Genomic DNA, 57,671 nt, shown 5'->3' with positions numbered 1-57,671 from the left:
CTAGATTTACTGTATTAATATTAAAAACTGATTTCTATCATTTAATATTGACTCTTATCTGATAGTCATCCAGTCTTCCCTCAAGATCAGAAATTAGGTACTCAATAGTTTTTGAAACCTCCTCGTGACTATTAAATTCATCAGGAACACCTTCCATATATAGGGCTTGTATTATGTCGTTTTTAAAGGGATAAACGCCTCTGAGTTAGTCGCCATAAACACTAATCATTTTTTTGAACAATTTTCACCTAACATAGCTAACTTTCGTTTTCGAACCAATCTTTTTAACTACCCGCCAGCTTTACTTTTAGTATCCTATCTAAATAGGCTATTCATATTTTTATGCTCACAGGCAAAACATCAATTTCAAATTGATAAACTCCCCACCAAATCCCCCAGCGTCATCGGCGATGGCTCACAGATAAAAATTCCCGCGCCTCATTAGATAACGCGTGAACCAACATGCCACGAATACCGATGGTCTCCGCGGCCTGAATTACTCCGAGTCCGGGCACCACTATTTAAAGAAACCAGCCCTATGGCTAACATCGTTTGTTTAAGAAATCGAGATACTCGGCATAACACGCTGCTGGGCGCTTAGGCGGCTTACGCCGTTGCAACCCCATCGGCATGCTCTGCCTAAAATCGAGCTTAAGTGAACGGTGTTAATCCATAAGGCCGGTTGTTTTTTCTGAAATAAAATCTCTGTGATTATGGAGATCTTTTCAGCTGAAAATACTAATCCATATATAACTTACAAAACCATCTCACGAATAACGTCTACACGATTAACGAATCCGTTCAATTTATTATATAAGTCTTCAGAGTGTTCATTGCATGTGGGGTTTAATATATACAATATAGCATTTGCTGATTCATCAAGGCACAATCCCCCACCCCCGCCGTATTCCTGTTCATTCATATTCGTTGAAAGAATTTTTTTATAACCGCTGTTTGAATCCGCTATATCACTAGCATAACAGACCATTGCATAAAACCGCCATACACTATCAATCAAACGAATTGAAATCGGATAAACGCCATCAATAAGTATTATGGCTTGCTGCTTATCATCCAAAAATACATCAATTCCTAACTGTTCAGATAAAAATGAAAGTTGATTTTTTATATACTGATTCATAGAAATTCCTCACGATTATTAATCCCACTCGTCATCATCATTCTCGCTCTGACTTTCTGAACTGATACTCTCGTCATCAGAATATGCTTTTCTTCTATCATTAATGGCTCTATTTAAAATATCTTCTAACCCATTATTTGTATTGGGTCTTAAGTCAATTTTTTTTTTGCCGGCTCATCAAGTTCAGTAACCCCACCCTTGCTGCTATGTTGTTTTATTCTATTTTTCAATTCATCCTCAAAGCTCATTTTTACTGGGATTTTTGTGTCAGTTTTATTTGAAGAATTTACTTTATTCTTATCTAGCTGATTATTTTCAATCGCCTCTACGGAAACCATTGGTGGAAGTGGCGGTGGTGGTGGAACATGCTGCGATAACGTCTTAGGTGGTGGCGGTGGCGGCGGTGGAACATTCTGCGATGACGGCTTTGGTGGTAGTGGCGGCGGCGGTGGAACATGCTGCGACTTTGGCGGTGTTGGTGGCGGCGCATACTGCGGTGACGACGTGGTCTGCGGTAATGGCGATAATGGCGCTGGCTGTTGTAGTACCGGCGTTTCTACATCCTTATCCACGGCGCGAAGAAGCGACTCCACAGATAGAGCTCTTCTCTCTATCGTGCCCATATTCTCCCTTGCCCCCTGGTTAAAACGAGCGGCATAGACTTGGTGGCGGCACGCATCTTGAACTCCCGAAAGCAACAATTCTTCTTTCAGAAGCCCAGCCTCCTTAAGGAGACTATTCATATCTTCCGCTGTGAGGTAACAGCTTGAGCGATCACTTAAATTAATTTCATTAAGATGATAGTCAGGAACTGCAACATCGTTTTCTATGTTAGAGAAAGCGGCCATAAACGTATCTGATGAAGCAGGCATTGACGTAATAAAATCCATCAGTGCCATTCTCAAAGAATGCACATTTTCTTGGTTACTAAAACGCTCTCGCCCCCCAATATTAGCGATTAGCCCATCAACTTTTGATGATAAAATATCAAACAAATCGAAATCGCAGTTATTTACATGAGAGATATCAAAATCCTGGAATGATAATTTCAGTTTCCCTGTAATTGTTTTATCGTTCTCATCACATTCTTTATAAGAGGGGTTTGCTTTTGTTACTTTATCAAAAATTATAGACACATCTGATGACTCTATTTTCCCCTTCCCATTTAAATGCGCATTTACGATATCTTTAGCCCCTTCGCCATAAATATTCGCTAATGCTGAACTAAAGCATTCAATGGCTTTTGCTTCCCGATGTTCTAACGCCTCATATAGTTTTTTAATAAACCCGAGAGACCCTAAGCATGTGCTATTTAAAATAACAATAAAACGCTCTGCTAGCGAGCGCCCCGCGGTCAGACAGTTTTCCTTTCCATTATGCCTTACGGTAAGTACATCATTTTTACCACTCGTTCTTTCAACTTCATTATAATGCGAAATACCTAAGGTTCCACCTGTTGTTACTGCAGTAACCATAATACCCTCCGATTTAATACGCTCATGATCAACACAACAAAAAAACAATATTATTTTTTTAAAAAGCGCACCATGAGGTAATTACCTGAGGTTACTAAAAATAATAATATGCACTGAGTCATATACAACCGCGGATATCTATTCCCTGCTGCTTACTCCTTTTACTAGACATCATAGTTAATGTTTAACACCAGCCTTAACAGCGCAGCGACGGGTTCAAACAGCGATTCTGGGATCATTTCACCGTATTGCACTTCCTGAAACAGCTGGCGCGCCAAGGCAATATTTTCGACCACCGGAATAGACTCCCGCAGAGCAAGATTAACGATATGCTCAGCTCGGGCATCAACTCCTTTGTCTAGTATTCGAGGAATTGGCATATCAACGGGATCGTAGCCCAAACAAATCGCAATATGGGTTGGATTACGCACCACAACCGCGGATTGCTTCACGTTCTGCGCAAGGCTCCCACTTTGTAATTCGCGCTGCAAATCACGGCGACGCTTTTTCATCTGTGGGTCACCCTCCATATCTTTATTTTCCTGCTTCACATCCTCCTTACTCATTCGCTGCTGCTTCATGGTGTTGTGACTTTGAAAGGCGTAGTCAAAAACACCCAGCACTACGTAAAATGTCAGTAATGCATACCACATCCAACGAACGAAGGTCGAAAAGACAGGAATAGCACAGGCAGGGTCACAGTATGGCAACGCCTGAAAAGTGGGTGCGTAATAGCTAAACAGATACACGAAAATTAGACATAGCAAGACCACTTTTAGACTCGATTTAAGCAGCTCAATCAGACTATGCAGAGAAAATATCTGCTTGAGATTATTCACGGGATTAATCTTCTCGCCTTTAAAACCAACCGCTTTCGTTGCCAGCATAAATCCCACCTGAGCCAACACACTGGCCACGGTAGCGATGGCCAGCATCCCACCGAATAGGGCAAACATTCTCCCTCCAGCGTTAAGCAACGCCCGCGTCATCATGCTCACGGCATAGTCAAAGGGTTGATTAATTAGCTGTGCAGACAGCAGTATCAACTGAGCGACGCACTCGACAACCGCATCTGAAAAGAAATGAAAAAATGCCAGCACAGCGAGCAATTGCACGCCGGAGGTGATCTCCATGCTTTTAACCACCTGCCCCTCTTGGCGGCTATCACGTTTTTTTTTCTGCGTGGGCTGTTCAGTTTTTTCACTCATGGCTGGCTAACCATTGGCTCACATGTCGATACAACACTTCACTTTCCAACTGGTAGCGATGAAATGCATAGGGCAGCGACAGCAGTAGCAGAAAGAGCGCCAGCACGCTTTTTATCGGCATGGATAAAAAGAACACGTTAAGTTGCTGAGCGGAACGATTGAGCAATCCCAACGCTAAATCAGCCAATACCATGCTGAGTACGGCTGGCAGTGAAAAGCTAAGGCATAGACGATAAAGGATCTGCCACTCGGCAAGGAGAAAATCTAAAAAAGCGTGATTAAACGCCATCGTTTTGCCAACGGGAAAATAGTCGTATGACGCATACAGCGCAGAAAGAAGCAGATTAAAACCACCAGAAATAAAAAACAGCGCGCATAAAAACTGGCTAAACAACAAACCAAAAATTGAGGTTTGCACCGACATCGCCGGATTGAATACGGTTCCCATGGTGGCGCCACGCAGCGTATCAATCAGAAATCCCGCCATATCGACGGCCCAGAAAGGGATCGCGGCGCAAAACCCTAAGAGCAGACCAATGATCATTTCGCCGGGAATAACGCTAACCCAACCCCAGCCTTGATGAACAATCGGCTGCGCATTAATGATCGGCCACATCGGTAACGCGATCGCCAGCAAGATACCGTTACGGATCAACGACGATCCCAAACTGCCTATTTGTAGCAGAGGAAACAGCAGCGTAAGCCCCAGCGGCCTCATCATGGCCAAAGCAAGGGTGACCAGGCCGTCATTGATCTGACTAATCATCCGTGGACACCTATCTGTAATAACACCTGCCGGGTATAGGCCAGAAGTAAGCCCCCCAACCAGTGATAGGTCGCCATCAGCATTAGCGCAACGGCCAGCAGTTTGATCATAAACTGCAAGGTTTGATCCTGAATCTGAGTCAGTGCCTGAAATAAACTCACCGCAATCCCAACCACCGATGCCACCAATACCACAGGCAAAGATGTCATCAGCACCAGCCACATTAGTTCAGTCACAAAACGAGCAAGATTGGCATCGCTCATAAGAAACTCTGCACAAGTTGAGAAAGAATCAGGTCCCATCCCCCTGCCAATAGAAAAATCAGTAACTTAAACGGCAGCGATATGGTCATCGGCGACACCATCATCATGCCCATAGCCAGCAAAATATTAGAGACCAACAGGTCAATCGCCAGAAAAGGCAGATAGATAAGCAACCCGATACGAAATGCCTGCGTCAGTTGGCTAACGGTAAACGCGGGGAGTAGGATCAAAAGCGAGTCCGGCTTCACCCGCCGACGCACCCCTTCAGGCCAGGTTTTAGCAACCAGATTGCGGAAATAACGCGCCTCTTTTTCATCCGAGTTTTTTTGCAAAAACTGGCGATAAGGCCCGATCGCATGGCTATCCCAGCCGCTCATCCACGGCGGCGCTCCGGCTTCTGCTACCGGATGCCACTGTGCTTTCACCGCCAGCAAGGTCGGCGCCATAATAAACATGGAGAGCACCAGCGCCAGCCCATACAGCGCCATGTTTGGCGGCACCTGCTGAATACCTAACGCGTTGCGTAAGATCGAAAACACCACCGCCAATTTAAGGAATGAGGTTCCCATGACAATGGCCAGCGGCAATATCGATAGCAGGAACAGCAGGGCGATGAGCTGCCAAGGAGAATCAGGCAAAGACATGGTATTTCCTTAATGGATCCAACGATGAACCAGTTATAGCCACCGCCCAACGCCACCACTATCAGGTATTGACCGTATCCTCTTGTATCTGCGGCTGCTCCGCAGAATTCAGGTACCAATGGCTGATTCGCACAAGAAAGCTATCGCCACAGCCGATCAGTTCACCAAGGCCAATGACTCGCCCATTCAGGCGCAGCTTAACCTCAGAAGAGAACTGCGCCTCAGCGGGCAAGAGATCGCCCTCACTCAACGAGCGTAACGCCCCCAAGGAAATATCAACCTGCCCGACCTCCACCAGCAACTTTTGCGGCAGTTCGTTAACGTCGACCGTTAGAGATTGCAGGCAGTCGGTATTATCACGCTCTTCCTGCAGCAGGCTTTCTACATCCTGCACCAGCTCATTAATTTTCATGTGCTCCTCCGACGCCATGCATACCCGCGCGACGATGCCCGCAGACAGCAACAAAACACACTCTCCGCCACGTAGATCGCCAAAGGCTTGTATCCGCAATCCGATGCCCACGCTGATATTTCTCAGCTCACTGAGCGAAACCAAACACCAGCCCACATAGCAAGCAAAAGTGATAGGTGGTAACAAACGTACAGGCCGTACTCTGGGCAAAACTTGCTTCGCAATCGTCTGAAAATATGTCGTAGGCCAATTGAATAACAGGGTATGAAATTGATAGTGCTCTACCTGCCAACTGAACGTCAGCGCAATTTGATCAGGCAAAAGACTGCATCGGATTGGGCGACTCATTGAACGTCGCATCTCTGCACCGCTTGCCGCGATTAATGGCGATAGCCCCCATTCGGCGATGCCAAATAGCAGGCCCGTATCAATAAATTCTGGCGCTGATGAACCAATCATCCCTTCGCACCACGCTTGCCAGTCACTTTCCAGTAACCAGATTTCACACCTTATCGTCCCTAACATGACTGAAAAGACGATGCCTTCCTGAGCATCTGTCCATTGCCGAGCACAAACGTGCAAGGGCCCTAACGCGATACCCTCTGAGGGGAGTAACCGAGCAATTTCGCTTTCCTCAGGTAGCATCTTGGGCATAGAACACCTCCAACGTAACGCTGTGCCCGGCAGCATGAAGTTCAGTATTAAGCCACGAGGAAAAACGGGTCAGCTGGGTAAATAACGCATACTGCGGCACCAGCACTTTTAAATGGGTTTTACCCTCAAGCACATTAATTTCACACACCAATCCAGCGGCTATTCCCCCGACTAATCGATAGCGACTCGTATGCTGACACAGCAATACCGATTGCTCGGTGGCGCTGCGCGGCGTCTTCACCATCGGTCCCATGAACCGCGTAAATTTGTGAGTATCGGACGAGCACGCCCCTTCCTCTTCGCCATGACTTTGCACGGCATGCCAAATACAGCCTTCCGCTCTAATAACATTCATTGCTCAGTAACTCCTTCAGCTTTTCCTTCTTTTTCATGACGATAATCAGCTCTTGATGCAGCACATTTAGCCGTTCCTGCAGTCGTTTTTGTGCGTCTAACAGTGAACGTTGCTGTAGTGCCAAACTGTGCTCTTCATGAAATAGCCCCCCCATTGTTTGCTTTTGTTCCATCAACGCATTGGCGAGTAAGGTCCCAGACCACGTGAGTATCTGGTTGAGCAACTGCATTAACTCATCGCGCCGAGCTTGGCATTTGCGCTGCATAACCTCAGTTTGCACACGTTGACGCGTTAGCTCCGCCATTTGCCGCCGCAGACGATCTTCACGGCGATCTTTGATCTTGAGTAAACAGTGCAGCATCAGTTGCCCGTCAGATAACGTAGCTGTCGCAGCAGTTCGTCGAGATTGCATAATTCATTACCCTGTTGTTGCAAGAAATGGCAAATAGCGGGGTAGCTTTCCACCGCGCAATCAGCCTGCGGATCCTCTCCACGTGTGAACTCTCCCACCCGCACTAAAAGCTCGACATCACGATATATCGACAATCGCCTGCGCAGCATATTGGCAAGTTCGCGGTGCTCTACGCTGGTTACCATCGGCATAATTCGACTTAGGCTGGCTAACACATCAATGGCGGGGAAATGGGCAGATTCGGCCAAACGGCGTGAAAGAACGATGTGTCCGTCGAGCAACGACCTGACTTCATCGGCAAGAGGTTCATTCATGTCATCACCCTCGACCAGCACGGTATAAAAGGCGGTGATGCTGCCACTCTCACCCTTGCCAGCCCGCTCAAGCAAACGCGGCAAAGCAGCAAAAACACACGGAGGGTAGCTACCTGGTACCGCAACCTCCCCGCTGGCGAGAGCTATCTCACGCGCGGCTCGGGCGTAGCGCGTGAGTGAGTCGGCAAACAGCAGAACACGCTTACCTCGATCACGGAATGCTTCGGCAATGGTGGTAGCAACAAACAGCGCGCGCATGCGTTCAAGCGCAGGCCGATCAGAGGTAGAGACCACTATGACACAGCGACTACGCCCCTCCTCACCCAGCTTTTGCTCAATGAATTCACGCACCTCGCGTCCACGCTCGCCAATGAGAACTAAGACGTTAATATCGCTATCTGGGCTGTTGCACAGCATCGACATTAGCGTGCTCTTTCCTACTCCCGCGGCGGCAAAAATGCCGATGCGCTGCCCCTCTCCGCAGGTAAGAACGCTATCAATGGCTCGAATACCGGTGAGCATCGGCTTATCAATCAGTTGGCGAGTTAGCGGAGACGGTGGCGGTGCATCATAGTCTCGCCACGGGCCTTGCAACGCGGGGCCTCCGTCTAAGGGTAGGCCCAACCCATCCACAACGCGTCCGAGTAAATCATCCCCCACTGCGACCAAATGCCGCCGCGCGAGCGGCTGGATGGGTTGTCCACAGAACAAGCCCGCGGTACTCACAAAGGGCGATAGCAATGCCGTTGCACCGTCAATCCCAACCACTTCAGCAAGCGCTCCATCGGGCAATAATCGGCAAACTTCACCCATAAAAACGCCGGGGAGATAGGCATTAATCAACGTTGCGCCAATATGTAAAAGTCGCCCTGTTTTCAAATAACCATGCGGAGGCGGACTCAGCGGAGTAAGACACCTTTCCAAGGCCGCCAGAGATGTAGTTTTAATCGTCATCATTGGCCAACTCTTCTGCCGAAAGGTCAATGCTTTGCACTACCTGTACCGCGCAGTTGTCCCCCAACTCCTGCCAAGAGAGCACCGACACGTCAAACAGAGTAGGCTCGATAATTTTGCGTAGAAAACGACGGGCATCGATCGATGTCACCACGCGCAAATCACCATGTTCGGCCTGCGCAGTGTGGATTAATGCGAGTATGCGAGTGCTTTGCGAAAGGCTCAAAGCCGCATAGGTCCCCATAGAGGTTTGGCGAATGGATTCACGAATGAGGTTTTCAATTCCCTCACCGACGCGCAGCACCCGCAGTACATCCCCATCGGATTTAAGCCGATGCAAAATATGCCTGCGCAGCGCGATACGTACGTATTCAGTTAGCATCAGCACGTCTTTTTCACGCGGAGCCCATTCAATCAGCGTCCCGAAGATCATACGTAGATCACGGATCGACACGCTTTCAGCCACTAAACGCTGTAGGGTTTCGGTTATTTTGCTAATCGGCAGTTGGCGCTGTAACTCTTTCACCAGTTCTGAATAACGCTTTTCCATCGCGTCCATCAGATAACGAGCTTCCTGTACGCCGATAAACTCCGCCATATGACGTAACAACACCTGCCGCAATAGCACCGTAACTCGCTGATTTCCGCCAAGCACCGACAGCCCAAGCCCCTGCGCTTTTTTGCCCATCTCTTGCGTCAGCCAAACAATATTGCCCATCCCTTCGGGCAGGGGCTGAACCGTACATTCCAACCGATCATCAGGCTTCAACAATAAATAGGGATGTGCAGGTATCTCGAGCGAAAAAACCGACTCTTGGTAAATAAGCACCGTCATACCCTTCACCCGATCTCGGCTATCAACCACGATGCTAACTTCCGGTAAAGGCACGCCGTACTCTTCAAACAGCGTCCAGCGTACGGCGTCAATATCTCTGGCTAACGTGCTGGTATTGAGCTCGGGCATCAAACGCAACGTTAGCGGACGGGCACCTGGCTGCATCACTTCTTCCGTTATTTCTTCAGCGCTCGGGGCTGCGCCTTCAGGACGACGTCTGCGATACCAGATAAATAGGAAAGGCAGCGACGTAAATACCGCCATCACAAAGAAATCGAAGAAGGGAAAACCCGGTATCAACGCGAATAAGATCAGAACCAGCGCGGCCAGCATCAGCGCCTGTGGCTGCTTGCCAAGCTGGGTAGAAAGCTCGCTGGCGAGATTCTGTTTTTTCTCGCCAGGCACACGGGTCACAATAATGCCCGCACTTAATGAAATCAGCAGTGACGGGATCTGGCCGCATAAGCCGTCGCCAATCGAGAGCACGCTATAGGTTTGTACGGCACTCCCCAGCGACATACCGTATTGCACAACCGCAATAATAATGCCGCCGATAATGTTCACTAGGACTACGATAATCCCTGCAATAGCATCCCCTTTTACAAACTTCATGGCTCCGTCCATCGCCCCCAAAAAGCGGCTTTCCTGCTGAACATGCTCACGTAATGTCCGCGCCTGATGAGCATCGATTACGCCCGCTCGCAGATCGCCATCAATGCTCATTTGTTTACCGGGCATGCCATCGAGGGAAAAACGGGCGCTCACCTCAGCCACGCGCTCGGTTCCTTTGGTAATCACGATAAACTGCACGATGGTAATAATAGTGAAGATCACCAGCCCCACCGTAAGATTGCCCCCAACCACAAAATGGCCAAAAGCATCCACGATATTGCCTGCGTTATGCTGTAGCAGCACTAAACGCGATGTGCTGATGGTTAATGACAGGCGATACAGCGTAGTAATGAGCAACAGCGAAGGGAAAACCGAGAGATCTAACGGATCGTTGATATAGATGGCGATCAACAACAGGATCACCGAAAAAGTGATGTTGATCGTAATGAGAATGTCCACCATAAACGTCGGCAACGGCAGGATCATCATCACAATGGCGATAAGCAACACTACGGCCAATATGATGTCTTGACGCCCAGCGCAGGCTGCAATCGCCTGCTGAAGCCTTTTCAGGCTTACTGTTTTCAAACTGACTACAGGGGGTTGCATAGCGACTCCAGAAACGCCTGTTGGCGGCGATGCAAACGAAGCCATAGCTCGGCGGTACTGTCGGCGGCAGGAGCACAGCTAATCACCAAGCCTCGACGCAGCTGGAAAAATCGCTGAGGGATGCCAACAAAACCGCATGGCTGCCAGCGATATAGCGCCAGCAGCAGCAAACCGTTATCAAACGATCCCTGAAGTAGGCATTGGCTGAGGTGTATTCGCCCATCGCGGAAGTTGAGATAGGTTTCATACTTCTCACGAGACCAACACATATCGGTTGTTACTCGGCAGGTGGGCATATCCGCTAGCTGAATGAATAGCTGGATATTGCGCTCTGTGACTAGATCTAACGTCATTAACACCTCCGCTTTAACATGGACACAGAGTTCCAGATGCGGCGCAGGCGCGGAATCAGGCGATAACCTGATCCCCCTTCATTCCACGTAAAACAGTGATAATTTGATCGCGTTGATCGTCATCGCTAAAACAGCGGTCGGGCATTAACGAAAAAAGAGCATCCAGATGCTGTAATAGTCGATTGTAGAGCTGGCGTGAAGTCACAAGCGACGTTAGACGCGGTGCAAGCCACTCTTCAAACAACCAGCTTTCATTGGCCATATCTATCAGTAAAGGAAGTAGCGATTCTGCGGGGAGCTGGCAGAGCTTTTCTTCGCGCTGACACTCTTTTTCTAGCCCTAAAAACAGCAGTAGCCGACGTAGGCGAACCAGCACCGCCGCCAAGCGATGTTGTTGATCGCCTGCGACGCAGGCCGAAAGTTCAAAAGCCATAACGCGCAATAAAACCCTAACCCGCTGCCGCCGTTCTGGCCATGCCATAATGCGTTGAAACCATTCGGCCAACGTGACTTCCTCTTCGTCCATCGCCCGCTGAAAAAGCCGGTTAATCTGCGTTAATACCCCTTTATCCACCTGCCCCAGCTCTAACATGCCAAACAGGGCAATCTCCCAGCCGCCTTCTTCCATCAGCATAGAAAGCTGGTCGCTGAGCGCCTTCTTCTTTTTGCGCCCAATATCATCGGCGACCAGTTGGGCTGCAACGCTGAGGATCTGCTGGCCTATGTTTTGGATAGCATTCTGCTGCTGCATTTGCGGTGGCATATCGCCCTGCTGCTGCATACGCTGCACCATCTTCAACAAAGCCTGCTGACGCAGTTCCTGACGCTCTTTCATATCCGCTCGCTGATAGTCACGCAGTCGCCCACTGAGAACCATGCCTATCTCCTCCAGCGTTTCGGTCAGCGCACTGCCCGAAGCCTCCTGTAATTCCAGAAGTGCCATATCCATTGGCGATACCCTATTTTCAGTGTGAAGCTGCTGTGTGCTACCAGCGATTTCATGGTTCATCGCCGGTGTGATGTCCGATACTCTCATTTTGCTCTCCGGCTTCTCGCTGAGGGGAACGTAACCACGTCAGCAACTGTTGAAAATGATTGCTCAGGGAAAATGCCACTGAGAGTTGGGGAGACGCTAAAATCACGTGATCGTGGGAGAATTCTGGCTCAAGAACCAAGGTGAAACGCGAACCCAGCGCTGCGCGTACATTTTCCTGTTGGCTAGGATGAAAATGCAGCGTTAAAGCCCCTTCAGACGCCATCAGCTCAGCCTGCTTAGCTAATCGAGCGCAAAGAGTTTTGTCATCGGGCTGTTGGTCAAACCATGCGGTAAGCACCTGTTCAATGCTGTAATGAATGCGGTCCGAAACTGCATGCATCAATGCCCGCTCCAGCGCTTCATCCTGCAATAAATAAGTAATGTGCGTTTGCAACCACTGGGATTCACAGCGGCTAAGCGTGTCCTGCCGCAGTTGCTCTAATTCGTGGCGCGTCTTCTCATTCATTTGGCTACAGGTTTTGCGCGCGCTGCGGATCATGCTTTCCGCCTTCCGCCGCGCCGCATTAACAATAGCCACGGCGTCTTGGTGGGCGCGGCGCTTACTGTCAGCCTGCCGATACACAACGGCTAATAACTCAGCGGGGATAATTCGCCCCGATGGCGGTTGCCAATCAAGTTCGGTCAGCGGAATTTGGCGCATAGCGTTCGCTCCAATAAATTCATTGCAAGCCTAGGCACCGATGGCCATAACGCACGCTCGCACGGCGGCAACGTAATCAGTATTGCATAGAGAACAGCGTCGTCTTGAGCTGCATGATGAAGCACGGAGATACCAAGATTGAATGCGTTGTCGATCATCTCTGAAGGGGAAAACACCGCTCTATTTTTGCCTTGGCACAGGCCAAATAGCTGCCAAATCAACGACTCATCTAACCAGCGTAAAATTGCCAGCCGATAGTCAGGCAATAGGAAGTAGTCGTTGCATCCTAGTTTGAGCAAGCCTATCGCCAGCGCAAACGCGTTGATATTGGATACCATTTTTACCATGCGCCGCTGGCGCTCGTTAATCTGCGCCGGCAGCCGTGGTGTCCCTCTGCGTCTCTGTAAAGCGAGGTTTAAGCAGCGATCTAGCGGCGGGCACTCCCCATAGCGCCAGCTCTCTTTCGGCGAGAAACCCAGCGACTCGAGCCATCGCGGATGAGCATAACGTGCAGGAGTCCACAGATAGCGGTGTAGGCACAAAACAGCATCATCAACCGTGCCGGCGGTTATCGCCTTTTGCGCCACGTCATCCACATCAGAACGGTGAGAGCAAAAATCGCCAGAATCAATGCAGGTATCAAGGACCGCCGATGCAAGGTTAACCATTGTATCGCCCTCCACTGGGGTTCTTCGGTTGCGTTTACCGCACTTTGCATCCTAAATTCAGCCGGTTGCATGAGAATACTGATTTGATCTTGCTGTACGCTGGGGATCGATTTTTCCACCAGATTTTTTATCTGTACGCGGAAAGACTCGAGGTTGACCTGAGGCGAAAATTTAATAAATACCGCCACCGATGAAGGCCCTGTCGCCCCTTCTTCGTCAGGCCCGTGGGACGCAATGGTCACATCGGCGTGAACCACACCGTCCATCTGGCTTAGCATGCCTTCGATACGTTGCTCTTTGAGAAACAGGATTTTTTGCTGCTCTTCAGCCGGTGAGACCACGAGTTGATTTGGCGGAAACATGGTGTCTGCAGAGATATAGCTGCGGCGTGGAAAGCCATTTAAGCGCAGTAGTTCAACCGCATTGATGAACTGTGATTTTTCCACCCGCAGCGTGATACCGTCTTCTGCTGTCAGTTTTTCAGCATCAATATGATGCTGCATCAGAATAGCCAACATCTGATTGGCATCGTCTTCAGGCAGTGCGCTGTAAAGCTCAACTCGGCACCCTGTCAGCAGTAAAACCAGCGCGAGGAGCAACGCATGGCGTAACCGTTTCATGTCATATTGGCCAGTTTATTAACCGACTGAGACACCGATCCGGCGATCTTTGCTCTCAAATCAACGCCTACGGTGGTTCCGAGCGTCGCCGCCTGTCGCATTAACATCTGTGGTGCTGATAATGCTCCCACATCGCCCGGCGGGGTACCGGCATACAACAACTGGTTAAATGCCGAGATCTTTTCGCTGCTTGCTTCGCTTAATTTGGGGGCATTGATAGCGCTAGATGTTGCAGCGTAGTCGACCGCCGCCGCATTATTAATCATGCTCATAAGCAAACTCCTGTATCGATCAGAATAAATGGTTTCTCAATAGTTCAGCTTCAGGAAGAGTGATATCTACTAAGGTTTGCCGTGCTAGTTCAGGCTCATCAAGGCCCGCAAGCAACACGGCTAAACAAACCGCCCGCATTTCTTTATCCGGTACTAAATACGGCACTGCAGGCAGCATGGCGCGAACCTGCCTGTGCAGCCCGTGGTTTATCCCAGCAAATGCGGTTTCAACCAACAATCGCCGCTCGTTGTCAGTTAATGTCATATTTTGGAAATAATCCCACTGAGCATATCTTTGATGGTTTTAATCATCGCGCTCTCGTAGTTGATAAAGGTGGAATATTGCTGCACGGCAAATTGGGCTTTGAGCATGGCCTCAGGATTCGTTAAATCCTGGCCATTCATTTTATCTTCAACCGCCTGCCCAGCCTGATGTGCCAGACGCGATAGCGTATTGATAATTTGCTGAATATCCATAATGACCTCCCGATATAAGCGGGCAAATTTGGTCATCGTCGACCACCCGCTATAGGCATTATGGCCGCTGGTGTGGTGTTACCTATCGGGTGTTTGCCTGAATCATTATGTTCCAGTGCGCTGAGATTCATCGCGAGGGAAGAGGTGTGCCAGTAGACGGAAGAAAGGCACACTAACCTGCTGTCCAGTGACAGGACACCCCGCTGCGCCGTAGCGCATAAACGCCAGCGCACCGTAGGCCGCATTGTTCAGTAGGCGAAATATCGGCAGGCTTAGTCCCAAAGAAGAACACACCAGCGGCTGACCAATCACGGCAACCGTTAGCAACGCGCGTGATCCTAGAGATACCATTGAGCCTACATTTTGGCATTTCTGCTCATCATAGAAATGCCTTGCTATGTAATAGACCGCATTGGCAATGCTGTCATGCCCCATCGGCAAACTGTGTTTTTGGTGGTAAATCAGGCAAGCAATATCGGCAATCGCAATGGCTAATCCAACCCCTGCCAACACCAGCAACGGGGCCGCCCCTCCGCTGAGCACCGCGAGCACGATACCTGCGCTACAGCATAAAATCTGCCCCCCAAGGACGACTGCTTGCCAGATGAATAGCGCCGGAGGAAAAACGCTGATCGCGCGTTTCGCAAGGCTTGCAAGCATACTTTTTTGCCCAGTCTCACAAGAAATCGCGCTCTGAACAGGCTCAACGCGTTGTGGTTTAGGTAAAACGGGGATGGGCAATTGATCGACCAGCCTTTGCAGCATTTGTCGCGTTTCTTCATCCACTGCTGAAACTTGGCTAGCGCGTATACCGTCTATCATGCAGGGCTAGCCTGAAATTCATTATGTTGCGCGCGATAACGCTGATAGCAGTCAACCAGCTGATTCACCATGGTTTGAATCATTTCGTCACTCAATGCACTATCGTCTGTTTGGGTCTGCGTTTCTTCACTCGTTGGCGCTGCCACGGCATCTTTCTGTCTACGTTCGATGTGAGCCGTGTGGATATCTAACAAACCACCAATCACGGTGAGCGAACCGGTGATCCCAACCGAGATATTCCCCAAGGTTTCGGCCGTGCTGCCGGATAAATGTGCGGCAGGTAAAAATTGAGGGAAAAGCACAGAAGAGAGAGCAACACCGGCTCTTATCACAAAGGAAGCCACGTCGCCGATAACCTCGGCCGAGCGTTCAGACCTAGAGCAGCCGCTCTGCATCAGCTTTTTGACTAATAGCACAATACAATCATTGCTGGTTTGCAGCGGCTCGCGATCGTTGCGAACTTGAATGAGGTTATACAGCGCACAGCAGGCATCGCCTGCGGCAATAATCATCGCCGTACCGGCCACCACGGCAATGGGAATACCCGCCCCGCCAGAAAGTACCGAGGCTGCAATGGCAAGTCCAAAAGAGGTCGCGGACATGGCAAACCGGACCAAATGTTGGATAAAGTACCCCGTGTAGGCTTTACGTTTTAGCTGGGTCGCATCGCTAAGGATGTTTTCAGGCGCGGTTCTCTCGCTGCCCGGCGGCATGAGCGTAGGGATCATACTCGCCCTAACGCTCACATCAGAAGCGTGGCTATTGCCGTCTGTATTCGCGAACGGCGGAACTGCGCTAATCAGATGACTCATAATCAACCTCCAAACTCATCTCGTTATTGGTAAAAATCGACCAGGCATAACGTTAGGTCAGCAGATGACTCAGCATCAGCTCCGCATTTGCGCGAACATCGCTGTATGAAGGATCGTCATAGCTCATGGTCAGCGCCGTTTGCAGCGCCTCTCTTGCCGCAGAAGTTTCCCCCATCGCTTCTAGGCAAACCCCCATCTGATAAACCGGTTCAGGATGACAGGCATCAAGCATTAGCGCATAGCCGTAGTAGTTCATTGCCATTACGTACTCTTTTTGCATCATTAATGCCCCCGCTAAGGCCACGTGAGCGCGCCAACTCCATGGCTGAGACATCACTAACCAGCTGAAATCAATCAGTGCTTGATCGTACAATCCCTCTTGCCAAGCCGCATATCCCTGGGCGTATACCTCTTCAGGATCGAGCGCCATCGCCTGTTTGATAATGGGGGTTTGCCAAATATCTTGGCCGTGTTTATGCGATGTTGAATCCATACAAGAGCTCCATACAATGATCGATTGTTTTGCTATTAACTTGGCAAAACTTACTTTACCGCTGCTTTCGCTGATGAAGCAGTTTGTCAGCCGAAATATCTAACCAACTGTCACCGTCCTTAAGCACCACCGTCGCCCCCATTTTATATAACAGGCGTTCTAACTGATGGCGCTGAGCCGATAGCTGCGGATCAAATACCTCCGTAATAACCAGCATCCTGATGCTTTTGAGCCATAGCATACGGTGGAAAACACGCTGCAAGATCCCCCATAACCTTAACAACGACGATAGGTGCGGTGCGCTATCAAGGACTCGGCTAAAACTGCATAGGATAAGATGGCTATCCTCAACTCGATAAATAAGCTGATAGGGATAAAGCACCACCTGCTGCCCTATCAGCAAGCCACTGCCCGCTAAAAACGTCGGCTGTGGATGTAGCCCTTCATGACGCAGTAGACGCGTAATTTCATCCATTCTGACTCCTGAACCCTAGCGTGAGATTGAGCGCAATACTTGGCTGAATACTTCAACCAAACTGCGCCCCATATCCATCATTTGCTGCATAATCTCACGGGCTTTTATCAGCGTATCATCCAAGGTTTTCGCATAAGACTGCGCCCCTTTATTCTGCAGATCGGCAATGGCTTTCTCTCCATCTGCGTCACGGGTTTTACTACCTGCAACCCAGTTACCAATTCCTCCCGCTATTTGCCCCGTCGCATTTCCTACCGCCATACCGACCTCGCCGAAAGGCGCGCCCGCAACCATTAATAAGCCAGAAAAAATGCCGCCAACAGCACCTGATTTAGCCGCCTCATAGCTGTCATCAATCGCAGTCATACTTTGCTTTAACGTGTTAATTTCCAGCCCCCAACCCAATTCCTGCTTCTTCTGATTATAAAATTGCATGGTGTCGCGCAATTGTTTGGCCAGCATCAGCAACTTGCTCCAGATTTCATCAAACAGCGCAAAAAAAGCGTTTAAATCCATCGGTGCCTTACTTCCGCCTGCGCGAACCGCGTCACTGCCATCAATGTGAGTCGGTTTATTCACCCCGGCAGCCGAGCTACGTTGTGCATCGTTAATGGGTGAATCGCTGACGGGCCATTGGTTTTGGATCTGTATCCGATCGGCTATCCGTAATTGATCGTTCGAATTTCCTATGTTCTGTTGCGCGCTGTTAAGCGGGTTTTGCCCCAATACGGGGGTTATTCCGATATTCGCCATACCACCTCCTCAGGCCCGCGCTCCGGCAATATTTGCCAGCACGGTGCCACAGTTATCAATCGAGTCTGAGGCGCTTCTCATCGCATTCGCGCCATCTTGATAGGCTTCGTTTAATCGTTTTTGCTGTGTTTTCTTACGCTCTTCGGTCCAGCTCTGCATGAAATCAATAAAGCCTTGTTGGACAATCAGCTTTTCAATGGTTCTTTGCAGCTCCGCCGTTCTATTCGCCACGACTGACATAGAGATTTTATTCGCCCCACCCACGCAGGCGCGCGTTGCCAGCAACGCTTTACTGCTACTGTCGCGGATTATGGTGGAAACAATGCTTCGACGGAGCTTCTGTAAAATCGCGTCGCGGAGCTTTTCAGCCACGATCTCTTCGCCTTTGTGGAGTAGCTCTTTACCCGCTGTTTCAACGGCAGTTTTCACCAGCGTTTCGACTCCAGCGCGCGTAAAGCTTTTGCCCATACGCGCAACCATATTCAATTCGGACTCTGCGCTATGCGCCACGGCCTCAATGGCCATATCGCCGATCTCAACCATCTCGCGCTCAACTGCCATGCCAAAGTCTTGACTCAGCATTCGTCCCACTTCCTGCCCGACCTTCTCTGCGAGCACCTTCAGTTCATCTTCAGCACCTTTGGCAACCGCCTCTATCAGCTGCGTACCCATTTCCTTTTCAAGCACCTCTCCAACGGACTTGGTTACCGCTCGAGCCGCCCCAATGCCGCGGCCAATCTGCATAACGTCCAACGCTAATGCCACCCCCTCACAGGTATTTTGTACGATACCTGCCACTTTGATGATTTCACCGCAGGTCTCTTTATCTGCCCCGAGCGCCATCGCCGTTTCTGCACCCGCTTTTACCATTCCAGCAATACCGGCGGAAAAATAAGCCGCACCATCTGCCATCGCCAGAGGATCGGCGGTGACAAAGCCCTCCACTATTTTCAGCACGCCGATAACTGCCTCAACGCCACCGATGATCCAATCAAACACCGCGCTCATGATCCCCGCTTTGCGTGCCTGATCGGCCTGCTCAACCGCCTTGTTGATCTGTTCCTGATATTCCGCCACCTGCTTGTTTCGGAGCTCGGCCTGAAGCTCGGTTGCACGCTCTAGCTGCTTGCAAATAGAACTGGCCGTATTACCGGAGTTGCTTAGCACGAGCTGCGTCATCATCATCGACAACACCATCGGGTCCATCTCCAGCACATCGCGGATCGTGGGGTTACGAGCACCCGCAGTCCCGGCACCGATTAGCCGCTGTAGGGCATTTTCAGCCTGCTGCTGGCTAACGTATTGCTCCCCTTTCAAGCCATCATGTTCCTCATCAAAACCGTATTTGGCGCTAAGACGGTGGCCTAATGCACCGCTGGAAGTGCTCGCGGTTTGCACTGCGATTTTAGGCAGAGTGCCACTAAGCTCTGTTTTGACATCGGGAACACCGTCAATCTGTGTCGAACCACTCATGCTCATCTCCTGCTTTCGCTAAGCCCGCCCGCGCACGTTGGCGAATGTCCGCCTGCTCCATGCCATCACGCTGTTCTCCCTCACGCTCTGTTCCGCACACCAACAACGCTGCTCGAAAGGCTTTGGCCGCCAGCGGGCGGTTACCGCAGGCGAGATAACATTCACCGGCAGCGCAAGGAACTGCCGCCGCCGAAACCCGTATTTGAGCCGCTCGTTCGTAGGCATAAATTGCATCAACCCAAGCCTGCTCGGCCTGACAGCACATACCTAGTTCAAACCAGTAATCAAACGACCATCCGTCGTAAATCGTCAGTACTTTGAATAGCCGCGCTGCCGCGCCATATTCACCGACGTCAGCAAGTTGCTTGGCATAGCGAAACAACACGTCCAGTTCGGGGCTGGCATCTGTGCCCAGCAACATGCGCAATGCGCCGCCACGCTGAAAAAATTGCAGCATTGCCTGCGTTTCTTGGCTTTCCATAGGCAACGTCATCCGAACATCTTCTGCGCAATCATGCTAAGTAAATCCCCCCACTTGCTGAGCAACCCTGTCATTTGAGTGATCACGGCATTGATCTCTTGCGTCATTTTCTGAATGCTTAACTGCCCCTGCGTCATCAGATCGGTGTCACGGTTTGCGCTGTTATCCAGTGCCGCTTTGACGGCCTGTAGAGAGCCCTTATCCAGCCCCTCCGCACCACCATGTGTTTTGATGTAATCATCAATCGTCACACCATCAACGAGGATGCCGTTGTCACGCATATACTTGACGACTTCGTCCGGTACTGGCTTGCGGGTTTTGTCATCCCCCTTCGCCGCCTCGGCAATAACCTCATCCATTCGGTTAGACATATCCTGTGTATTACGCGCACGTTCAGTACTCTTCTTTATATTTCCATAGAGCGAATTAGCGATTTGTTGTAATACCAATGAAAGGTCATTGAGAACAGAATAACCAAACGCGAAAGGGTTATCTTGATCGCTATTATTTCCCGAGATGCCATAGTCATCGACACCCTGTTTTTTCTGCATGGTGTTATTGTTACTGACATAAGGAGATTCAAATATATCTCTAGGCCTAGTTGTAATTTCACCCATAATGTTTTCCTCAGCTACTTATCCGAGTTTGAAATGGCGTAACTTAGCTGTGATTGCACTTTTTTAAGCGCGACACTCAACGTTTTCATATCCCGTCTAGCATTCTGTTCCATACCCTGAATGCCCTCGGGGAACAGGGCTTCCAACTGTCTTAGTTTTTCCCTTGCCTGCGGATCGGTCTCGGCATTGGCAACTAATTCAGCCATTGCACTTTTTATAAAAGTAAAATCCGAAAAAAACTTATCCAGTCGTAAACACTCCCTTTCGATCCGTTTTTTTTCCGCTTCAATATTTATTTTCATAGCGATTCCTTATTGCATTAAAAATTAAATTCTAATACGCATGACCTTTATGATTTTCTTTTAATATTTATTCATGAGTAATGACACTTAATTATTCAGTGAATTTTATTCGGTCATTGTGATAACGAAAGTAAATCACGTTGATAATATCTTCGGCCTGAATGACCGCTTCCAACAATAAGGTGAACTGCTGATATTGCTCTTGCGGCATTGGGTTTTGCATTGCTTCCAGCAGGCGTGATTTCACCGCCGCCAGCGCGGTTAAACGTTCTCGGGTCTGCTCATCAGAATCACGTAGGCGATCTTCTAACTCTGTCAGCGTAGCTATGGCATTTACCCCTCAAAAATTGAATGGGGTGTTAATCAGCGCCCCTTGGTATTTGAGCGTGACCGCCCGATCGTTTAGGGCAACCACTTCGCTGCCGTCAGGAAGCTGGCTTCCCAATCTCAACCGTTCATTATTTTCCAGTATCAGGTAGATCCCCTGTCGACCATGGATAATTGCAGCAATCGGTGAAGGGAAGCGCTGGTTTCCTTCGTTGGACGCCGAGACATTTTGATAGCTCAATGCAATATCGGGAAACTGCTGACGCACTTGGGTTAAGAGCTGATTTAAAATTTGCTGTTGCTCAGTGTCCAGCACCCCGCTGATAACAAACGCTTGCCCCACCGGGGTAACGCTAACGCTGCCCGCTAATCCATCTTGCAGCACCCTGTCGATGATAGCCTTGTCCTGCGCCTCGTAAGGATTGTCAATTTTCCAATGCGTTAGCCCCGGTAACTCAGCGAGCTGTGGTTGAACAATAGCCCAGCGTTTGCCCATCGTAATATCGGCGGTGATGTGCACTTCACCCGGAACAACGCTAGTCACATGCGCATTGACATATCCCGCCTGCGTCAAAATATCACTAACATCCCGGATAAGCTGATCGGTGCAAACCACGCTGTCTCGGTAAAGCACTCCCCACGATTCCAGTTTCAAGCGCGCGGTTTGCAACACGGCGCTGTTTTGGCAGTAGCCTGACAGTTGCAGCGTTCCGTCCTGATCCCAACGAGCCACGGTTTGTGTTAGCCCTTTTTGCCGTAGCAGCGCATCGACTTGTGTGGAGAGGCTTGGAGGTGGCTTAGCGCTATGGTCGCTCCAAGTGACGAATACGCCGACCAGCACGAAAAGCGTTAGCATCAGCATCATTCCCCAGTAAACCGCAGGTAAACCGGTTGGTAGCCGATAGTGCGACAAATTGGCTTCATGGCGACCAAATGCCATCGCCAACCCCATCGTTTGTAATAGTCCCTCATCGGGCAACGGTAAGTTGGTTTTATGCCTTCGGCCATTGACCCTAACGGTCGCGCGTCCCGCATCTACGAACATCTGTCCATCGTTGATAGACAACACCACCTGGCCTTCCCCGTTGAGAGGGATGCAAAGATCGCAGCCATGTTCACCGATGGAGAGTTTCCCATCCTCCAGCCATATTTCTCGACCATGGAGGATGCCGCCAATCAAACGGACTTTTCGCTCGTTACCCATGACTATTATTATCGTCGTTAGCCACCGTCGCCTTAATCAGGAACAGTCGGATAACGCTGTTAGTTTGGTTGCTATCACTGCGAAACAGACGCCCAATAACCGGAATATCTCCCAGCAATGGGATCTTATTTTGCACCTGCATTTGTTTGTCCTGTTTAAAGCCGCCAAGCAGTAAACTTTGCCCCGCTTGCAATGTGGCCTGCGACGCAATCTCCGAGTTTTGAACCTGCGGTAATGGCTCACTTTGGCTCAGTGGTGCATTTTGTTGCCCATCTTGAATATTGAGATTAAGCATAATGTTTTGCTTGCCATGCTCGCTCAGCAGGCGCGGCGTCACCCGGAGTAACGAGCCCGTGGTAATCGACTCCAATTTAGCCACTTTCTCCCCCTCCAACTTGGTATAAAACGTGACGTTTTTATCCAGAACCGCCTGAATGTTATTGAGCGTCACCACCGATGGCTGCGACAAAATATAGGCATGAGAGCTTTTCTCCAACGCGACCAAACGCGCCATAAAGCTTGGCGTGTTGCTAATCACCGTTGAAAAACCGCCGCCGGTATTGCTATCAGGGCCATTAAAAGAGAGCGCGCCACCACCCAGTGATATCGCCGCGCTCCAATCAATACCGAGCTCGCTGATATCACCCGCGTCAACATCAATAATGGTTACCGATATTTCAATCATCTGTGGGCGCTGATCGAGCTCGCTAATAAGCTTGCGGTAACCGGCTATATTGACTGAACGATCGCGCACGATTACCGCATTCTGACGCGGATCGGCAGAAAACATCGGCAGCCCCTGAGTTGCTGGCGAAGAGGATGTCGTAGACGGCGCACTGCTTTGGCTCATATCACGCAGCACGCTGACAATACCCGGCACGACAACCGTTTGATCGCGATACTGGTAACGATCATCCATCGCAGTGGCATATTTCAGTGGATAAACAATTAAGCTCACGGCGTCATCCTGACGCTTTGTCATTTCACCATCCAGCATCGAAGCCAACTGTGTAATGCGGGATAAACAGGCAGGCACGCCGCTGATATCAAGCGCATTCATTCTGGGAACGCGATGGACTTCACAACTGTTTTGCGCGGGCACATCACGATCGCGCAAATAACGAACAAACGTACTGGCAGGTAACGTATTTAACGTGACGATGCGGTGCGTAATTAGCGAGGAGGGATAAATAAATAGCGTATTGCCATCAAGATACGTGGCTAAGTTATATTGCGCGGATATTTTATTTAAAATATCGATTGGTGGAGAGCAAAGAATCACACCATTGAATATATCGGTAATTGAAGGGTCTATAACAACCTGAGTATCATAGTTTTCAGCTAGATTTTGCAATACTGTCGATAGCGGTATTTTTCTTGCCCGCAATGAAAAACTCTCACCTTTCCATGCCAGTGTTTGCCCCTGAGCTAGGGCACAGAAAATCAGCATAGAAAAAAAAGTCGCACAGTTTATTTTCATGCTATTTACCCCGTTCAGTCTTTACTTGGCAAGCGATGACACTGGCTAAGTACCGGGTTAAAGCCAGATGTTTTTCAAGTTCTACCGCCATTATTTCAGCAGCCATATTTTTGCCGTAATAACAACAAAGCCACCCGCCATCTTGGGTTAACTGCAACGCATAATCATGAGTTCCCTGACATCCAGCCAGCACGTTAGTGATATATCTCACAGTTTCTAGAGGAAAATTTTCAAGAGTGTCAAGAAAAATAGCCAGAACCAGAGAGAGCGTACACAAATATCCACGCGCAGCTCGTTCTTCTATTTCCATTAATAGGCACCCATCGCCAGTAGAAATACGGACATTATCGAGTAAAGGGATTTTTTTTAATTTACTCAGCATTGATATGACCTCCTAAATAGCAAAGCCATACTCAGTGTAAAACCCTTAGGTGTACATCAGTAAAAGACCTGATTCCCATTTATATCAACATTGCTATCATATTCACTTACAAATTAACACGGCGACTTCCTCAGTATTTATTACCCTTTTTATATTGAGATAGTTTTGTGCGCTAAATAAAAAGAGTTACGTTGCGAAATTCATTCGTACGTAGAAAAACCTAAGGCATTTCTTTTAAGGCTATTGCCTAAGGATAACAATAATGAAAAGAAAACATTCTTTGGTGGGTAAAATAACGCTACTTATATCCATTAGCCTGCTTATCATATGGCTAATTAGTATGCTCTCTGCCACCTATTTTTCATTAAACCAAAGCCGTCAGCGGTTAATTGAAAATTTATCTCATATTTCCAATCTAAGGGTTGGATTGAGTAATCACCGATTCGAGGGCGCAGAACACGATGCTCAGACATTGGCGTACAGCTATGGCCGATACCATTACGTTTCTGTCGACACACCTGCAGCGATCAAAAATGAAAGTCGCTTTTTCCCTATTGATGCCAGCACCTGTACGCCGCAAAACAGACTGGAGAACGATCTGAGCTTCATTCAAGTCTATGGTACCGCCGGTCAAACTTACTATCTTGATAGTTTTGTTCTCGATCGACGCTATGGCATCTCTTTGTTGCCACCGCGTGAGCATTCGCCTAATTATTTAGCCCGCCGACAAACTGAATTGACACAATTACCTCGTCGCGCAACTCACGACAATCTGTTTTGGGGTAAGCCAGAATATATTGCAGGAGCGGGCTGGAGCGTTCCGATTGCCGCGGCAAACCCGCAGGGTATCCTCGTCGGTTTAACGGTAAAACTTAACGACCTTTTGTCGTATGGGCATCCGGTATCTAGCAACGACATCAGCCTATGGCTGGATCAACACAATCTGATCCTGCCCTTTTCTCACCTGCCAGAAAGTGAATCTAAGCAAATTCAGGCTTTATTGCTTAATACGCCGTTGCACGATGGCTGGCAGCATCTACCGGGGTATCTGGTACTTCGTAGCCAACTAAAAGGCCCCGGTTGGCAACAGGTTATTTTGTATCCGACTAGCGGCGTAATGCAGCGTGCATTGGCCATTGTGGCAAGCCAGTTACCATTCGCCCTCACCACCCTGTTGCTGTTAGCAGGAATGCTGTTCTGGCTACTTCATCGTTATTTGGCAAGGCCACTGTGGGATTTTGTCGATATCATCGGGAAAACGGGGCCAAATTCACTTGCTGCGCGATTACCTGAAAACCGACATGACGAGTTAGGTAGCATTGCACATGCCTATAATTTGCTGCTCGATACCCTGCATGCTCAATACGACAATCTCGAAAATACCGTCGCCGAACGCACGCGGGAGCTGACCGTAGCCAAACAACAGGCCGAACAGGCGAATAAACGTAAAAGTAGCCATCTCACCACGATCAGTCATGAATTGCGCACACCGCTCAGCGGCGCACTAGGGGCCTTAGAGCTGTTACAAATGACGCCCATGAGCGATAAGCAGTCCCAACTCGTCAATACGGCCAGCCAATGTACTCATTCTTTACTCGGAATTATCAATAACCTATTGGACTTTTCACGTATTGAATCTGGGCAACTTTCCCTGCACGTTGAGGAAACTGCGCTGCTTCCTTTGCTAGATCAGGCGATGCATACCATTGAAGGACCGAGCCATACCAAGGGGTTAACCCTAAAAACATTCGTTGGTCACAAAGTGCCGCTGCATGTTGAGGTCGACGGCACGCGTCTGCGACAAATTTTGGTGAACCTGCTGGGAAATGCGCTGAAATTTACCGAAAACGGCGGCATTTGTCTCACCGTTAAGCGCTGCGACGATCGTCTCATTTTTGCCGTCAGCGATAGCGGGCAAGGCATTTCTCCTGCCGATCAAAAAACCGTCTTTGAGCCATTTTTTCAGAGTCAGGGACATATTCAAGGCACCGGCCTTGGGCTGACGATTGCCTCTAATCTGGCCAAAATGATGGGCGGATGGCTTGAGCTACGCAGCTCCTCTGGCTTGGGGACATGCATCTCGTTTCTGCTGCCGCTGGGCTCTTATCGTATGCCTGTGCCTTTGGTTGGTGAAATTGCTGCTCCGCTGGCTTTACACCGGCAGCTTTCGGCCTGGGGTTTACGCTGCGAGATGACAAAGCAAGAGAACATGTTTAGCGCCGATGAACTGAATTTCTTGCCGGGAAAGCTGCGGGATACCGTTATTCAGGTTTTGTCAGGAGAATTAGACGGTGAGGCCGAGCCTTTACCGGTTCAACCTTGGCGACTGCGCATTCTGTTAGTGGATGATGCGGCAATCAACCGAGACATTATTGGCATGATGCTGACCTCGCTAGGCCAAGATGTCAGCATTGCGGCAAACGCAAATGAGGCGTTAATTCAGGGGCAACAGCAGAGCTTTGATCTGGTGCTCATGGATATCCGTATGCCGATGATAGACGGGATGGAATGTGCTCAGCGGTGGCGACAAGATGTCAATAACCTCGATCCCAACTGCATGATCATGGCGCTATCAGCGAATACGGCCCCGGAAGAAATTGCACGCTGCAAACAGGCAGGCATGCAGCATTACCTCACCAAACCCGTCACGCGGGCACAGCTAGCAGATAAGATCGGTATTGCGGCGGAATACCAGCTGCGGCGTGATATTCCGTTGCAAGAACAAGACGCAACCAACGACCCACTGCTGTCGCTCAATGACGCAGGCATACGGCAAAAAATACAGCGATCTCTTCAGGCATTGCTGTGTGAACTTGAACGTCATTTGAATTGCCCAGAGAAAATGTCCACGTTGCTGCATACCTTGAAAGGATGCTTAGGTCAGGCGGGATTAAATCCTTTGGTTTGTATCGTTATTGATATGGAAAACCGTGTACAGCATGGATTGCCGTTATCCGTAGAAGAAATTGCAGAGCTACGCCATGCCTTGGATTTGGCTCTGAACGCTTAAATCAGCTTCAGTCAACGCTACTTTTTATCAAGAGGTAACAAAAATGCACGATCATAAAATCCTGCTTGTCGACGACCATGAACTGATTATTAACGGCATTATTAGCCTGCTTTCACCTTATCCACGCTTCTCGATTACCGCGCATATTGATGACGGCCTAGAGGTATACAACGCCTGTCGGATCCATCAGCCTGATATCGTGGTGCTCGACTTAGGGCTGCCTGGCATCAATGGCATTGATTTAATCCCACAGCTCCACTGTCGCTGGCCACAGATGGCTATTTTGGCATATACCGCCCATATGGAGGAGTTTATAGCCATACGCACCCTTGCCGCGGGTGCAATGGGGTATGTGCTGAAAAACAGCAGTCGTCAGGTGCTGTTAGCTGCACTACAAACCGTCGCCGCAAATAAGCGCTATATCGATCCGGCACTCAATCGTGAAGCGATTAACATTGCGCTGAGCGTTAACCATGATAACGGTGAAATTCTCACACCACGTGAACGGCAAATTCTACGACTTATCGCCGATGGCTACACTAACCGGCTAATCAGCGAGCGCCTGTGCATTAGTGTAAAAACCGTTGAAACACACCGGTTAAATATTATGCGGAAATTAAATGTGCATAAAGTGACAGAACTGCTTAATTGCTCACGCCGCCTTGGCCTGACTGATTAAATATCGTTGTCTTCAGCTTAACGTTAAAGGGAAATATATCCTTTTTTTACCCGATAGTTGCCTGCAACACATTTTTATAACATGCAATTTTCATTAACGCGAAGCTGGAGAACACCATGAGTATGAGCATTATTGGCAACGGGCCAAGCATTAACGAAACACAATTACATGCCATGCTAACCGGAAATGTAAACAATGCGACCAAGCTGGATGGCTGGGATGCTTTCATAAATTTCTTTATTAAATTACTCAATCATCTACCGGGCGTTAGCTTAGAAGATAAAGAAGCCTCTCTGCGCAACATTTACAACAAGATCTATAGTACAGAAAACGCCACAGTCTCCGGCGAGAATACAAAACTATTTGAGCCCATCTGGTTTGCATTAGATAAACTTATTCATCTAATGCAAAAAGATAAAGCTCAAACGATGACCTTTGATATTCAGTGTCCCAATGATGCAGACGGCATGCAATACAATCATCAATCGGGTGAAATACGCTTAAACATCACCATCGATGGATGCCAGCTAGCCGATATATCGTGTACTCATACGAATCTCAATAATGACATGCTATACAGCATTTTAACGAATTACATGCTTCCAAAAATGGATGATAGAAAGGGAGCCTTATCTGGAGTATACCAATTTAATCCCAATATTCTTGGCATCGAAGAAAATGACGTCTATTTTGATCCCATCGCCAAAGCGGCCAACAGTCACGGCTTTAACATTGTCAAAGAAATTGATAAATGCCGTTCATTTTTAGACAAAAACCTTCATAAATGCGTCGTTACCGAAACGAATTTTACTGATGAAGCAGAACAAATAGAGCGTAACCAACGATTGATATCAACGCTACAAACGCTAAAAATGGATGAAAATACGGCAACCACATCGTATAACGTCTTGATTGATGACACCATTAACGAGTTAAACAATCGTCTGATGACACAGCAAGCGTTATATAAAGAAATCAATGCCGAATTTGTTGATTCGTTGGTGCAGAAATGGACTCTCAAGTTAGATCAAAATCAGCCACTGTTAAAGGCAGAAATCAATGAGGATATAACCACGATAACAATGATTGATCCGCGAGCGTTGGACCTGTTTACAGAAGCAGACCGTGATCGTCTTAGCCAACTGCCAGAGCAATTGAAAGTAGTTAGCCAAATCGCTGATTTAAAATCCCAAACGAGCAGTCCAACAGAATTCACCCAGGAATATTTTCCGGCCTTAACAAGCATACTTATTGGCACAGGGTCTGGCCCACTCACAAAAACATTAATGACCCACGGCCAGAAAATCATTGAGCATAAAACTGACACAGAAGACCAAGAAAATATAAATAAACGGCAGCTCCAAGCGTTGACCAAAAAGATGGATAACTTGATAACCCAAGTAAAAACGCTGCCAATGACCAGCCCAGATTCTGATACACAACAAAAACCAGCCATCTCCAACAATACGTCCGGTCAAGCTATACCAGCCATAACATCACAGTTAGCATTATTTAAAAATGAAATTAACCAACAAAACCTACCTCAGGAAAACAAAGTTTCGTTAAGCAATAAAATTGACAATTTAATTGTCCAACATGAAAAAATGAAGATAATTGAAAACAAACTAAATAATTATGAAATCCAAAACACACGGGCAACGAATAAAGACTTAAGGGATATTAACTTTGAAAAAGATAGCGTAATGCCATGCAAACGGCGAAGTGATATTGAACAACGGATCACGGCATTGATAATAAAAAACATTCAATTCGATGAAATCAGTGCAGACTTAATCGGTGTTAAATACAGCATTGCCAGTGTTAATAAAAATCTAGCCGTTTATTCACCTACATTCGAAAGTCGTCTCGCTAGAATTGAGGTTCGAGCGAACGCACTACAACTAGCCGAAGCAGAAAAAAAACCTCTGCTGACCAATATTGCCTCTACTAAAGAGGAACTACTCAAGCTGCAGCAGCGGGATGCGGTATATACCCGAGTTCGGACACTGCTAGAACAGAAAACCTCGTCAGCAGCGCTGTCTGGCGAAAATTGGCGCACGGTATTATCCCAATTACGCCTCGTAATCATCGACCTAAAAAAATTACCTGCCAGCCCCCGTAAATTAGAGCTGGCGAAACAATTTAGCGAAGATGTTAATGCAGCCCTGACTTTACTAGAGCAATTTATCAAAGGGAGTCCGACAGGCCAAGAAAAGGCCCGTTATATGGCTGATAGGGAAAAAGACTATATCTTATTGAGAGATCTGGTGCGTTCAAACAAGCTCCCTAACAATGCTCAACTAGAGGAAAAAATAACCAAAATTAAGCATGAGAATAAGTTTAAATCGACGTCTTTTATGCAAAAACTCCTGAAATAACCCTATCTACTCTTATAAACACGTTATGTTGTAAAAAAACCCGCCAAAGGCGGGTTTTTTATCTATGAGAATGAATAGCCGTATTTAATTCACAATAACTGCTGGCTAAACACCACTTCATCTTCATTCGCGGTTATAGATTCATTCCCCACAGCATAACGCTGTAAGTTGCGGGAAACAGCGCCGGTAACCTCTTCACGCAGCGCTTCGCGCTTACGGAACGCAGAACGATGCTGGCTTTTTACCGTTTCAATATCGCGCTCTGGCTCGCTTTTAGGCAAGCAGTACCATCCTTGCCTATTCAACTCGCCGCCACACTCAAGCCAAAAATTATCGTAGCTCGATTTCAAATGTTGGCTTTTGATATGTGCTTTATTCGCCACACCAGCGATGGTTGAAATATGAAAATGCTGCGCCAGCGCATACAGCGCCGAAATAAGCAGGTTTTTCGGACGCATGCCATGCATCAGCTTGGTCATACTCTTAACGATCTCTGCCCCGTTTTCAGCATTCGGCCCCTGCAATCCGGAGAGGTAAAGCTCACCTTTCGGCCCAAAAGAAAACGTCAGACCATAAACATCTTCTTGGTTTTCATTAAATAGATATAAGCCAAGATCCCCCTCACGAGTGAATCTGGAGCGCATAAGCTTCAACTGAGCAATATCGCCGCTCTTAAGCTCAATATTAGCCAGCACAATGCCGTCGTTGTCTGCTGAATAGAGCGTTTCTAGCGCTTGACGTGAAAAAGCATGTTCAATGATATCCAGCGTTTTCATCGCAGTACGTAGTTTCTGTTTACCAGACCAATTGCGATTGAGGTACTTGTTGACGGGTCTTTTGATGAAAGGATGCGAAATAGTATTCGTCACTGGAGTCAACAATTGAGCACTGTAATATTCATTACACATCTTTTTATATTTGATGTACTCAAACGTTGGCAGTGCCGCGATACGACAACCAAGTTTAACGGAATCATAGCCCGTATTCAGTGAACGCCACAGCCCACTTTGGCGCCGCCATTTTTTGAGAAAGCTCATATTGGCCCCAACAAATTAGTGATAATTAGAGATCCCAGCTGCAGATGGCTCCCTGAGGTAAAAACCCAAAAAACGGGAGAGACTGGAAGTGGTTTAGCTATAAGTTTGAGCTATGAAAATTCAACGAAACATAAACAGAAAGAGATTTGACGGGGTGTAGTACCGATACAGAGGGAAGATGATGAAACAATCCCTTACCACAGATGAAAATATCGAAACATTCTGCGGTGATTAATATTTCGTCCAGCAGGAAAAAAACTTAGGGTTCATCCATGAACCCGTTCAGGTTATGCCGCAAGCGCCTCTACGATTTTCCTCAGCTGCATTTCTTGCTGCTGACTAAGCTCACGCGCGGCAGAATGCCCTTGGTTCTGAATAATCATCTCGCTTAACCCCACCAGCCAATCATAAATATAAAAACCCGTATTGTTCGATGGAGTCGCGGAAAGCTTAGTTAAACGTTGGGATTTGTCCCACCCCGCAGCGTTCATGGCTGGCGGTTTGGCAAAGATCTTTTGCCCACGATTCACGCGACTATCCGGCTTTTCCGCTTCAGCAACGCTATGAAATCCTAACCACGCCACAAAATTACCTAATACGCCGAGTACGTGCGACACGTGTCGATCGGCCAGCATCTGATAATCAGCGCCGGTCAGCTCAGTGTTAAATACCGTCTGCGACAGCGAACGCGGGATCTCCATGCGCACGCTGGCCGTGATTAGCTCTTGCAAAAGAAGCTCCAGCTCCGGCTTTGCAACGCCAAGTAGCGTTAATAACGCGCCGTTCTCAGATAGATTACGTAGATGGTTCACCCAATATTGATAGGTCTGGGTGGCAAAATTACCCACAGGTAACGCTTGTTGCTCTGCCGCGTTTGGCTCGCTCACCGTATCCGCCACCAGATCAATATTCATTTCAATACCAAACGGATCGTTATTCATCATGGGTAACGCGTTTTCGCCGCCGTTCGCCGCTGACTCAGTGACAAATCGTTGCTGTAGCCGTTGCTGCAAATAAAGGCGTCGAAGCTCATCACGCGTTGGCAGCAGCCGTTCCAGCAGTTCCCCATGCACGCCGGTACGCGTTTGCAGGGTTTTCAGCAGAGTCTGTGCAATGCGCTGTTTTTCTTGCCCTTCTTGTTGCTCATTCAATAACAACCAATTTCCTAACAGATTCTCGGTCAGATCTCGGCGCAGCGCCTCTAGCTTTATCGTTAACTGCCTTAGCGTTGCGTCACTGTTTGCCTCGGAGGCTAAGTAGTCCACCATGCGGCGCACGCCGCTTTTATCCGTGACCAACATTGACCCCCAGTTATCACCGGGTAAACCAACATGGCGCTGCACGGCCTCATCGTAGTTTTTACCCTGCGTAACCCGCTGGTCGAAAGCGGTCAACGCCCAAATCAGCGTTGGCTTACGCTGTTCTGCATCACCGCGCATACCTTTCGCCCAATGAGCCAAAACTTTGCCCACTCGGTGGGTTTGAGATCGTGCCGTTGCCGCCGTGCACACCATTAATGCGGCCATCTGCTGATTATCGGTATAGCGCTCAAGGAATCCATAAACCTTGGCTTGCTGCAAAACGTGAAGCAGCGAACGTGCGGGTTCAAATTCACTTTCAAGAGACTGCCCTAAACCGGGGATATCCAGCACGTCTATTGGCTGAAACTGAGCTTCACGCGACATACTTGCCAGCGGCAGCGTTATCTCACGCGCCAGTATCGCTAGCTCAGAAATGGACAACTCAACGGGCTTCATCGCTCTTCCCTTCACCAGCGGACAAACTTGTACGCTAAAATCGAGCGGCGAATTTGCGTTGTCTAACACGTCAACGCTGAGCACGCCTTCCGTCGGCAACTGCATACTATCAACCAGAACACTGAGCGGAGCAGCAACGCGCTCAACGCTGGATAAGCGCTGCAAGATATGGCCCAAGCCAACGTACGCTGCGGTCAGTTCTTCCTGCTCAGACCATAGTAACGAGAATAGGCGAGCGCGGTTATCCACGCTCAAATACGGCACCAGCCGCACAGCCGAAGGCCAAAAATAGCGATCCAGCGTTTTCCCGCGTGAGCCAATGCGGTGATTCACCGCATCCCATAGCGCAACCGCATCCTCTTCGCTAAATCCGGCAACAGGCTCTGGCAAGCATAGTGCAGACAAGGCGGAAAGGTGCTCGGCAATAAGCCCCTCGTCATACTCTTGGGCAGCATCATCCGTTGCAAAGTCATGAATAAAAGCATCAACCATAACTTTCGCCAGCTCATGCTCAGCCAGCATGGCGATCTCTATCGGGTAATCATGGTTATTGAGGCCGGGCCGATGAGTGAATCTTGTTACCACCCCACAGGCCTGATTCCCCGGATTGATATGAGTATCAAAATCCAGCGTGCGCCCTGCCAGATTCAAGGCTAACCGGCCAGACTCATCCGCCGCGAGCGCGCCTATCAGATGGGATTTTCCCGCCTGCGAGAGGCCAAAAAAACCGATACTTGGCAAATGCTGCGGCAGTTCTTGCATCGACGCAGCCTGATACCGGCAGCGATGTAGTTTTACACGCAGGCTGTCAGCCTCAATATTTAATCTTGGCGAGTGCTGACGGGCGTTTTCTAACCAATCAAGCGCCTGATCGACATGGTGCGTGATAACCTGAAGTTGGTTGTTAATTTGTTTTGAATTCAATGGTTTCATTGGCTAAATACGCTCCCACTATCGATCCAATAATGGGTGCTATCCGATAAGGTATTCAGTTTTAGTTTTAAGTGATGTAGAGGCACGGGAGTGCCGTCATCCAGCGTCACTTCAGCCAGTTTAAAGCGCTCAGGGCCTTGTTCTGGGGTTTCCGCTTCGATAGCTAATCTCACGTGTAGCACGCTCTCGCCCGCCACTTTGCGCGCCAGTTGTTGGTCAGCAATAGATAAGCGATACAACGGCGATGCGGGCCAACGATCGTTGTCGAGCTGGCGGAACCCCAAGCACACAGGGCCACGCATTTGGAAAGAACCGTCACTCGGTAGCTCAAAATCCGGGTTATCGAGATCGATATCGCTATAACAAACATCGCTGGTCATTAATGTCTGATTACCATCCAACATGCCGAGATAACACACCGTCGAGTAGGGCTGGAAATCTCCGGCTTTGCAGTTAAAGCTCGCCAAGCGCAGATTCACCGCCAGTAAGCAGAGCATTGCCCCCACCGCAGCGGTAGATTTCGGGTTATCAATGCGTCCGCGCTTATTAAACGGATACCATTCACTGGTGTGATAGCCCTCAAGCGGCAAAATGCGGTTAATCGGCAACGGCTGCAAATGGCGGAATAGCGCCTGGATGCCGGGAAAGCGCGAAGGGCGCCCCGTCAGGAGCAATACATCGCAGGAGTACAGCGCAACCACTTCGCACAGTGAACGCAGATGCTGCGTGATACGCATGCGCGGAGATAAGAACTCCGCGTGGAGTTTGCTTAACTTGATGATCAGCGGAACCTGCAAAATATCAAAAGGTACCGCATCAGCGGGCTGAGCACGCTGTACGCTGTTATTAATATATTCCTGCACTTTATCCGTTGGCAGTTGAGACAGAAGCTCGCCAAAGGTTGCATCGATTTCAGCGGCGGTATCTAAGGGATCGTAACGTTCGTAAGACTCAAGAATAGCGCGCCCAATCGGGCTAAATACCTGCAACGTTGCCTGCTGGCGTAGCGCAGAAATACTGCCGTCGCCAAACAGCTTGTTCATCAGCTCATCACTGTCGGCAACCTCTGCCTTCCGGCACGCATTCTGCAAGGCAGGCAGCACATATAAGCGAATGACATCTAACAAAATATCGTCGCCTGCTAGCTTGAAGCCTTCTCGGAAGAGCAGACGCGGAATAATTTTCACGTTGCTGCCAGCGCCATCGTCCAAACGGTACTGGGTGATCGCTAAATCGGTGGTGCCGCCGCCAATATCAATCGACGCAATACGCAGCGTTTTTCCGGCAACTTCACCTTCAGCCAGCTCGCGGTCGGTTCGCGCTTGGCTAGCAAAAAACTCTTCGCTACAGCCGCCAAAATTAACCTGAGTTTCGTTATACAGATACACCATTTGCCCACAGGTGGCTTCGTCCCACTCCATCTGCACGTCAGGCACCGGCACCGTGCTTTCTGCCCGATCTGCCTCGCTGGAGAAATCGTGGTCAGCCGGATGCCAGCCCATGCTTTTCCACACCAAGCCAATGGCCTGATACATCCGCCGACGGAAGATTTCACGCTCAGGTTTTGGCATGGCAGAAGGCAGAGTCAAAATAATGCTGCGCAGCTGGCGAGGCGCTGAGGAATGCGTCATTTTCAGGCGTTGGGCGACGCTGTTTATCTGCATCAGCGCCTGTGACAATAGCTCAGATAGCATAAACGTCATCAGCGAGCTGCGGCTGTAGTGAGCTGAAAATACCGGTAAACGCTCATCTAATGGCTGGTCGTAGAGTGGCTGCCCTTGGTCGTTTAACAAAAACGTCAACGGCAGTGCGGTCGCAGACGGCTCTTGTTGGGCTTGGTTCAGCGCATTAAAGCGCCAGCCGTGCAGGTACTCTTCTTCATCCCATAGATAGCGACGTGGGCTTGAAAGCCCGGTTGAGCCTTCGGTGCCCATTCTCTGCGATGCCATGCGGCTGGCTTCTCGGCCAACACGTACAATCGATGGCCACACGAATGCCTGTTCGCGACCGCTTTCTACAGAAAAATTACGCTTACCAAACTCAGCCTGAGAAAACTCAACGCGGCTATCAAACAGCTCGTTATACACATAGTGCGGCTGGCTTAGGTCACGCAGATTCAATTCGTAGGTTTGCTTCAGACCATTGAGTTCATCAAGATGATCTTCAACCAAAATTCCGCAGGTGTGAGAGTTCCCAACATCCATAATCAAATCGACATGCACAGTGGGCTCTTGCAGCGTGCTGGTATTGAGCTTGATAGTGGGAACATTAAGCTGCTTGCCTAACAGATACAGGATATTGAGGTAGTGCGCCTGATACTCAAACTCACGTAGCGCGGTTTGGACACCGACAGAGTGTCGGTCTTCCTGTTGTATCACTTGCTGGGTGAAGACCTCGCGTAGCCAGCCATCCACCCAAGTCAGGTCAAGAAATTCAGCCAACTCTTCACTGCGATAGGCCAGCGCAAAACCCGCACCGCTTTTAACATCATTTTCGCTGGGTTGTAGAGATTCATGACTGTGGCCATCGGCGGAAATAGCCGTATCAAATGCCATGCATACGCGATAGGTATTCCCGTCTCGATCGGGCTTATCTAACGCTAAAACCTGCATTCTTGCCCAGTTATCTGGCCCACCTAAAAACGTGCGCGGAGGGTTGAAGCGGAAAAAAGGCAAAGGCAGCCATATCCCATCCAGCAATTGCAGCGACTGCTCCAACGAAATGCTCGATTCCGGCTTGACCCGTTCCGGCGGTGTGCCTGCTGGCGCGGGCAGCCAGTAAGTATCGCTTTCAGCATTGTGCAATAAGCGCAGCAGGGGGCCATTCGCCGTTTGGCGTACAAATTTGCCTGGGAGCTCCGCCGAGAAAGTGGGCTTGAGGGCAAAATCCAAAAACTGAATGCCGCTGTTCTGAATGAGCGCAACCTGATGCTTGTAATCGGTGATGGTGGCTAACATGGTTTTATTCATCCATTTTTACTGAGATGACTTGCTGATGCGCGTCATATTGATTGGCAAGATAGTGTCGGCGTCATAGCGCCCATTGCAGTCAGCCACGTCGTTTTCACCCGATTTACAAATCAGCTGTGGAATTTTGTAACGCGAGCCGTCGCTGCATTTGGCTTTAGTGCGGCTATCTATCACTAAGCTTCCCGAACTCATGAGACCCACGGTGACATTGGCATTACAGCTGATGCCATCGCCATGGATGATTTTCACGCTGCCTTTGCTGTTTTTAATTTGATAAACCAAGCTGGGTGGTTTGCCAAGGCGCGGGGTTTTAATGTCCAGACTGGCACGCCATTTGCCATTCATAAAACGCGTCGAACCTAATTTCACCGCCTCAGCGGGCATCACTAGTGCGTCGGCGGATACCGTTGTTTTTTGCACGTCAACAGGCTTCACCTCGGGCGTTTTTACCACTTCAACCACCGGCGTTGGTGTTGGTGCGGCTATCTGGGCAACGGGTAAATGTGTTTTTGGTGCAGCGACACGGGATGGCAGAGCGCGCTTTTCACTCTCAGGGGCTGTTTGCTTTACCGTCTCCGAGGCTTTCACCACCGGTTTAGGCGCATCGCCTTTTGCACGGATTTGGAAGAAAAGTATGCCCAACACCACCAGCGCCAGCGGTAACCACCACAGCTGACGCCAGTCTCGGCGGCGCACCACTTTGCTGGGTTCAACCGCTGCCGTATTGTTATTCTGCGGTGCGGGTTCGGTTGGCGTCGGTGTGGGTATAGCGATAGGTTGCGGTGTTTCAGGGATTCTATTTTTGCTGGTCGCAGCGTCACTCTGCGTGGCTCTCAGACAATCAAAAGCATCGGCTCTGGATTTTTTATCCAGATTCACAAAGCCCCAAAAAGTCAGTACGGGTTTGCCATCCACCAAGAAGACATGATTAGCGCCGGGGAACTGCATGGCTTTCGCCAATAAAATACCAAACAGACGCAACGCCGATTTCTCTGACAGTTGAGCCTTCTGGCTGAGTTCATTAACCGTTTGCTGGCAATCCTCTAGCTGGCGCAGCGCAGAGGCGCGCTCTTCATCGCTCGCAGCGATCCACGAGGTTATTTTCCCTGAGGTAGGCGCGTACCAATCAATGCGATCGCCGCTTTCATTAGGCTGTGGGACTGCCAACATATCGGCAATACGTTGCTGATGACGCAGGCGTAGCGTTTCTCTTAGCTGTAGCGCTGAAGCGTAAACAGGCTGGCCGTTTTCGCCTAACGCGAGAAAATCATCCAAGCTGCCGCTGCGTAATAATTGTTTTGCCACGAATTAACCCTTTGATAGACGTCTGACTACAACAGCTACTTTAAGATCTTCTCTCGGCAATCAAACGGTCAAAAAAGTGGCTAAAATGGCGGGTGCTAAGCCAATCAATTCACAGACTTGTGCTTTACTTTAGTCATTCTAGGCAAGCTCTACCCTCTTTCACTCCAAACATCTGGCTGAATGGGCGAATCATTTCCTTCACTTTAAATTAATCTTAGATCTATTCATTTCTGAAATCTGCGCCACATAGGCTATGCTCCACTCAGAGCAAGACAAATGCATTATTTCGTACGTAATAAGCATTCACAGATGAAATTATTGGCCATTGAAGGCCGCTTCAATATCCATCAGGAGAAAGGTTTGTCCGATACCCCCGCAGTGCCCCAGTGCAGCCGACGATTTACTCCGCAAAGGATTATTAATATCTGCTTCTTTGCTGTCTTCATTTTTACATCGTTGCTTTTCTGGCGTCAGGGGCAAGTGCTGAACAATGGCTATCAGGCAAGCCAACTAAACCGACTGGAGAACGTGAGCGCACAGCTTGGAAGTCGCATGCAGTTTCGTTTGGATAACCTGCTTTTCTTACGTAATTACATGCGCTATATGCTTTCTCAGCCCATCATGCCGGAGCAAAAACGGCTGCTTGAAGCTGAAATGGCTACGTTGCGCGTGCAAGATATCTGGCAAACTGGCCATGCTCATTCGGCGTCACCGCCGATCAATGGGATTGGTGATAGTCAAATTGGTTTACTCCCCTCAAGCGACCGTCCGAATAACGATCTGTGGCTAACAGAACTCAATGCCGCGATGCGTCTAAAAGCGTTGCTGCCGCTCACCAATCTTAATCAGGCATTACAGCCGCGGATTTACTATATCTCGCGCTCGGGCTTCTACTTGTCTTCTACGCCGCCACGGGATAAGTCGCTGATTTCAGGTCTGTATACGCATATGTTGGCGCGCCCTTACTTCCCAATGACGGCACCAGAAGCCAATCCACACCGAAAAGCATTTTGGAGCCGCATGTTTGACAACCAGCAAGATGGGATGCTGATCAGTGCAACTGCGCCTGTCGATTATGGCGATCGTTGGTGGGGGATTTTGGGGATGGATTTCTCGATTAAGCGATTGAACTACTATCTGCAAGCGGCGTTGCCTTCCCATCCGCACAGCGTTTTTATGTTGTACGACAGTCACTTTGAACCGATTACATCTTCCGATAAAAGCTGGTATCGAGGTAAATACTTTTCGGAGGCGCAGCGCCTTTCGCTGCAACAAGCCGTATTAAAGCAAAGCGAAGGTACAACCCGTATCGGAACCAGCTTTGTGACATTTACCCGCATGGAAAACCCGAATATCACCTTGATTAGCCTGCAATCCTTGCGTCAGGGCCTGCAGGATCAATATGGCCGCATCAGCCTGACGCTGGTCGCGCTGTGGTGCCTCTTTGTTATCACCCTGATCGGCACCCATTACGTCATATCGCGGCTAGTACGCAATATGGAAACCTTACAAAATCAGCTGAGCTGGCGCGCGGAACACGATCCGCTTACCGAACTACTCAACCGTAGAGGTTTCTTTGATAAAGCCGAAGAGATAACGCGCAGAGGCCAGTGCTACGGACGTTCCATGGCTATTATTCAGGTCGACTTGGATAAGTTTAAGAATATCAATGATGTTTATGGCCACCACGTTGGCGATCTGGCGCTTAAACATGCCGCAGACACGATGACATCAATGCTACGCAAGCAGGACATCATTGGCCGTATTGGCGGCGAAGAGTTCTGCATCATGCTGCCAAACACCGTGCTTTCTGAGGCGGTGGCGATTGCTGAACGTATTCACGCACAGTTTAATCGCCAAAATTTGGCACTTTCTGACGGAAGAACCGTAGAAGTGACCGCATCAATGGGGGTTTCTGCTTGTTCTGGCACGACAGGTTGCAGTATAGAAAGCCTGCAGTCGCAGGCTGATAAACGCCTGTATAAAGCGAAAACGGCAGGACGTAACCAAGTTTGTGCCAGCGATATGGATGCATAACCGGTCAGCGACGTGTCGATAAAAGTGACCCCGATCACGTTTTGTATCTGCATGAATTATATAAATATTCATGCAGATTTATTTTCCTTTCAAGAAACTTCTTAGCCGTAGATATATTTAAACTAAATCCTATTTAACGAATATTTATTCGATAAAAGAGAAATGATGTTATTTATCGTTATATTCAAAAAAAATAAAAATAAGTAAATCCCCGACCATGCTTTCTATACATAAATTTACTCATTACATGAAAGAATAAGAGATGTTTATTTTAAGTCCGTAACGAAATTATGATGATTAAATATCAATCGCTTGTAAACGTTATAATTAAGACTATTCCTACCTGAAGTGGATTTTCTCTAAACAAAAACTAAACAAACTCGCACAAAAAACACTACTATTTGATTTTATTGATAAAAAAATAATTCAATTTTCGTACAGGGATCGCTATTATTATCTAGCGTCTTCATTTTTGTGACAACTGTCACATGATGATATAGTTTCACAAGTAAAATACTTATTAAGTTGGAATCTATCATGAAAAAATTAACTAGCCTGGCCGTAATTATCGGCTTAGCAACTTCTGTTTCTGCTTTTGCTGCTAACTCTGAAAACACTGGCTATTATGCTGGTGCTAAAATGGGTACCAGCCTGGAGCAAATCCACGGTCAGAAATCTGCAACTGGCAGCAGCGTACCGCGTGATACCAAACAAGCTGGCACCGCTGGCCTGGTATTCGGTTATAACTTCCAGAATGAATTCAATCTGCCAGTTCGTGCAGAATTAGATTATTCATTCCGTGATACTACTGATACCGATCACTTCATCAAAGCTGACAACACTCGTACTCACAACCGTGTACGTCTGCAGACCGCTATGCTGAACGGTTACTACGACATCAATACCGACACTGCTTTCACTCCATACATCAGTGCTGGTATCGGTTACGCTAACGTAAACCTGAAAAACACTCAGGGCGGCACTAGCCACTCTGGTAACGGTGATAACTTCGCGTGGAGCGTTGGTACTGGTGTTGCTTACGCTATCAACAACCACATGGATCTGGATCTGGGCTACAAATATTTGGACGCTGGCGATGCAACTGCACAAGCTTCCAAAGTTAAAGTGGCTACCCACGATTTCACCGCTGGTGTTAACTACTACTTCTAAGACCTTTTCTTCTAGGCTTTACGCTTAGAGAATGTCTGGTAAGTATGAGTAATAAAAAACCCGCCACTGGCGGGTTTTTTTACATTTGAAAACGACAGAATTGTTAGTTCACGCCGCGCAGCTCCATCATCTGGCGCAGGTGAGCAAACACGTTCCCCACCCGCAGACCATTGTGTTCAAATTCACTGGTGATCCACGTTTCCACGTTGCCAATATGCTTGGCCGTTTCCAGCGATAACCCGACATCCACATACATGTCATGGTAATAAACCGCCGCAACGACCGGCACGGTATTCGCTGCCAAGCGATCCGCGTCGTACAACGGTCGCCACTCCAAGCGTTGTGCCAGCTGATGAACCGCATCGCGGAACGGTCGCAAACACTGCATTTCGTCAAACATCCACGGATAGATCATCTCACCCGTTAACAATAGCGGACGGCAATCTGCTTGAAACTCAGGCAGCGTGTTATGCACGCGCTGAGCTGCCCAGTTGGTCGCCCCACTGCAGCTATCAGCATAAATGCTTTCATGCAGTACAGCGTACAGAGGGTGCTCGGTGAAGCCGGTGAGATGCATCACCTGCGATAAAAATGTATCGCTCAGCTCACCTTCATGATTAAAGGCTTCATCAAACAGCCACAGCAGATTTTCATAGCCTTCACTCATACCCAATTGAATGCCCAGCGTTTGCAAACGCTGTACGGTGAGAATATCGCCATCGGGCAGATATACATCCTGCTCTTTCAGCACGTCCGCAATGCGGTTGATTTGCTGTTGCATGTGAGGATAGCGGGAGAAGAAAATCTGATTCTTTTCCTTCAATTTCTGATAGGTGCGCTGATACAGCAGCTCGGCATCGGGTTTAATTGATGGTAGACCGCCGGTGATATAGCAGGCCTCAAGCCCTTCTGGGGCCTGAGATAAATAGGTCAGGGTGATAAAGCCACCAAAGCTCTGCCCTAAGGTGCTCCATTTACGGCCACCAAACTGCGTTTTTCTGAGGTGTTCGGCATCCGCCACAATAGAATCAGCGCGGAAATAGCTGAGATAGTCAGCGGTTTGATCCGCGTCCATATTGCGGATCACGCTCGATTCGATCCTGCTGCTCTGCCCCGTACCGCGTTGATCAAGCAAGATCACGCGGAAGCTTTTCAGCGCCTCGCCTAACCATCCGCCTTTGCTGGTCGGTCGCGGCGATTTTCCACCGGGGCCGCCTTGTAAGAACAACAAACATGGCAAATCTTCTGCCGCTTTGCCGCCCTCTGATAACTCACGCGCAAAAACCGTAATACGGCGCGGATCATTTTCATCAAACCAGTTCAGCGGTACCGATACACGATGCTCTCGCACCCACATACCGGCTAACAGATATTCCTTTTCAATCATGGCAGACCACTCCTGCGGTAAAATTCGTTTTTATCGCTCAACAATGCTCAAGCCGCCTTCGCGGTAGCGCATCATTTGCTCACTCGGCGTATTACCAAAGAAACGTTTATATTCGCGGCTAAACTGCGAGGCGCTCTCATAGCCAACACGAATGGCCGCAGTGCTGGCTTTTAGCCCATCGTGCAACATCATCATCCGCGCCTTATGCAAGCGGAAGGATTTGATGTATTGCAGTGGAGAGGTTGCCGTAACGGCTTTGAAGTTATGGTGGAACGCAGAAACGCTCATATTCACTTCCTGCGCCAGCAAATCAACGTTGAGGCTATCAGAGTACTGCTGTTCGATCAGGCGCAGCGCCTTAGCGATCTGGCTGAAGTGGCTGTGACGGTTGGCTAGCGCCTGCAGCGCTTCGCCACCGTCTCCACACAGCGCGTGGAACAGCATTTCGCGCACAATTTGCGGCCCTAATACACGAGCTTGTAATGGATTGGCCATCGCGTCGACCAAGCGCTCGGTGGCACAAAACATCGACTCATCCAATGACACCGATTTCACACCGCTCGATTGGCAGCGCTGCTTGGCGGCCAAACCGTCACCGATATCCATTAAGAGATCCTGCAACATGCTGGTGTTTACCCGCACTGATAAACCGATCAGCGGCTCATCCGGAGTGGCAAACGTCTCACATTCACAGGGTAATGGCAGCGTCATGAGCAGATAATTAGTGGGATCGTAGCGAAATACCTGCTCGCCGAGATAGCCCACTTTATGCCCTTGCAGCACAATGATAATACAAGGCTCATACATCACCGGCGTACGCGGCTGATGCTGATTTGCATAGATTATTTTTACATTCTCAATCGGTGACGCACTCACTCCAGGCTGAACCACCTGACGGCTTAGCTGCTGTGCAAGCTGAGTCCACCGCTCATCGATTAACATTGACCAATCCCCGCCGAACCAAATAAAGTGCAATGAATGATGCCAAATACATCTCTATTTCTACAGTTGATTGTAGAAATAGGCAAGTCATCAACAGAAATGAGCATTGAGCCACACGCTCATTGCGCCCAGAATAGCATTCAGAAAATGCAATGGCGTCGACGGCCAAAGCATAACGAATCAAAATAAATACTGAGGCTAATTTCAATGCAAAATTTTACACTCCACACCCCAACTAAAGTTCTGTTCGGCGAAGGCCAAATCGCTAATCTGCGCAACGAAGTACCCGAAAATGCCCGCATCCTGATCACCTACGGCGGCGGCAGCGTAAAACGCACCGGCGTTTTGGATCAGGTTCATGCGGCGCTGAAAGGTTTACACGTATTTGAATTCGGTGGCATTGAACCAAACCCGTCTTACGAAACGCTGATGAAATGCGTTGAAGTGGTTCACAACGAAAAAATCGATTTCCTGCTGGCAGTGGGCGGCGGTTCCGTTATTGATGGCACCAAGTTCATTGCCGCAGCGGCAAACTACGTCGGCGAGCCTTGGGACATTCTTGAAACCTACGGCAGCAAAATCACCAGCGCAATCCCATTGGCAGCGGTATTAACCCTGCCAGCGACCGGTTCTGAAATGAACAAGGGCGCAGTTATCACTCGCCGTGCAACAGGCGACAAACGTGCATTCCAGTCTCCATTCGTAATGCCTCAGTTCGCTATCCTAGATCCGGTTGTAACCTACACGCTGCCAGCTCATCAGGTGGCTAACGGCGTAGTGGATGCGTTTGTTCATACCGTTGAGCAATATCTGACTTACCCTGTTGACGCTAAAGTTCAGGATCGCTTTGCAGAAGGTCTGCTGTTGACCCTGATCGAAGAAGGCCCACGTGCGCTGGCTGAGCCTGAAAACTATGATGTTCGTGCCAACATTATGTGGAGTGCCACTATGGCGCTGAACGGCCTGATCGGTGCAGGTGTGCCACAGGACTGGGCAACGCATATGCTGGGTCATGAGTTAACTGCGATGCACGGTATGGACCACGCACAGACCTTAGCCGTAGTTCTGCCTTCTCTGCTGCAAGCAAAACGCCAGCAGAAACACGCTAAGCTGCTGCAATATGCAGAGCGCGTATGGAATATTCGTGAAGGTAATGAAGAACAGCGCATTGATGCAGCGATTGCCGCTACGCGTAAATTCTTCGAAGAAATGGGCATTAAAACGTATCTGAAAGATTACGGCGTTGATGCCAGCTCCATCCCAGGCCTGCTGGCAAAACTGGAAGAGCACGGCATGACCGCGCTGGGCGAAAACAGTGATATCACGCTGGAAGATAGCCGTAAGATTTACGAAGCGTCGCTGTAAAAATAACTGAAAGACTGACCCCCTCCCAACCTCCCCTTCGCAGGGGAGGTTGGGAGGGGGTTAAGCCTAACGGTTACTCGCCGACATACTCCATCGTCACACGCGGAGTCAGCTTGGTAATCAATTCGTAAGCACTGATCCCCGTGTAGCTTGCAATCTTCTCAACCGGTAGTTCAGCACTCCACAGCACCACTTCATCGCCCACTTTATCTTTGGCTTCAGGACCTAAATCGACTGAAATCATATCCATAGATACGCGGCCAACAATCGGCACTTCACGACCGTTCAGCAACACCGGGGTTCCCGAAGGCGCACTGCGCGGATAACCATCGCCATAGCCAATCGCGACCACGCCTAAACGCGTATCACGCTGGCTAACCCAAGTTCCGTTATAGCCAACGGGCTCACCGGCTTTGTGCTCACGCACGGCAATTAGGCTAGATTTTAGCGTCATCACCGGCTGTAAGCCGTAATGATCGGCATAAGGTTCCGCTAAAGGCGATACGCCATACAGGATAATCCCTGGGCGCACCATATCGCGGTGCGACTGGGGCCACAGCAGAATACCGCCGGAAGCCGCTATCGACTGCAAGCCCGGCTTACCCGTAGCAAATGCATCGAAACAGGCCAATTGAGCTTCAGTCATTCCCGTTTCGGGCTCATCCGCACGGCTAAAGTGGCTCATGATATTCACGGGCTGCTCAACGTTGCGACAGTTGGAAAGACGCTGATAGAAAGCTTCCGCGTGCTCTGGACGTACTCCCAAACGATGCATGCCCGTATCGAGTTTCATCCAAACCTTAATCGGGCGCTCTAAATCAGCCTCTTCTAAAGCCTGCAGCTGTTCATCGCTGTGAATAGCCGTCTCGATATTGTTAGCAACTAAAACCGGCAGATCATCGGCAGAGAAAAAACCTTCCAACATCAGGATAGGTTTCACGATACCGCCTGAACGCAGTTTCAGCGCTTCTCCGATACGCGCCACGCCATAGCAGTCTGCATCTTTTAACGTTTTGGCAGTTTCTAAAAGCCCGTGCCCATAGGCATTGGCTTTTACAACGGCTATCAGTCGGCTGTGCGGCGCAAATTGACGAATTTGCTGAAAGTTGTGTCGCAGAGCGCGGCGATCAATGACTGCGGTTGCCGCTTTCATTTCTATTCCTTCCCGATTTCTCAAATGAGTTAATAAATACACCTACTACTAAACGAGCTCAATGTTGCTGCTCGTTCGATTATTCGTCGTCGTACTGCGGGCCCGCGTAGTTATCAAAACGTGAGAACTGGCCGTTAAAGGTTAAGCGAACCGTGCCGATTGGGCCGTTACGCTGTTTACCCAGAATAATTTCAGCAATACCTTTTAAATCGCTGTTCTCGTGATAAACCTCGTCACGATAGATAAACATGATCAAGTCGGCATCCTGCTCGATTGAGCCCGATTCACGCAGGTCGGAGTTAACCGGGCGTTTATCGGCACGCTGCTCCAAGGAGCGGTTAAGCTGAGACAGCGCCACTACCGGAACCTGCAACTCTTTCGCTAACGCTTTGAGTGAGCGAGAAATTTCCGCGATTTCCAAGGTACGGTTATCTGATAAAGACGGAACCCGCATCAACTGCAGGTAGTCGATCATGATTAGGCTAAGGCCGTCATGTTCGCGGAAAATACGGCGCGCGCGCGAACGCACTTCCGTTGGCGTCAGGCCGGAGGAATCATCGATATACATGTTCCGTTTTTCCAGCAGAATCCCCATAGTGCTGGAAATTCGCGCCCAATCTTCATCATCTAATTGGCCGGTACGAATTTTGGTTTGATCGACGCGCGCCAAGGAAGCCAGCATACGCATCATGATCTGCTCACCGGGCATTTCCAGACTGAAAATCAGCACCGGTTTATCCTGCGTCATCGCGGCGTTTTCACACAGGTTCATCGCGAAGGTGGTTTTCCCCATCGATGGACGCGCAGCCACAATAATTAAATCAGAGCGCTGCAAACCTGCGGTTTTCTTGTTGAGATCCTGATAGCCGGTATCAACGCCAGTTACACCATCGTGTGGCGTCTGGTAGAGCTGTTCAATTCGCGCGACCGTTTGTTCGAGAATACGATCGACGCTTTTCGGCCCTTCATCTTTGTTCGCACGATTCTCAGCAATCTGGAATACGCGAGACTCCGCTAGATCCAGCAGATCTTCACTGCTACGCCCCTGAGGATCGTAGCCCGCATCGGCGATCTCGTTGGCTACGGAGATCATATCGCGAACTACCGCACGTTCACGCACGATATCAGCATAGGCACCGATGTTTGCCGCACTTGGGGTGTTTTTTGACAGCTCAGCCAGATAAGCGAATCCGCCCACCGATTCTAATTCACCACGCTGTTCTAATGATTCAGACAGCGTGATCAAGTCGATAGGCTTGCTCATTTCTAGCAAGCGCTGCATTTCAGTAAAGATGAGGCGGTGTGGACGGCTGTAGAAATCGTTAGCGACGACGCGTTCTGCCACGTTATCCCAGCGCTCGTTGTCCAGCATCAACCCGCCCAACACGGACTGTTCCGCTTCCAGCGAATGTGGTGGTAGCTTGAGCCCCTCCATCTGCCTGTCGCGCGGGGTCTCGTTTGATTTGTTGGTGGGTTTATTTCCTGCCATAGTGGGAATGCTTTACCTGTTAATGAAAGACGCGTCAGTATACCTGAATGTGCCCGATTTTCGATTATAACAATGACACTATGCATCTGAGGAAAGACGATGGCAAAACGTATCCAGTTTAACGCCCACGGCGGGCCAGAAGTTCTTGAATATGTAGAGTTTACGCCAAAAGACCCCGCGGCTGGTGAAGTGCAAATCAGCAATAAAGCGATCGGAATCAACTACATTGACACCTATATTCGTGGCGGACTGTACCCAGCTCCCCAGTTTCCATCAGGGCTAGGAACCGAAGCGGCTGGCGTCGTGACAAAAGTGGGCGCAGGCGTAACCAGCATAGAAGTGGGTGACCGCGTAGTTTATGCGCAAAGCTCGCTCGGCGCCTACAGCACCGTTCATAACGTGCCAGCCGAGAAAGTTGCGTTGCTGCCCGAAGCCATTAGCTTTGAACAAGGTGCCGCCGCATTCTTAAAAGGCCTGACCGTGCACTATTTGCTGCGTCAAACCTATGAAATTAAAGCAGGTGAAATCTTCTTATTCCATGCCGCAGCCGGTGGCGTCGGCCAAATCGCCTGCCAGTGGGCAAAAGCGCTCGGCGCCAAACTGATTGGCACCGTGGGCTCCGATGCCAAAGCAGAGCGCGCCAAACAGGCGGGGGCATGGGCAACCATTAATTATCAAACCGAAGACATTGCCCAACGCGTGTCCGAGCTGACTCATGGCGAAAAAGTGAGCGTGGTTTACGACTCGGTAGGAAAAAGCACTTGGTTGGCCTCACTCGATAGCCTGAAAAAACGCGGCCTGATGGTGAGCTTCGGCAATGCTTCAGGCCCTGTTACCGGCGTCGATTTGGGAATTTTAAACCAGAAAGGATCGCTGTATGTCACGCGCCCCTCTCTCAACGGCTACATCAATAACCATCAGGATTTACTCAGCGCCAGTCACGAACTATTTTCGCTGATCGCCAGCGGCGCGATTAACGTCGATGTGCCCGATGCACAAAAATTTGCTTTAGCGGATGCGAAAAAAGCGCATGAAACCCTGCAAAGTCGCGGAACACAGGGATCGAGTTTGTTGATACCGGAGTAGTTACCGATGTAATCACAGTGAAAAATTATGTTTAATGACACCGTCTCAGAGCCGCCAGCAGGGAAGCTGGCGGCAGGTTGAGGGCGCACAGGATGTGCGCTCCGAGACCGGGCTGGCAAGCGACTCAGTGAAAAGCGCGAGAGTCGAGAGGTTGCGCGCCAGCAACCTTTCGTCGGACGCCTACATCTGTTATTCATGGGAAAGCTTATGCATTCAGGCGGACGAAACTCTTCGCCGAACGAGCATAGAATAGATACCTAATAATAACGCCTCGTCTGTGGTTTCTGCATGGAGCGATAAATCCACACCACCACAATAGCCAAAGCAATCCACGGCAGCAGTTTAAAGACCATCACAAACAGGCCACCAAACAACATAAACAGTGTGGCAACGGCCACGGCGGCGATAATGCCGAGAATTGAAATTCCGGTCACCATCAGCATGACAAAAAAGCCAAGAATAAAGAGGACTTCCAACATGGTGATCTCCTGAGTGAAATACAACGGTGATACCGTCGACTACTCAGTGATTTACAAGAATCATGCCAAGAATAGAAATTACGTAACCATATGATTTTACAAGATAGCGCTGCCGCTTATGCAACAGCGCCTGATGAGTTTTACTAAAATTTAGTTTTATTCGCCACGTGGCTGGCTAACAAATTGCAACGCAGCTTCAACCACTTCAACACCAGCTCCCGCCTTGTGCGCATTTTCACTCAGATGACGACGCCATTGGCGAGCGCCCGGAATGCTCTGGAATATGCCGAGTATATGGCGCGTGATATGGCCCAGATAGGTTCCATTAGCCAATTCACGTTCAATATACGGATACAAAGAACGTACCACGTCAATGCTGTTCGGTACTTCTACAGTAGGATCAAATAACTCGCGATCGACATGCGCCAAAATGCTTGGGCTCTGATAGGCTTCGCGCCCCATCATCACGCCGTCCAGATGCTGCAGATGAATTTTGGCGTCTTCCAGCGTTTTAACCCCGCCGTTGATGGCGATGTTTAGATGGGGGAAGTCACGTTTTAACTGATAAACACGCTCATAATCGAGCGGCGGGATCTCACGGTTTTCTTTCGGACTTAAGCCTGAGAGCCACGCTTTGCGCGCATGAACCGTAAAGCTATTACATTCGCCTTTACCTGAAACTATGCCGATAAAATCACACAAAAATTGGTAGCTATCCTGATCGTCAATACCAATACGCGTTTTCACGGTAACGGGAATAGAAACCACGTCGCGCATAGCCTTAATACCGTCGGCAACCAGTTGGGCTTCGCCCATCAGGCACGCGCCGAAACGACCATTTTGAACGCGATCCGAAGGACAGCCTACGTTGAGGTTAATCTCATCATAGCCGCGCTGCTCGGCCAAACGCGCACAATGCGCTAGGGCTTCAGGATCGCTTCCTCCCAGCTGCAACGCCAGCGGATGTTCTTCTTCGCTGTAAGCTAAGTAGTCGCCTTTACCGTGAATAATGGCACCGGTGGTCACCATCTCGGTATATAGAAGCGTCTGTTTAGTCAGCTTACGATGAAAATAGCGGCAATGGCGATCGGTCCAATCCAGCATCGGCGCAACGGAAAAGCGACTCTGGCTGAATGGCATAGCAGAAGAAGGATTATTGGCGTTTTGGGTCATTATTCTCAGGATTTCAGTCAGTTTGAATCAGATACGGCGCTTAGAAAAAACAGTATCACCGTGGATATTGGGCAAGTATACCGTGAATTTGGGCTTAACCCACAGACTTCCGCGCTCATACCTAGTAGCCAGAGGCTCAAGCACACTGTTCGAGAAAACGTGAGATACCTGATTTTTCGGCAGAACTGAGATACTCTTACTGCCATTAGCGACTGTGGCTAGCGTTACCCTGTGTGTAAACATATCCATACATGCGTGATCTGGTTCACAGATTTACTTGATTATTGACTTAGACCAACCGGTCTACTATAGTAACTCACATGAACAAAACGACAAGCACGACCAATAACACCTGCGAGCACATTTTAGATGTGGGTGAAGAATTGATTTTAAACCTTGGCTTTACAGCGATGGGTTTAAATGAGCTTCTGGCTACCGCAGGGGTACCAAAAGGTTCGTTCTACCATTACTTCAAATCTAAAGAGAAGTTTGGTGAAGCTATGCTTACCCGTTATTTCAGCGATTACGTGATCATGCTGAAAGAGAAATTTTCGGATGGGCAAAAGACACAGCGTCAGCATTTGTTAGATTATTTCTCACATTGGATGACGCAAAGCTGTGAAACGGTATGTCACAGCAAGTGCTTGGTCGTAAAACTGGCGGGTGAAGTCAGTGATTTATCAGAGGTTATGCGTGAAGCATTAGATTCTGGTATCACACGCGTCATCGCCCAGTTGCAGTCGAGTATCGAGTCTGGCGTTGAAGAAGGGTCGCTGGTGATTGAAGAATCCCCCGAACTACTCGCAGATTCACTATACTCTTTATGGTTAGGCGCAGCGTTACGGGCAAAGGTCAATAGATCTGATGCACCGTTTGTTTCAGCCATGCAGCGTACGGAACGCTTGCTGAAGCCCGGCACCATTTAAAGAGACAATCGCAGCACAATGAATGCCTGCGTGAAAACGTTTGGCATTATTTTTTACCCTTTAACTAGACGACTGGTCTATTAAATCAGTATCTAGATCACACATTTAGCGAGATGACACCATGAAAACTATCACTTTGACCGTACTAATGACTCTGGCCCTTGCGGGTTCCGCTTTTGCACAAAGCTTTTCAGATATGACTGCTAGCGAACAACGCGCAACCGTCGTTAATCATCTGAACAACGGTAGTGCTCAAGCTCATCAGATCACTATCAATAAATAATCGGCATTGCCCAGTGCCATACAGAATTGAATTCGTTATTAAAACCTGCAAAGTAGGTCAGTGAGTCGCCACTGTGTGCCCTGACCTACTTCAAAAAATTTAAAGAAGAGAAAATCATGAAAACTTCAATCTTACTGTCTGCTATCGTTGCTCTTACCCTAACTGGTTCGGCCTTCGCTCAATCATTTTCTGACCTCAGCCCAGCAGAACAAAGCACCTTGGCATATTCAAACCGTAACGGCTCTGCTTACGCTCATCAGATGATGGCTAAACAAAAACTGCATGAAGCCGGTATTGCAACACCGACGGTTCACGGTAGCGCAACATTTTCACAGCTGAGTGCACAGGATCAACGCGCAACTGTTATCAATAATCTGAATAACGGCGACGCCTATGCTCATCAGTCTGAAATCAAATAACAGATTGTATATTTGCCACTGCCGCCTTAAGTAAAAGCGGGCTGACGGGAATCCCCTGTCAGCCCGTTTTATTTTGGGTATCAGGCAAACGCAGCCAACAAGAATGTAGCTTGAGCCATTGATGGGTATATACCCAAAATAATTCGAGTTACATTGAGGCGGCAAGCGAGTGAATCCCGATGAGCTGACTCAAGTCAGTGATTCGGGTGAAGGAACGCAGCCAACAAAAATGTAGCTTGAAGTATGACGGGTATAACTATGTTAAAATAACGGCACCCTATTGGCTTGGCCGGAAGCAAAACATCATGACCACAACCTCGTTAGAGCGACTGCTCGCACAGGCAGAAGAGATTTGTCTGCAACGCAATGTTCGACTGACTCCGCAAAGAATGGAGGTATTGCGTCTGATGGCTTGCCAGAAAGGCACGATTAGTGCCTATGATTTACTGGATCTGCTGCGTGTTTCTGAGCCGCAGGCTAAGCCGCCGACTATCTATCGCGCCCTCGATTTTTTGCTAGAACAAGGCTTCATTCACAAAGTGGAGTCCACTAATAGCTACGTGATGTGCCATCACATCGAAGAGCCAAGTCATACGTCAGCATTATTTATTTGCCATCGCTGTGGTCAAGTGACTGAACAAACCACACAGGATGTGCAGGAACATTTAGAAAAGCTTGCAGCACTGACTGGATTCTCGCTGCAGCATAGCGTGGTAGAAGCACATGGTTTATGTCGAGACTGTGGGAAAATAGAATCCTGCGATAACCGCGATACGTGCCATCACGATCATTCAGAACCAAAAAAGAAAAAATAGTTTTTATATAATAGAATGAAAAAGAGCCGCACCTGCGGCTCTTTTTTTAATCATCTGCAATTAATATCAGCAGTGGCACATTATTAATAAAGGAATATCAATAAAGGAATATTTTCCGTTTTAATATTCGTATCCGTTCTTTATTTATAATGCGTGTTTGCAGAGCGATTATTTAGCAAGTAGGATTAAATATCACCAACGATATTTATTATGATCTTCCCATGCTTTAACTTCTTTCTCAGCGGCTTCTTTCTGATAGCCGTAGCGTTCCTGGATTTTACCTACCAGCTGGTCACGTTTCCCTTCGATTACGGTAAGATCATCGTCGGTTAACTTACCCCATTTTTCTTTCACTGTTCCCTTGAACTGCTTCCAGTTACCGCTCGCTTGATCTTTATTCATAATAACTCCGTATCACTTATGTAATGGAATATATTCCCCACACATCTGTACTCGATTAAATTAATAACTGCGATGTGAGGCATCAGTTAACGTTCACCATTAAGACTAGCGGATACTGAGCATAAAAATATTTTCAGCTAGATAATCGGCAATATTAAACAAAAAACTTTCGCAACAAGGCGTAAAAGCAGAGAGAAAACAGGGAATAAGCGGAGAATAATTTTTATCAGTTAGAATGTAAGCAAATATTAATAACGCGTCATTTTAGGGCAATGCAAAAACTATCGGAATTATCACATTGCCCTGATTATTTGACGCTATAACGACCTAATTTAATTCAACATTATTGGCTGGAAACCATGTTTTTTCCCGCCAATGACGCCGCCAGACGATCCATAAGGAAAGACCACGTAGTGATAAAAATACCGCTAAAGCTAGCCATAAACCGTGATTACCTAACCAAGGAAGCGTGAACAATGTTAAACCATAACCCGCAGCGGCAACGGCCATGCTATTACGCATTTCAGCACCGCGCGTCGCACCGATAAACATGCCATCCAGCAGGTAACACCATACGCCCAGCAGCGGTAAAACAATTTGCCATGGCAGATAGTGCAACGCCAACGATTGTACTTCTGGCAACGAAGTTAATATCTGAATGATTTGCTGGCCAAATACGGCATACAGCATGGCAAAAAATACCGCTACGATACCGGCCTGCCGACAGGCGGAATGCCAAATTTTCTGCAGTTTACGACCGTCGCGTGCACCATAGGCCTGCCCTGAATGAGCTTCCACCGCATAGGCAAAGCCATCCAGAGCATAGGCGGTAAATGTCAGTAAATTCATCAGAACCGCATTCACCGCCACCACTTCGCTTCCCATTCTGGCCCCAAGGATAGTCAGCGATGAAAAGCATAATTGCAGCAATAAAGAACGCAGCATGATGTCACGGTTTAACGCCAATAGGCGGCGAAGATTTCCCCGCCACGCATTGCGGAAATATTCCAGATGCAGGCCGCGCAGCTTCATCACGTGCCAAACAAGGCCGATCCCGAGTAAAAAGGTCGCGTAATCAGCAATCACCGTGGCACTTGCCGCTCCGGGCACTTTCCAGCCCAGACCAACAACAAACCACAGGTCGAGCGTGATGTTAATAACATTGCCCACAACCAGCAATATGACCGGCGCACGGGCATATTGAACGCCTAGCAACCAACCAAGAATAACGAGGTTTGCCAACGTAGCAGGCGCACCAAGCCAGCGGATCTGCATAAACAAACGAGCCTGCTCCAGCACATCTTCATGGCCGCCGACAATCCGCAGCACGCCGTTAATCAAAGGTTGTCGCAGCGCGATAATAGCAACCCCTGCCAGCAACGCTATGAGCAGCAGCTGCACAAGCGCGCGAGCCAGCGCAGTTTTATCCCCCGCGCCGAATGCTTGCGCAGTCAGCCCCGTGGTGCTCATGCGTAAAAACAACAGCAGCATAAATAAGAATGACGTAGCCATCGCGCCAACGGCTACGCCACCAAGATAAACAGGGCTATCCAAGTGCCCAATCACAGCGGTATCGACTAACCCTAATAAAGGAACAGAGATATTCGACAGGATCATCGGCAGTGCAAGGATCCACAGCGCCTTATCGGTTGGTGTAAGCATTTTCATTTTTTGAATTCATTCCAGATAACCTACTCGTTATCCCAACAAAAAAAGGTTTCAGACATGAACAAATATGCCGCATAAAAAAGCCCCAATTAAGGGGCTTAGTCTATCGGTGTGATGTTAAACACAACAGCCGAAGTTTTAGATCCAGTCACCGTTACGAATAACGCCCACCGCTAAACCTTCGATCGTGAAGTTTTGCTCGCGCAGGTCAACAACGATAGGCTCGAAGTCGCTGTTTTCTGGCAACAGCTGGACAATATTACCTTGCTTTTTCAGACGCTTAACCGTTACTTCATCTTCGATACGCGCAACCACAACCTGTCCATTACGCACATCCTGGGTTTTATGTACGGCCAGCAAATCGCCGTCTAAAATACCGATATCACGCATCGACATGCCGTTAACACGCAGTAAGAAATCCGCGTTTGGCTTAAATAAAGCAGGATCCACCTGATAGTGGCCCTCAATATGTTCTTGCGCTAACAGCGGCTCACCCGCTGCCACACGGCCAATTAAAGGCAGGCCCGTTTCATCTTCCATTAGCAAGCGAATACCACGGGAAGCACCGGAAACGATCTCAATAACACCCTTGCGCTGCAACGCTTTTAAATGTTCTTCGGCCGCATTAGGAGAGCGGAATCCCAAGCGCTGAGCAATTTCAGCTCGGGTTGGCGGCATGCCAGTTTGTTCAATATGGTCACGAATCAGATCGTAGACTTCCTGCTGTCTGGCTGTAAGTGCTTTCATTCCACCACCTGTTTGTTTATACAGTTTTGCTGTGAGTATATACAGGTAGCGACCATTTTGAAACCGTGAAATACATAAAGATTGAGCCGTAGCGCAACTGAACTACATTGAGCGTGCATTTTTTGTATTTTCAGCCAGCTACCCGTCAATAATCTGCCAATTCATCAGCCTTTTTTGGCCGTTTCTGGCGCTCTATAGGTTCGCTGTGGGCGGCCAACCTTTCCATACACGATTTCAGCCATAATCAGATGGCGACCCGCGCAAAACTCTAAGTAGCGCCGTGCCGTTGTTCGGCTAAGTTTAAGCTCCTGCGCAACGGTTTCAGCGGTATGACGCGCCTCGGGATCGGCAAATAGCTTTTGCACCTTATCTAAGGTCAGCGCATCAATGCCAACCGGCAGCTCTTCTTTCTGTTCACCACGCGCATAGGCATTGAACATATCATCGATCTGACGTTGGCTGGCGCTATCGTTATTGGCTAGCATTCGCTTGCGCACATGGTAGCGCTCAAGCGTTTGCCCCAAGCGCTCGTAGGCAATCGGCTTCACCAAATAGTCAAATACGCCGCAGCGCACCGCATCTGACACCGTATCCATATCACTCGCAGCAGTGGTAAAGACCACACCACCGGGGAAACGAGCCTGAGTTAACTCGTGCAGTAGCGTGATGCCTTTGCCATCGGGTAAATAGTTATCCAGCAAGATCAGATCGGGTTTGAATCGCTCAATCATCATTCTGGCCTGAGCAAGATTTCCCGCCAACCATACCTGACCACAGCCTTGGAAATGGCGAATAAACTCCGCATGCATCTCTGCAAGCGGAGTCTCGTCTTCAACAATTAGAATCGTTATTGGTTGTGTCATAAGTCTTTTTCACTTTCGGAATAAATACGGAAAATAAAGTTCCGCAAGGTTCGTTGTCTTCCAACGTAATCACACCACCACAGCGGCCAACATAGCTGGCAATCAGATATAGTCCTATACCATGCTCACCGGCGTCTTCTGTTTTGGTGCTTACCCCTTGCTCAAAAATAGCCTCACGTAAAGACTCAGGAACGCCACATCCTTGATCGGCTACTTCCACGATCACATCCTCGCCTTCGTCGCTAAGATACAGCTCGATGGTTTTATTACCCTGCAAATTCTTCAGGCTAGCATCAAAGGCATTGTCGAGTAGATTACCCACGATGGCCGCAAACTCCGTGCTATCTAGCCCTTCAGGCAACTGACGTAGCTGGCTGCCTTCAACCAAATTAAACGTTAGTCCTAGTTCACGAGCGCGCTGTGCTTTGCCAAAAAGCAGCCCCGCAACCTGACGATCGTCGAAAGAACCTCTCAGGTTATCAATAAGCTGCTGCTGCGCCTGTGACTCACCTTTCACCATTGCGAGCGCACGATCATATTCTTTCATTTGTAATAGCCCGTTAAGCGTCGACATCCAGTTAAGATGCTCATGGCGTAACGTGCGCAGGCTTTCAACATATTGTTTGATCTGCGTGAGCTGGGCGTTAAGCGTGCTAATTTCATCTTTGCTACGAAAACTGATAATTGCGCCCAATAGCTCATCGCCGAAATGTATGGCGGCACGGTTAGCAATCACGCTTAAGCCGTTAAAAGTGCAAATGACATCTTGCCGCTTTTCTTCAATCTGTTCCGTGAAAAAGCCCGCAGGATCAACAACCTCTTCGATAGGTTTCCCCA

At 48.8% G+C, this 57,671-nt stretch carries 58 protein-coding genes and 1 pseudogene (1 of these 59 only partly in view); 11 read left to right on the top strand and 48 right to left on the bottom strand.

What is annotated here, in order from left to right; genetic code table 11:
- Positions 1–366: 366 nt before the first annotated feature.
- The 33 genes and pseudogenes from BN1044_RS24270 to BN1044_RS00535 form a co-directional block, all read right to left on the bottom strand.
- Positions 367–509: pseudogene (locus tag BN1044_RS24270) on the bottom strand (GNAT family N-acetyltransferase); the annotation flags it as partial.
- A 245-nt stretch (positions 510–754) separates the two neighbouring features.
- On the bottom strand, positions 755–1,141 hold the full coding sequence (locus BN1044_RS00690) for a type III secretion system chaperone family protein (protein ID WP_072307125.1): 387 nt from the start codon (positions 1,139–1,141) through the stop codon (positions 755–757).
- Between the two features lie 149 nt (positions 1,142–1,290).
- On the bottom strand, positions 1,291–2,616 hold the full coding sequence (locus BN1044_RS00685; protein ID WP_072307124.1) for a hypothetical protein: 1,326 nt from the start codon (positions 2,614–2,616) through the stop codon (positions 1,291–1,293).
- 164 nt (positions 2,617–2,780) lie between these two features.
- Positions 2,781–3,824: an EscU/YscU/HrcU family type III secretion system export apparatus switch protein gene (locus BN1044_RS00680; protein ID WP_072307123.1), complete on the bottom strand. Its 1,044-nt coding sequence runs from the start codon at positions 3,822–3,824 to the stop codon at positions 2,781–2,783.
- Positions 3,817–4,590: an EscT/YscT/HrcT family type III secretion system export apparatus protein gene (locus tag BN1044_RS00675; protein ID WP_072307122.1), complete on the bottom strand. Its 774-nt coding sequence runs from the start codon at positions 4,588–4,590 to the stop codon at positions 3,817–3,819. Before BN1044_RS00675 ends, BN1044_RS00680 begins: the two co-directional genes overlap by 8 nt.
- Entirely contained in the window at positions 4,587–4,853 is a 267-nt protein-coding gene (locus BN1044_RS00670; RefSeq protein ID WP_072307121.1) for an EscS/YscS/HrcS family type III secretion system export apparatus protein, read from the bottom strand. The genes BN1044_RS00675 and BN1044_RS00670 overlap by 4 nt, the downstream gene beginning before the upstream one ends.
- Positions 4,850–5,497: a type III secretion system export apparatus subunit SctR gene (gene sctR, locus BN1044_RS00665; RefSeq protein ID WP_072307120.1), complete on the bottom strand. Its 648-nt coding sequence runs from the start codon at positions 5,495–5,497 to the stop codon at positions 4,850–4,852. The genes BN1044_RS00670 and sctR overlap by 4 nt, the downstream gene beginning before the upstream one ends.
- A 61-nt stretch (positions 5,498–5,558) precedes the next feature.
- Entirely contained in the window at positions 5,559–6,563 is a 1,005-nt protein-coding gene (locus BN1044_RS00660) for a YscQ/HrcQ family type III secretion apparatus protein (RefSeq protein WP_072307119.1), read from the bottom strand.
- Entirely contained in the window at positions 6,544–6,918 is a 375-nt protein-coding gene (locus BN1044_RS00655; protein ID WP_072307118.1) for a hypothetical protein, read from the bottom strand. Before BN1044_RS00655 ends, BN1044_RS00660 begins: the two co-directional genes overlap by 20 nt.
- Positions 6,905–7,330 carry a hypothetical protein gene (locus BN1044_RS00650; protein ID WP_247650354.1) on the bottom strand — a complete coding sequence of 142 codons (426 nt, stop codon included), beginning with the start codon at positions 7,328–7,330 and terminating at the stop codon, positions 6,905–6,907. Before BN1044_RS00650 ends, BN1044_RS00655 begins: the two co-directional genes overlap by 14 nt.
- Positions 7,279–8,598: an EscN/YscN/HrcN family type III secretion system ATPase gene (locus BN1044_RS00645; RefSeq protein ID WP_139130863.1), complete on the bottom strand. Its 1,320-nt coding sequence runs from the start codon at positions 8,596–8,598 to the stop codon at positions 7,279–7,281. Before BN1044_RS00645 ends, BN1044_RS00650 begins: the two co-directional genes overlap by 52 nt.
- Positions 8,588–10,654, bottom strand: a complete 2,067-nt coding sequence (locus tag BN1044_RS00640) for an EscV/YscV/HrcV family type III secretion system export apparatus protein (protein WP_072307115.1) — start codon at positions 10,652–10,654, stop codon at positions 8,588–8,590. Before BN1044_RS00640 ends, BN1044_RS00645 begins: the two co-directional genes overlap by 11 nt.
- On the bottom strand, positions 10,639–11,007 hold the full coding sequence (locus BN1044_RS00635) for a type III secretion system protein SsaM (protein WP_072307114.1): 369 nt from the start codon (positions 11,005–11,007) through the stop codon (positions 10,639–10,641). The genes BN1044_RS00640 and BN1044_RS00635 overlap by 16 nt, the downstream gene beginning before the upstream one ends.
- A 55-nt stretch (positions 11,008–11,062) precedes the next feature.
- Positions 11,063–12,043 carry an HrpJ domain-containing protein gene (locus BN1044_RS00630; protein ID WP_072307113.1) on the bottom strand — a complete coding sequence of 327 codons (981 nt, stop codon included), beginning with the start codon at positions 12,041–12,043 and terminating at the stop codon, positions 11,063–11,065.
- Complete coding sequence (gene sctL, locus BN1044_RS00625) at positions 12,006–12,704, bottom strand: type III secretion system stator protein SctL (RefSeq protein ID WP_072307112.1); 699 nt, start codon at positions 12,702–12,704, stop codon at positions 12,006–12,008. The genes BN1044_RS00630 and sctL overlap by 38 nt, the downstream gene beginning before the upstream one ends.
- Positions 12,686–13,291, bottom strand: a complete 606-nt coding sequence (locus BN1044_RS00620) for a type III secretion system domain-containing protein (RefSeq protein ID WP_254663905.1) — start codon at positions 13,289–13,291, stop codon at positions 12,686–12,688. Before BN1044_RS00620 ends, sctL begins: the two co-directional genes overlap by 19 nt.
- A complete protein-coding gene (ssaJ, locus tag BN1044_RS00615) occupies positions 13,273–13,992 on the bottom strand; it encodes an EscJ/YscJ/HrcJ family type III secretion inner membrane ring protein SsaJ (protein ID WP_072307111.1) in 720 nt (239 codons plus the stop codon). The genes BN1044_RS00620 and ssaJ overlap by 19 nt, the downstream gene beginning before the upstream one ends.
- Positions 13,989–14,264 carry a type III secretion system inner rod subunit SctI gene (sctI, locus tag BN1044_RS00610; RefSeq protein ID WP_072307110.1) on the bottom strand — a complete coding sequence of 92 codons (276 nt, stop codon included), beginning with the start codon at positions 14,262–14,264 and terminating at the stop codon, positions 13,989–13,991. Before sctI ends, ssaJ begins: the two co-directional genes overlap by 4 nt.
- A gap of 19 nt (positions 14,265–14,283) precedes the next feature.
- Positions 14,284–14,529, bottom strand: a complete 246-nt coding sequence (locus tag BN1044_RS00605; RefSeq protein WP_072307109.1) for an EscG/YscG/SsaH family type III secretion system needle protein co-chaperone — start codon at positions 14,527–14,529, stop codon at positions 14,284–14,286.
- On the bottom strand, positions 14,526–14,741 hold the full coding sequence (gene sctF, locus BN1044_RS00600; protein ID WP_072307108.1) for a type III secretion system needle filament subunit SctF: 216 nt from the start codon (positions 14,739–14,741) through the stop codon (positions 14,526–14,528). Before sctF ends, BN1044_RS00605 begins: the two co-directional genes overlap by 4 nt.
- 105 nt (positions 14,742–14,846) lie before the next feature.
- Complete coding sequence (locus tag BN1044_RS00595) at positions 14,847–15,563, bottom strand: pathogenicity island 2 effector protein SseG (RefSeq protein WP_072307107.1); 717 nt, start codon at positions 15,561–15,563, stop codon at positions 14,847–14,849.
- Positions 15,560–16,375 (bottom strand): hypothetical protein, encoded by an 816-nt coding sequence (locus BN1044_RS00590; RefSeq protein WP_072307106.1) that lies wholly within the window; start codon positions 16,373–16,375, stop codon positions 15,560–15,562. Before BN1044_RS00590 ends, BN1044_RS00595 begins: the two co-directional genes overlap by 4 nt.
- A gap of 52 nt (positions 16,376–16,427) precedes the next feature.
- Entirely contained in the window at positions 16,428–16,868 is a 441-nt protein-coding gene (locus tag BN1044_RS00585) for a SycD/LcrH family type III secretion system chaperone (RefSeq protein ID WP_072307105.1), read from the bottom strand.
- A 55-nt stretch (positions 16,869–16,923) separates the two neighbouring features.
- Complete coding sequence (locus BN1044_RS00580) at positions 16,924–17,343, bottom strand: type III secretion system effector protein SseE (protein ID WP_072307104.1); 420 nt, start codon at positions 17,341–17,343, stop codon at positions 16,924–16,926.
- A gap of 15 nt (positions 17,344–17,358) precedes the next feature.
- The gene (locus BN1044_RS00575; RefSeq protein WP_168780305.1) at positions 17,359–18,096 is read right to left on the bottom strand and encodes a type III secretion system translocon protein SseD; all 738 of its coding nucleotides are present in this window, start codon (positions 18,094–18,096) and stop codon (positions 17,359–17,361) included.
- A 9-nt stretch (positions 18,097–18,105) separates the two neighbouring features.
- A complete protein-coding gene (gene sctE, locus BN1044_RS00570; RefSeq protein ID WP_081329502.1) occupies positions 18,106–19,569 on the bottom strand; it encodes a type III secretion system translocon subunit SseC family protein in 1,464 nt (487 codons plus the stop codon).
- The gene (gene sscA, locus BN1044_RS00565) at positions 19,547–20,062 is read right to left on the bottom strand and encodes a CesD/SycD/LcrH family type III secretion system chaperone SscA (RefSeq protein ID WP_247650353.1); all 516 of its coding nucleotides are present in this window, start codon (positions 20,060–20,062) and stop codon (positions 19,547–19,549) included. Before sscA ends, sctE begins: the two co-directional genes overlap by 23 nt.
- A complete protein-coding gene (locus BN1044_RS00560; protein WP_139130861.1) occupies positions 20,059–20,601 on the bottom strand; it encodes a type III secretion system translocon protein SseB in 543 nt (180 codons plus the stop codon). The genes sscA and BN1044_RS00560 overlap by 4 nt, the downstream gene beginning before the upstream one ends.
- 80 nt (positions 20,602–20,681) lie before the next feature.
- Entirely contained in the window at positions 20,682–20,969 is a 288-nt protein-coding gene (locus tag BN1044_RS00555) for a hypothetical protein (RefSeq protein ID WP_072307102.1), read from the bottom strand.
- 91 nt (positions 20,970–21,060) lie between these two features.
- Positions 21,061–21,288 (bottom strand): EscE/YscE/SsaE family type III secretion system needle protein co-chaperone, encoded by a 228-nt coding sequence (locus BN1044_RS00550; protein WP_211095740.1) that lies wholly within the window; start codon positions 21,286–21,288, stop codon positions 21,061–21,063.
- A 21-nt stretch (positions 21,289–21,309) separates the two neighbouring features.
- Positions 21,310–22,500, bottom strand: a complete 1,191-nt coding sequence (gene sctD / locus BN1044_RS00545; protein ID WP_072307100.1) for a type III secretion system inner membrane ring subunit SctD — start codon at positions 22,498–22,500, stop codon at positions 21,310–21,312.
- A complete protein-coding gene (locus tag BN1044_RS00540; RefSeq protein ID WP_072307099.1) occupies positions 22,493–23,980 on the bottom strand; it encodes an EscC/YscC/HrcC family type III secretion system outer membrane ring protein in 1,488 nt (495 codons plus the stop codon). Before BN1044_RS00540 ends, sctD begins: the two co-directional genes overlap by 8 nt.
- Position 23,981: 1 nt before the next feature.
- Complete coding sequence (locus BN1044_RS00535; protein WP_072307098.1) at positions 23,982–24,362, bottom strand: pathogenicity island protein; 381 nt, start codon at positions 24,360–24,362, stop codon at positions 23,982–23,984.
- A gap of 262 nt (positions 24,363–24,624) precedes the next feature.
- Here BN1044_RS00535 and BN1044_RS00530 point away from each other — a divergent pair, with 262 nt between their 5' ends.
- The 3 genes from BN1044_RS00530 (at position 24,625) to BN1044_RS00520 (ending at position 30,429) form a co-directional block, all read left to right on the top strand.
- On the top strand, positions 24,625–27,372 hold the full coding sequence (locus BN1044_RS00530; RefSeq protein WP_081329501.1) for a two component system sensor kinase: 2,748 nt from the start codon (positions 24,625–24,627) through the stop codon (positions 27,370–27,372).
- A gap of 43 nt (positions 27,373–27,415) precedes the next feature.
- Positions 27,416–28,051, top strand: a complete 636-nt coding sequence (locus BN1044_RS00525) for a two component system response regulator (protein ID WP_072307096.1) — start codon at positions 27,416–27,418, stop codon at positions 28,049–28,051.
- Positions 28,052–28,167: 116 nt separating this feature from the next.
- Entirely contained in the window at positions 28,168–30,429 is a 2,262-nt protein-coding gene (locus BN1044_RS00520) for a hypothetical protein (RefSeq protein WP_072307095.1), read from the top strand.
- A gap of 89 nt (positions 30,430–30,518) precedes the next feature.
- On the opposite strand, the gene BN1044_RS00515 is transcribed toward BN1044_RS00520, so the two are convergent.
- The 4 genes from BN1044_RS00515 to BN1044_RS00500 all read right to left on the bottom strand — a co-directional run bounded on the left by BN1044_RS00515 (position 30,519) and on the right by BN1044_RS00500 (position 38,430).
- Complete coding sequence (locus BN1044_RS00515) at positions 30,519–31,466, bottom strand: VirK/YbjX family protein (protein WP_072307094.1); 948 nt, start codon at positions 31,464–31,466, stop codon at positions 30,519–30,521.
- Between the two features lie 287 nt (positions 31,467–31,753).
- Positions 31,754–34,156, bottom strand: a complete 2,403-nt coding sequence (locus tag BN1044_RS00510; protein WP_072307093.1) for a putative virulence factor — start codon at positions 34,154–34,156, stop codon at positions 31,754–31,756.
- Complete coding sequence (locus BN1044_RS00505) at positions 34,153–37,113, bottom strand: virulence factor SrfB (protein WP_072307092.1); 2,961 nt, start codon at positions 37,111–37,113, stop codon at positions 34,153–34,155. The genes BN1044_RS00510 and BN1044_RS00505 overlap by 4 nt, the downstream gene beginning before the upstream one ends.
- A gap of 18 nt (positions 37,114–37,131) precedes the next feature.
- Positions 37,132–38,430 (bottom strand): SrfA family protein, encoded by a 1,299-nt coding sequence (locus BN1044_RS00500; RefSeq protein WP_072307091.1) that lies wholly within the window; start codon positions 38,428–38,430, stop codon positions 37,132–37,134.
- 309 nt (positions 38,431–38,739) lie between these two features.
- On the opposite strand from BN1044_RS00500, the gene dgcQ reads away from it, so the two are divergent.
- Entirely contained in the window at positions 38,740–40,467 is a 1,728-nt protein-coding gene (gene dgcQ / locus BN1044_RS00495) for a cellulose biosynthesis regulator diguanylate cyclase DgcQ (protein WP_168780304.1), read from the top strand.
- Positions 40,468–41,004: 537 nt separating this feature from the next.
- Positions 41,005–41,637 (top strand): outer membrane protein, encoded by a 633-nt coding sequence (locus tag BN1044_RS00490; RefSeq protein WP_072307090.1) that lies wholly within the window; start codon positions 41,005–41,007, stop codon positions 41,635–41,637.
- A gap of 103 nt (positions 41,638–41,740) precedes the next feature.
- On the opposite strand, the gene BN1044_RS00485 is transcribed toward BN1044_RS00490, so the two are convergent.
- Entirely contained in the window at positions 41,741–43,024 is a 1,284-nt protein-coding gene (locus tag BN1044_RS00485; RefSeq protein WP_072307089.1) for an alpha/beta fold hydrolase, read from the bottom strand.
- Between the two features lie 30 nt (positions 43,025–43,054).
- On the bottom strand, positions 43,055–43,966 hold the full coding sequence (locus BN1044_RS00480; RefSeq protein WP_072307088.1) for an AraC family transcriptional regulator: 912 nt from the start codon (positions 43,964–43,966) through the stop codon (positions 43,055–43,057).
- A 207-nt stretch (positions 43,967–44,173) separates the two neighbouring features.
- On the opposite strand from BN1044_RS00480, the gene yqhD reads away from it, so the two are divergent.
- On the top strand, positions 44,174–45,331 hold the full coding sequence (gene yqhD, locus BN1044_RS00475; RefSeq protein WP_025802396.1) for an alcohol dehydrogenase: 1,158 nt from the start codon (positions 44,174–44,176) through the stop codon (positions 45,329–45,331).
- Positions 45,332–45,404: 73 nt separating this feature from the next.
- Here yqhD and alr read toward each other — a convergent pair whose 3' ends face one another.
- Both alr and dnaB read right to left on the bottom strand, forming a co-directional pair.
- Entirely contained in the window at positions 45,405–46,484 is a 1,080-nt protein-coding gene (gene alr, locus BN1044_RS00470) for an alanine racemase (protein WP_072307087.1), read from the bottom strand.
- Between the two features lie 79 nt (positions 46,485–46,563).
- Positions 46,564–47,973 (bottom strand): replicative DNA helicase, encoded by a 1,410-nt coding sequence (gene dnaB / locus BN1044_RS00465; protein ID WP_004093484.1) that lies wholly within the window; start codon positions 47,971–47,973, stop codon positions 46,564–46,566.
- Between the two features lie 99 nt (positions 47,974–48,072).
- On the opposite strand from dnaB, the gene BN1044_RS00460 reads away from it, so the two are divergent.
- Entirely contained in the window at positions 48,073–49,059 is a 987-nt protein-coding gene (locus tag BN1044_RS00460) for a quinone oxidoreductase (protein ID WP_072307086.1), read from the top strand.
- Between the two features lie 257 nt (positions 49,060–49,316).
- On the opposite strand, the gene pspG is transcribed toward BN1044_RS00460, so the two are convergent.
- Complete coding sequence (gene pspG, locus BN1044_RS00455) at positions 49,317–49,538, bottom strand: envelope stress response protein PspG (RefSeq protein ID WP_025802403.1); 222 nt, start codon at positions 49,536–49,538, stop codon at positions 49,317–49,319.
- Positions 49,539–49,694: 156 nt separating this feature from the next.
- Positions 49,695–50,711: a tRNA dihydrouridine(20/20a) synthase DusA gene (gene dusA, locus BN1044_RS00450; protein ID WP_072307085.1), complete on the bottom strand. Its 1,017-nt coding sequence runs from the start codon at positions 50,709–50,711 to the stop codon at positions 49,695–49,697.
- A gap of 320 nt (positions 50,712–51,031) precedes the next feature.
- Between dusA and BN1044_RS00445 the strand changes: the two genes are divergently transcribed.
- The 4 genes from BN1044_RS00445 (at position 51,032) to zur (ending at position 53,154) form a co-directional block, all read left to right on the top strand.
- The gene (locus BN1044_RS00445) at positions 51,032–51,637 is read left to right on the top strand and encodes a TetR/AcrR family transcriptional regulator (protein ID WP_040044772.1); all 606 of its coding nucleotides are present in this window, start codon (positions 51,032–51,034) and stop codon (positions 51,635–51,637) included.
- Between the two features lie 121 nt (positions 51,638–51,758).
- Complete coding sequence (locus BN1044_RS23505; protein WP_165490603.1) at positions 51,759–51,920, top strand: hypothetical protein; 162 nt, start codon at positions 51,759–51,761, stop codon at positions 51,918–51,920.
- Between the two features lie 116 nt (positions 51,921–52,036).
- Positions 52,037–52,339 carry a chemokine-binding protein gene (locus BN1044_RS00440; RefSeq protein WP_072307084.1) on the top strand — a complete coding sequence of 101 codons (303 nt, stop codon included), beginning with the start codon at positions 52,037–52,039 and terminating at the stop codon, positions 52,337–52,339.
- A 305-nt stretch (positions 52,340–52,644) separates the two neighbouring features.
- On the top strand, positions 52,645–53,154 hold the full coding sequence (zur, locus tag BN1044_RS00435) for a zinc uptake transcriptional repressor Zur (RefSeq protein WP_043490474.1): 510 nt from the start codon (positions 52,645–52,647) through the stop codon (positions 53,152–53,154).
- 192 nt (positions 53,155–53,346) lie between these two features.
- Here the strand turns inward: zur and BN1044_RS00430 are convergent, their stop codons facing one another.
- From BN1044_RS00430 to dpiB, 5 genes are all read right to left on the bottom strand, one after another.
- Positions 53,347–53,556: a CsbD family protein gene (locus BN1044_RS00430; protein ID WP_025802413.1), complete on the bottom strand. Its 210-nt coding sequence runs from the start codon at positions 53,554–53,556 to the stop codon at positions 53,347–53,349.
- Positions 53,557–53,883: 327 nt separating this feature from the next.
- Positions 53,884–55,224: an MATE family efflux transporter DinF gene (dinF, locus tag BN1044_RS00425; RefSeq protein ID WP_072307083.1), complete on the bottom strand. Its 1,341-nt coding sequence runs from the start codon at positions 55,222–55,224 to the stop codon at positions 53,884–53,886.
- A 138-nt stretch (positions 55,225–55,362) separates the two neighbouring features.
- Complete coding sequence (gene lexA / locus BN1044_RS00420) at positions 55,363–55,971, bottom strand: transcriptional repressor LexA (protein ID WP_025802416.1); 609 nt, start codon at positions 55,969–55,971, stop codon at positions 55,363–55,365.
- Between the two features lie 164 nt (positions 55,972–56,135).
- Positions 56,136–56,834, bottom strand: a complete 699-nt coding sequence (gene dpiA, locus BN1044_RS00415; RefSeq protein ID WP_072307082.1) for a two-component response regulator DpiA — start codon at positions 56,832–56,834, stop codon at positions 56,136–56,138.
- A protein-coding gene (gene dpiB, locus BN1044_RS00410) for a sensor histidine kinase DpiB (RefSeq protein ID WP_072307081.1) crosses the window boundary here: on the bottom strand, positions 56,803–57,671 show its 3' portion. Its footprint extends 793 nt past the window's final position; only the last 869 of its 1,662 coding nucleotides appear in the window; the start codon falls outside the window, past its right edge; the stop codon is at positions 56,803–56,805. The genes dpiA and dpiB overlap by 32 nt, the downstream gene beginning before the upstream one ends.

Origin of the sequence: Hafnia alvei (assembly GCF_900095695.1) — a bacterium.
In the GTDB taxonomy this organism is placed as follows: Bacteria; Pseudomonadota; Gammaproteobacteria; order Enterobacterales; family Enterobacteriaceae; genus Hafnia; species Hafnia alvei_B.
Note: the sequence above shows the minus strand (reverse complement) of the source record. Positions and strands in the feature narration are given on the sequence as shown.

Bases quoted from the DNA above. Each gene is read 5' to 3' on its own strand.
- BN1044_RS00520 (WP_072307095.1), top strand. From the start codon at position 28,168: ATGAGTATGAGCATTATTGGCAACGGGCCAAGCATTAACGAAACACAA.
- BN1044_RS00460 (WP_072307086.1), top strand. From the start codon at position 48,073: ATGGCAAAACGTATCCAGTTTAACGCCCACGGCGGGCCAGAAGTTCTT.
- BN1044_RS00560 (WP_139130861.1), bottom strand. From the start codon at position 20,601: ATGCAGAAAAAACAGGGTGTCGATGACTATGGCATCTCGGGAAATAAT.
- BN1044_RS00640 (WP_072307115.1), bottom strand. From the start codon at position 10,654: ATGCAACCCCCTGTAGTCAGTTTGAAAACAGTAAGCCTGAAAAGGCTT.
- sctE (WP_081329502.1), bottom strand. From the start codon at position 19,569: ATGAGTGGTTCGACACAGATTGACGGTGTTCCCGATGTCAAAACAGAG.
- BN1044_RS00655 (WP_072307118.1), bottom strand. From the start codon at position 6,918: ATGAATGTTATTAGAGCGGAAGGCTGTATTTGGCATGCCGTGCAAAGT.
- BN1044_RS00675 (WP_072307122.1), bottom strand. From the start codon at position 4,590: ATGATTAGTCAGATCAATGACGGCCTGGTCACCCTTGCTTTGGCCATG.
- dpiA (WP_072307082.1), bottom strand. From the start codon at position 56,834: ATGACACAACCAATAACGATTCTAATTGTTGAAGACGAGACTCCGCTT.
- BN1044_RS00485 (WP_072307089.1), bottom strand. From the start codon at position 43,024: ATGATTGAAAAGGAATATCTGTTAGCCGGTATGTGGGTGCGAGAGCAT.
- sctR (WP_072307120.1), bottom strand. From the start codon at position 5,497: ATGTCTTTGCCTGATTCTCCTTGGCAGCTCATCGCCCTGCTGTTCCTG.
- BN1044_RS00490 (WP_072307090.1), top strand. From the start codon at position 41,005: ATGAAAAAATTAACTAGCCTGGCCGTAATTATCGGCTTAGCAACTTCT.
- pspG (WP_025802403.1), bottom strand. From the start codon at position 49,538: ATGTTGGAAGTCCTCTTTATTCTTGGCTTTTTTGTCATGCTGATGGTG.
- dusA (WP_072307085.1), bottom strand. From the start codon at position 50,711: ATGACCCAAAACGCCAATAATCCTTCTTCTGCTATGCCATTCAGCCAG.
- BN1044_RS00555 (WP_072307102.1), bottom strand. From the start codon at position 20,969: ATGAAAATAAATATTGAAGCGGAAAAAAAACGGATCGAAAGGGAGTGT.
- BN1044_RS00515 (WP_072307094.1), bottom strand. From the start codon at position 31,466: ATGAGCTTTCTCAAAAAATGGCGGCGCCAAAGTGGGCTGTGGCGTTCA.
- BN1044_RS00580 (WP_072307104.1), bottom strand. From the start codon at position 17,343: ATGGATGAAATTACGCGTCTACTGCGTCATGAAGGGCTACATCCACAG.
- yqhD (WP_025802396.1), top strand. From the start codon at position 44,174: ATGCAAAATTTTACACTCCACACCCCAACTAAAGTTCTGTTCGGCGAA.
- sctD (WP_072307100.1), bottom strand. From the start codon at position 22,500: ATGGGTAACGAGCGAAAAGTCCGTTTGATTGGCGGCATCCTCCATGGT.
- dgcQ (WP_168780304.1), top strand. From the start codon at position 38,740: ATGAAATTATTGGCCATTGAAGGCCGCTTCAATATCCATCAGGAGAAA.
- BN1044_RS00430 (WP_025802413.1), bottom strand. From the start codon at position 53,556: ATGAATAAAGATCAAGCGAGCGGTAACTGGAAGCAGTTCAAGGGAACA.
- BN1044_RS00575 (WP_168780305.1), bottom strand. From the start codon at position 18,096: ATGGCGAATATCGGAATAACCCCCGTATTGGGGCAAAACCCGCTTAAC.
- BN1044_RS00535 (WP_072307098.1), bottom strand. From the start codon at position 24,362: ATGCTGAGTAAATTAAAAAAAATCCCTTTACTCGATAATGTCCGTATT.
- BN1044_RS00650 (WP_247650354.1), bottom strand. From the start codon at position 7,330: ATGCAATCTCGACGAACTGCTGCGACAGCTACGTTATCTGACGGGCAA.
- sctI (WP_072307110.1), bottom strand. From the start codon at position 14,264: ATGAGCATGATTAATAATGCGGCGGCGGTCGACTACGCTGCAACATCT.
- BN1044_RS00510 (WP_072307093.1), bottom strand. From the start codon at position 34,156: ATGAAACCATTGAATTCAAAACAAATTAACAACCAACTTCAGGTTATC.
- BN1044_RS00530 (WP_081329501.1), top strand. From the start codon at position 24,625: ATGAAAAGAAAACATTCTTTGGTGGGTAAAATAACGCTACTTATATCC.
- BN1044_RS00595 (WP_072307107.1), bottom strand. From the start codon at position 15,563: ATGATAGACGGTATACGCGCTAGCCAAGTTTCAGCAGTGGATGAAGAA.
- sscA (WP_247650353.1), bottom strand. From the start codon at position 20,062: ATGACGTTGCCTATGGAAAGCCAAGAAACGCAGGCAATGCTGCAATTT.
- BN1044_RS00645 (WP_139130863.1), bottom strand. From the start codon at position 8,598: ATGACGATTAAAACTACATCTCTGGCGGCCTTGGAAAGGTGTCTTACT.
- BN1044_RS00680 (WP_072307123.1), bottom strand. From the start codon at position 3,824: ATGAGTGAAAAAACTGAACAGCCCACGCAGAAAAAAAAACGTGATAGC.
- BN1044_RS23505 (WP_165490603.1), top strand. From the start codon at position 51,759: ATGAAAACTATCACTTTGACCGTACTAATGACTCTGGCCCTTGCGGGT.
- zur (WP_043490474.1), top strand. From the start codon at position 52,645: ATGACCACAACCTCGTTAGAGCGACTGCTCGCACAGGCAGAAGAGATT.
- BN1044_RS00525 (WP_072307096.1), top strand. From the start codon at position 27,416: ATGCACGATCATAAAATCCTGCTTGTCGACGACCATGAACTGATTATT.
- BN1044_RS00635 (WP_072307114.1), bottom strand. From the start codon at position 11,007: ATGACGTTAGATCTAGTCACAGAGCGCAATATCCAGCTATTCATTCAG.
- sctL (WP_072307112.1), bottom strand. From the start codon at position 12,704: ATGCGCCAAATTCCGCTGACCGAACTTGATTGGCAACCGCCATCGGGG.
- BN1044_RS00660 (WP_072307119.1), bottom strand. From the start codon at position 6,563: ATGCCCAAGATGCTACCTGAGGAAAGCGAAATTGCTCGGTTACTCCCC.
- BN1044_RS00630 (WP_072307113.1), bottom strand. From the start codon at position 12,043: ATGAGAGTATCGGACATCACACCGGCGATGAACCATGAAATCGCTGGT.
- alr (WP_072307087.1), bottom strand. From the start codon at position 46,484: ATGAAAGCGGCAACCGCAGTCATTGATCGCCGCGCTCTGCGACACAAC.
- BN1044_RS00605 (WP_072307109.1), bottom strand. From the start codon at position 14,529: ATGACATTAACTGACAACGAGCGGCGATTGTTGGTTGAAACCGCATTT.
- BN1044_RS00505 (WP_072307092.1), bottom strand. From the start codon at position 37,113: ATGTTAGCCACCATCACCGATTACAAGCATCAGGTTGCGCTCATTCAG.
- BN1044_RS00480 (WP_072307088.1), bottom strand. From the start codon at position 43,966: ATGTTAATCGATGAGCGGTGGACTCAGCTTGCACAGCAGCTAAGCCGT.
- BN1044_RS00540 (WP_072307099.1), bottom strand. From the start codon at position 23,980: ATGAAAATAAACTGTGCGACTTTTTTTTCTATGCTGATTTTCTGTGCC.
- BN1044_RS00685 (WP_072307124.1), bottom strand. From the start codon at position 2,616: ATGGTTACTGCAGTAACAACAGGTGGAACCTTAGGTATTTCGCATTAT.
- sctF (WP_072307108.1), bottom strand. From the start codon at position 14,741: ATGGATATTCAGCAAATTATCAATACGCTATCGCGTCTGGCACATCAG.
- BN1044_RS00445 (WP_040044772.1), top strand. From the start codon at position 51,032: ATGAACAAAACGACAAGCACGACCAATAACACCTGCGAGCACATTTTA.
- ssaJ (WP_072307111.1), bottom strand. From the start codon at position 13,992: ATGAAACGGTTACGCCATGCGTTGCTCCTCGCGCTGGTTTTACTGCTG.
- BN1044_RS00670 (WP_072307121.1), bottom strand. From the start codon at position 4,853: ATGAGCGATGCCAATCTTGCTCGTTTTGTGACTGAACTAATGTGGCTG.
- lexA (WP_025802416.1), bottom strand. From the start codon at position 55,971: ATGAAAGCACTTACAGCCAGACAGCAGGAAGTCTACGATCTGATTCGT.
- dinF (WP_072307083.1), bottom strand. From the start codon at position 55,224: ATGAAAATGCTTACACCAACCGATAAGGCGCTGTGGATCCTTGCACTG.
- BN1044_RS00690 (WP_072307125.1), bottom strand. From the start codon at position 1,141: ATGAATCAGTATATAAAAAATCAACTTTCATTTTTATCTGAACAGTTA.
- BN1044_RS00440 (WP_072307084.1), top strand. From the start codon at position 52,037: ATGAAAACTTCAATCTTACTGTCTGCTATCGTTGCTCTTACCCTAACT.
- BN1044_RS00585 (WP_072307105.1), bottom strand. From the start codon at position 16,868: ATGGATTCAACATCGCATAAACACGGCCAAGATATTTGGCAAACCCCC.
- BN1044_RS00590 (WP_072307106.1), bottom strand. From the start codon at position 16,375: ATGAGTCATCTGATTAGCGCAGTTCCGCCGTTCGCGAATACAGACGGC.
- dnaB (WP_004093484.1), bottom strand. From the start codon at position 47,973: ATGGCAGGAAATAAACCCACCAACAAATCAAACGAGACCCCGCGCGAC.